Source organism: Melaminivora sp. (assembly GCF_032059615.1).
Taxonomy (GTDB): domain Bacteria; phylum Pseudomonadota; class Gammaproteobacteria; order Burkholderiales; family Burkholderiaceae_C; genus Melaminivora.
On sequence record NZ_DAMCAM010000023.1, the window covers coordinates 1 to 45,072 of the forward strand.

Genomic DNA, 45,072 nt, shown 5'->3' on the forward strand with positions numbered 1-45,072 from the left:
CTGCCGCCGCTGCGCAGGCGGCTGCCGATGAGCCCGCCACACGCCGCGCACCGCGCCGCGCCCGGGGCGGGCGCCGCGGCGCACCTGTGCAGCCGCAGGCCCCCGTCGCCCAGACCCCGGCCGCCCGCCGGGCGCAGCACCCGCTGCTGGCCCAGCTGGCTCAGTGGCATCCCAGGCTTTTTGGCGAGCAGCCGCTGCCGCTCAAGCGCGGCATCTTCCACGACCTGCTGGCCGCACACGGCGAGGCGCTCGACAAGGACGCGCTCAAGGTGGCGATGGCCATCCACACGCGCTCCACGCGCTACCTGAACGCCGTGGCCAGCGGCCAGGCCCGGCACGACCTGCAGGGCCAGCGCGTCGAGGCCATGGCGCCCGAGCACATCCACCATGCGCTGCTGGAGGTCTTTCGCCGCCGTCGCCCGCGCGAGGGCGAAGACCTGACGGCGCGGCTGCGCCGGCGCATCGCCCAGGCGTTCGAGGCCAGCGGGCTCACGCGCGAGGCCTACGACGCGCTGGTGCGCGGGCGCGACGAGCAGGCCAATGCCCTGCTGGACGAGGCCTTTGCCGAAGTGGCCGAGCGTGACGCCCGGGCCGAGGCGCTGCTGCGCGCCTTCGAAGCCAGCGGCGCCACGCCCGAGCACTTTGCCGACATGTACGGCATGGAGCGCGGGCAGGTGGCGCAGCAGCTGGCGCGAGCCCGCCGCCTGCGCGAGCCCGCCCCGGCGCAGGAGGGAGCGCCTGCGCCGGAAGACGCGTCCGGCGAGATCGCGGCAGAACAGCCACTGGCCGCCGACCCGAACGCCGCGGCCTGAACGCCCGCCATCACAGCGCGCCCGCCGGCCCTGCCCGCGGGCCGTGGGCGCTGGGGCGTCAGCGGCTGCCCGTGCCGGACGCCGCACCGCCCGGGTTGCCCGAAGCCGCGCCCGAGGCATTGGGATTGCCGGCCGTCGTGCCGCCCGCGCCAGGGCTGCCTGCGGTCGTGCCCGTCGTGCTCGGGCTGTCGCCGCCGGTGGCTCCACTGGCGGTGCGGTTGCCGGACACGGCGCCCGAGGCGCTCGCATCCCCGGTGCCCGGGCCCATGAGGCTCGGGGCGCTGGTGCTCGTGCCGGCCGGGTTGACCGCGGCGCGCTCGCCCTGCGTGGGCGCGGGTACCGGGGCAGCATCACCCTGCGCGGGGCTGCGGTTGCCCTCGGACGGGGTGGCCGGGTCCGAAGGCAGGGGCTCGGGCGGCGTGATGCCGGGCGGCGGGTTGTCGGCCTGGCCGGTCGTGGGGGTGCTGGCAGGCGCGGGAACCGGGGCGGCAGCCGGGGATGCGGCCGGCTCCAGCGTGGCCGGGGCGGGCGGAGGCGGCTGGTCGCGGCGGTCGCAGCCGGCCATCAGCGCGGCCGCTGCCGCCAGGCCCAGGACGAGGGTCCAGCGCGCTGCCGGCGCACGGGGGGAGGAAGGGATGGGTTGGCCCAGGGGCATGGCGCTCTCTCCTGTAGGGGTGGTAAAGGGTCCCGGGCATCTTGGGCCAGGGCCGGCCCCGGCGCGAAGAGTGCCGCGGCGACCGCCGCTGTAGGGGCGGCGCGCGTGGTCCTGTAGGCGCGTCCCGGCGCCTCAGCGCCGCAGGGCAGCCAGCAGCGCCGCGCCCACCACCAGCGCGCCGCCCGCCAGCGTGCGCGCCGTGGGCGCGCTGCTGCCGGCCAGCATGGAGGAGCCGCTGGCAAACACCACCTCCGAGAGCATGACCACCGCCGTGGTGCCGGCTGCCAGGCGCGAGGCACCGTACTGCAGGGCCCAGTTGCCCAGCATCAGCAGCGCCGCCAGCCCCACTGCCACCCCGGCCCAGGCCAGGTCGAACGGCGGCAGCGCCGGCACCGCGCCCAGCGCCTGGCCAGCCAGCGCGGCGGCAAAAGCCATGGCCATGCAGCCGCCGAACATGGTCGCCATGCGCGCCTGCCCCGGGATGCCCTGGAAGCGGCGCAGCAGCACGTTGGTGAGCGCGAACATGAAGCCGCCCAGCAGCGCCAGCGCGTCGGCCAGGCCCAGCGCCGCGCCCAGGCGCTCGGCTCCGCCGCGCTCGGGCCACAGCACCAGCAGCACTCCGGCAAAGGCCAGGGCGAGGCGCGCCAGCGCCACGCGCGTGGGCCGCTCGCCCAGGATGCGCCAGGCCAGCAGCACGGCCCAGGCGGGCATCAGGTAGAACAGCAGGATGACGCGCACCACGTCGCCAATGCCGATGGCCCAGTTGAAGGCCACGTTGTTCACGCCCGAGCTGGCCGCCAGCAGCAGCAGGGCCGGCCCAGCGGCGCGTACCTGGCTCCAGACACCCGGGCGCAGCGCGGTGAGACCGGCCAGGATGAGCGCGTACATCAGCGCCGTGGCCCACAGCGGATGCAGGCCGGCGGCAAGCATCTGGCGAAACGGCCACCAGGCCAGGCCCCAGATCAGGGCGTTGGACAACAGGGCCAGGACGGGAAGCGGTGAATGCATGCAAAAAGTGCCGCGAGCCCTTGGTCTACAAGGACTTGCAGCTATCAAAATTGAATTGCCCTGGCGCCGCCGCCCCGGTCTTCAGTGCGTGTCGTGCCGGGCGATGCGCAGCAGCTGCGCCATCTCCTCGGGGTGGCGCTGCAGGTTGTTGCGGTGCCAACGCCCGATCAACGCCATGACGACGGCCACCAGCAGCCCGAAGGTGCCGATGGCGCCAAAGGCCGACAGGCCGAAGCTGGTGGACAGGCTGTAGAACGCACCCATGCCCAGGATGGCGGCCTGCTCGTTGAAGTTCTGCACGGCGATCGAGCGGCCCGCACCCATGAGGTTGTGGCCGCGGTGCTGCAGCAGGGCGTTCATGGGCACCACCAGAAACCCCCCCAGGCCGCCGAGCACGATCAGGAACGGAATGGCCAGCCAGATGCTGTGGATGGCGTTCATCAGGATGACCAGCAGGCCCATCGCGATGCCCAGCGGGATGACGCGCGTGGCATTGTCCAGGCGCATGCGCATGGAGGCGAGCACGGCGCCGGCGGCCGTGCCGATGGCCACCACGCCGACCAGGGCCGAGGCCTTGGTGGTGCTGTAGCCGAGCGCCGCGGCGCTCCAGGCCAGCACGATGTAGCGCAGGTTGCCCGACACGCCCCAGAACAGCGTGGTGGTGGACAGCGAGATCTGGCCCAGCTTGTCGCGCCACAGCCGGCCGTTGCAGACCCAGAAGTCGGGCAGCAGCGCCAGCGGGTTGGGCGGCATGGGACGCATCTCCACCCCGGTGTGCGGGATGCGCAGGTTGAACCACGCCGCCAGGGCGTAGACGGGCAGCAGCGCCATGATGGCGGCCTCGGCCGGCAGGTCGATGCCGAAATCGAGCACCGGGAAGTCGAAGGCCAGCAGCACGCTGGAGATGTGCGGCGCCACCAGCTGCCCGCCCACCAGCACGCCCAGGATGATGGAGGCAATCGTCAGCCCCTCGATCCAGCCGTTGGCCTGCACCAGCTGCGAAGCCGGCAAGAGCTCGGTCAGGATGCCGTACTTGGCCGGCGAGTACGCCGCCGCGCCCAGGCCGACCACGGCGTAGGCCAAGAGCGGGTGCGAGCCGTAGAGCATCATCAGGCAGCCCACCATCTTGATGGCGTTGCTCAGCAGCATGACGCGGCCCTTGGGCTGGGAGTCGGCGAACGCGCCGACAAAGGGCGCCAGCACCACGTAGAACAGCGCGAACATGGGCACCAGGGCGGCGCGCTGCCATTCGGGGGCTCCGCCGGTGCGCAGCAGTTCCACCGCGGTCACGAACAGGGCGTTGTCGGCCAGCGAGCTGAAGAACTGCGCCGACATGATGGTGTAGAAACCGCGCTTCATCGGGGGCGTGTTGCTCCATCAGACGCACTGATGGACGTTGAAAACTCCAGAGACTCCGAGGAGCGACGGGCGGTTATATCACGGGGGTGGCGGGGGGCGATGCCACAATGGCCGGGCCGATTTTGGCGAAACCACTGCAGCCATGCCGCGCCCCATCCACGCCACCATCCACACGGCCGCATTGCGCGCCAACCTCGAGCGCGCGCGTGCCGCCGCACCCGACGCGCGCGTCTGGGCGGTGGTCAAGGCCAATGCCTACGGGCACGGCATCGAGCGGGTGCACGAGGCGTTCCTGGCGGCCGACGGTTTCGCGCTGCTGGACCTGCAGGAGGCCGAGCGCGTGCGCCAGCTTGGCTGGCGCGGGCCCATCCTGCTGCTGGAGGGCGTGTTCGAGCCGCGCGACCTGGAGCTGTGCTCGCGCCTGGGCCTGTGGCATGCCGTGCACTGCGACGCGCAGATCGACTGGCTGGCGGCGCACAAGACGCACGCCCCGCACCGGGTCTTCCTGAAGATGAACTCGGGCATGAACCGGCTGGGATTTCCCGCGCAGCGCTTTCGCGCCGCCTGGGCGCGGCTGTCGGCGCTGCCGCAGGTCGAGGAGATCTCGCTGATGACGCATTTCTCCGACGCCGACGGCGAGCGCGGCATCGCCCACCAGCTGCACGCCTTCAGCCAGGCCACGGCCGACCTGCCGGGCGAGCGCAGCCTGTGCAACAGCGCCGCCCTGCTGCGCCACGGCCTGCAGGCCGCCGTGCGCCAGGACTGGGTGCGCGCCGGCATCGCGCTGTACGGCAGCGCGCCCGACCATCCGGCGCAGACGGCCGGGCACTGGGGCCTGGCGCCGGGCATGACGCTGTCCTCGCGCCTGATCGGCGTGCAGGAGCTGCGGCCCGGCGACACCGTGGGCTACGGCTCGCTGTTTCGTGCCGAGGCGCCGCTGCGCATCGGCGTGGTCGCCTGCGGCTACGCCGACGGCTACCCGCGCCACGCCGGCACCGGCACGCCGGTGCTGGTGGACGGGGTGCGCACGCGCACCGTCGGGCGGGTCAGCATGGACATGATCACCGTGGACCTCACGCCGGTGCCCGGGGCCGGCCCGGGCAGCGAGGTGACGCTGTGGGGCCGCGCCAGCACCGGTGCCGTGCTGCCCATCGACGAGGTGGCGCAGGCCGCGGGCACGGTGGGCTACGAGCTCATGTGCGCTTTGGCGCCGCGCGTGCCGGTGGCCGCGGACGCGGACTGATCGCCGAGGAGCAGGGCCGGCAGGCCGGATCGGGCCAAAAACCCTTTTCTGGGAATTGTCTTTGCCTTGCCGCAGATCAAGCGGCGGGTTCGGGCTTACCCGAAAAATGGGGCGGCGTTGCCAAGATCAGCGCCTGACATCCACAACAACCTTTCTGGAGCGCCCCCATGCGTCAAAAGCCCCGTTCCCTCCTTCGTGCCACGCGTTTTGCGCTGGGCAGCGTCTTCGCGGCAGCACTGCTGGCCGCAGCCCCGGCGCACGCGCAGGAGCCCGTGCAGCCCATCGAGGCGCCCAAGTCCGTCAACGCCGCGCAGGCAGAGCTTGGCAAGAAGCTGTGGTTCGACCCGCGCCTGTCGCGCTCGGGCTTCATCTCGTGCAACTCCTGCCACAACCTGAGCATGGGCGGCTCGGACAACCTGAAGACCTCCATCGGCCACAACTGGCAGAAGGGTCCCATCAACTCGCCCACGGTGCTCAACTCCAGCCTGAACGTGGCGCAGTTCTGGGACGGCCGCGCCAAGGACCTGCGCGAGCAGGCCGGCGGCCCCATCGCCAACCCGGGCGAGATGGCCTTCACCCATGACCTGGCCATCGGCATGCTGCGCTCCATCCCGCAGTACGTGGCCGAGTTCCAGCAGGTCTTCGGCCACGACCGCCTGACCATCGACGAGGTGACCACGGCCATCGCCGCCTTCGAGGAGACCCTGGTCACGCCGAACGCGCGCTTCGACCAGTGGCTCAAGGGCGACAAGAAGGCCATCAACGACCAGGAGCTGCGCGGCTACCAGCTGTTCAAGAGCGCCGGCTGCGTGGCCTGCCACAACGGCCCCAACCTGGGCGGCACGTCGTTCCAGAAGATGGGTCTGGTCGAGCCCTACAAGACCGACAACCCGGCCGAGGGCCGCTTTGCGGTGACCGGCAATGACGCCGAGCGCTTCAACTTCAAGGTGCCGACGCTGCGCAACGTGGAGCTGACGTATCCCTACTTCCACGACGGCGCGGCCGACACGCTGGCGCAGGCCGTGGACACCATGGGCCGCATCCAGCTGGGCAAGACCTTCACCACGCAGGAGAACGCCGACATCGTCGCCTTCCTGAAGACGCTGACCGGCGAGCAGCCGCAGATCGTGCTGCCCATCCTGCCGCCGTCCAGCGACAAGACCCCGCGCCCGCGTCCGTTCGACTGAGCGCGCCGCCGCAGCGCAAAAAAAGGCCCCGGCAAGGCGGGGCCACTTTCAGGAGCCGGGCCCGCGAGGGCGCCGGCTTTTTTGTGTGGGCTACATGCGCGCCGGCAGGGCCGTGACGATGGCCGGGAAGAACCACAGGAGGGTCAGCGCCAGCACCATCAGCAGGAAGTAGGGCGCGCACACGCTGGCGATGTAGGTGATCTGCTTGCCCGTCATGCTCTGCAGCACGAACAGGTTGAAGCCCACGGGCGGGGTGATCTGCGCCGTCTCTACCGTGATGACCAGGAAGATGCCGAACCACAGCGGGTCGATGCCCGCGGCCTGCACGATGGGCAGCACCACGCTGATGGTCAGCACGATGGTGGAGATGCCGTCCAGGAAGCAGCCGACCAGGATGTAGAACAGCCCCAGCACGACGATCAGCATGGCCGGCGAGAGATTGAGACTGCCGACGAATTCGGCCATCTGGCGCGGCAGGCCGATGTAGCCCATGGCCAGCGTCATGAAGGCGGCGCCAGCCAGGATCAGCGCGATCATGCAGTACAGGCGCGTCGCGCCCATCAGCGAGGCCTTGAAGTTCTCCCAGGTCAGCGCGCGCTGCCAGGCCGACAGCACCAGCGAGCCGACCACGCCGATGGAGGCCGCCTCGGTGGCGGTGGCGATGCCGGTGTAGATGCTGGCAATCACGCTGAGGATCAAGAGCACCACCGGAATCAGGTGACGCGCCTCATGCAGCTTCTGCGTGAAGGTCAGCTGCGTGTCGGCCTGGGGCACCTGCTCGGGGTGGCGCAGCGCCCACAGCATGATCCAGCCGCTGAACAGGGCCGCCAGCAGCAGGCCCGGCAGCACGCCGGCCATGAACAGCTTGGAGATCGACAGCTCGGCCGAGACGCCATAGACGATCAGGATGATGGAGGGCGGGATCAAGAGGCCGAGCGTGGCCGGTCCGCCCAGCGAGCCGATGATCTGCGCCTCGCTGTAGCCGCGCCGCTGCAGCTCGGGGATGTTCATCTTGCCCACGGTGGCGCAGGTGGCGGCCGACGAGCCCGAGACGGACGCGAAGATGGTGCAGCCGATGACGTTGGTGTGCAGCAGACGCCCGGGCAGGGCGTTGACCCAGGGCGCCAGGCCCCGGAACATGCTCTCGGACAGATTGGTGCGGTAGAGGATCTCGCCCATCCAGACGAACAGTGGCAGCGCCGTGAGCGTCCAGCTGCTGGCCGAGCCCCAGATGGTCATGGCCATGGCGTCGCCCGCGGCGCGCGCGGTGAAGAACTCCATGCCGAACCAGGCCACGCCCGCAAGCGTCAGGCCCACCCACACGCCGCCACTGAGCAGTGCCAGCAGCACCACCGTCAGCATGACGCTGGCAAAGATCTCATTCATGGTGTGCGTCCTCCACGCTGCGCGGGGTGCGGCGGCCTAGCAGCTCCAGCACCAGCTCGTCGCAGAAGGCGATGAAAAACACGAAGGTGCCTGCCGCCATGGTCAGTTGCGGGATCCACAGCGGCGTGGCGTCGATGCCCATGGAGACGTCGCCGATCTCCCAGGACTGCCACACCAGGTGCGCCGAGTACCAGGCGAGGAACGCCGACAGCGCCGTGGCGATCGCCAGCGCCAGCACCTCGGCCACCTTCGCGGCGCGCCCGCGCAGCATGCCGATGAACAGGGTGACACGGATGTGTTCGCCCTTCTTGAGGGTGCCGGCCAGGGCCATGAAGCCGGCGCCGGCCATGGCGTAGCCGGCGTAGGAGTCGGAGCCGGGCGCGGCAAAGCCCAGCAGGCGGCTGGCGATGGTGAGCAGCACCATGGCCAGCACGCCGATCATGCAGAGGCCAGCCAGCCAGGCGCTGGCGGCGTAGAGGCCATCGAGCAGTTTGCGCATGGGGAGGGAAGCGGGTTGTCGGACAAAAAAAGCCCCCGGCAGGTCTGCACAGGGGGCTGCTTGCGGTCGCTTGCGGACCTGCGGTGGGGGCTTATTTGCCGCCGGTGCGGAAGGCCTCCAGCACGGCCTTGCCGTCAGGGCCGGCCTTGTCCGCCCATTCCTGCACCACGGTCTCGCCCACCTTGGCCAGGTCGGTCATGAGCTGGGCCGAGGGCTCCTCGACCTTCATGCCGCCATCGCGCAGGACCTGCAGCGAGCGCTCGTCCACCTTGCGCGACTCGGCCCAGCCGCGCTCCTCGGCCGCGGCCGCGGCCTTCAGGACGGCCTGCTGGTGCTCCTTGCTCAGGGCGAGGAAGGCCTTCTTGTTCACCGTGACGGCGTTCTTCGGGATCCACGCGCGCACGTTGTAGAAGTGCTTGAGGTTCTCGTAGAGCTTGTTGTCGGCGCCGGTGGCGCTGGAGGTGATCAGGCCTTCGATCACGCCGGTGGCCAGGGCCTGCGACAGTTCCGCTTCCTGGATGGTCACGGGCTGGGCGCCCACCAGCTCGCCGATGCGCGCCGTGGTAGGCGAGTACACGCGCCACTTCAGCCCCTTCAGGTCGGCGGCCGAGCGGATGGGCTTGTTGCTGTAGATGCTCTGGGGCGGCCAGGCAACCGAATACAGCAGCACCTGGCCCTGCTTGTCCAGGAGCTTTTGCAGGTGGGGCTTCTGCGCCTGGTAGAGCTTGTAGGCTTCTTCGTAGTTCTTGACCAGGAAGGGCAGGCCGTCCAGGCCGAACATCTGCGCTTCGTTCTGGAAGCTCACCAGGAAGAACTCGCCCATCTGCGCGTTGCCGGTCTGCACGGCGCGCTTGATCTCGGGCATCTTGAACAGCGAGGCGCCGAAGTGCGGCGTGATCTTGAGCGCGCCGCCGGTGGCCGCGTCCACGTCCTTGACGAACTGCTCGTTGTTCTTGGAGTGGAAGTTGAACGCCGGGTAGGCGGTGGCGAAGTCCCATTTGGTCTGGGCGACGGCGGTGGTGCCCAGGCACAGGCCGGTGGCCAGGGCGGCGGTGGCGCAGAAGATGCGGCGTTTCATGGGTGTCTCCTTCGGCCGCGCACGGGGCGGCTCAAACGCAGGGGGATGGGTACGACAAAAGTCTGCAAGCGGAAGTTATCAGATTCACGGGCAAAGACACTTAGGGTTTTCAACAATGCTCGATGTTTGTTAGGACGCTAACTTCCAATCGTTGAAATTAAAAACAGTTTTTGTTCAACAATAAGCGGCGTCCAATGGCCGCGAAACGCCGGGCCGGCCGCTTCAGGCCACTTGGCGCGCATACACCGCCAGCACCATGCGTTCGGACTGCACCAGGTAGCCCTCCAGCTCCCGGGCGGCGGCGCCGGTCTGGCCTTCCATGAACAGTTGCAGCAGGCGGGCGTTGTGGTCCACGTAAGGGGCATGCAGGTATTCCGGATCGTCCAGCAGGCCGAAGGCCAGGCGCAGCTCGGCCGCCAGGTGCTCGAACATGGCCGACAGGCGTTCGCTGTCGGCCAGCGCGACGATGGCCGCGTGGAACGCCATGTTGGCCGTGCCCACGGCGCGCCAGTCGCGTGCCTGGCTGGCCTGCTGGCCGTCCTCCACGGCGCGCTGCATCTGCTTGTGCGCCGGGTGCAGCGGCCAGGCCTTCTCCAGCGACTGGCACTCAATCAGCCGGCGCACGCGGTAGATGTCGATGATGTCGGCGATGGAGGGCACAACCACCGACACGCCCCGGTTGGGTGCGTGGTGCAACAGCCCTTCCTTGATCAGGATGCGGAACACCTCGCGCAGCGTGTTGCGCGAGATGTCCAGCTGCTGGCTCAGCTGTGCCTCCGACAGGTGCTGGCCGGCGCGCAGCTCGCCGTGGATGAGTTGCTGGCGGATGGTGTGCGCCACCGTGTCGGCCAGGCTGGACGGGGCGGCGGGGCGGGCGGGCAGGTGCCTCTGGGGCATGGAAGGGGCTCCGGAAGAGGGCGGGTTGTTCAACAACCCTGCAGTGTTTTTTGACGAATCACAGGATACAAGATGGACATCAACAGCGATCTGGGTGAAAGCTTCGGCGCCTGGCGCATGGGCGACGACGCCGCCCTGCTGGACGTAGTCACCAGCGCCAACGTGGCCTGCGGCTTCCACGCGGGCGACCCGGCCGGCATCCTCGACACCCTGCATGCCGCCGCCGAGCGCGGCGTGGTCGTGGGCGCGCACGTGGCCTACCCCGACCTGGTGGGCTTCGGGCGGCGCAACATGGACCCGACCAGCCGCGAGCTGCAGGCCGACGTGATCTACCAGATCGGCGCGCTGCAGGGCCTGGCCGCGGCTGCCGGCACGCGGGTGCGCTACGTCAAGCCGCACGGCGCGCTCTACAACACCATCGCCCACGACGAGCACCAGGCGCGCGACGTGATCGCCGCCATCCGGGCGGTGGACCCCGGCCTGACGCTGATGGCGCTGGCCGGCTCGCCCCTGATCCGGTGGGCGCGCGACGCCGGTCTGCGCGTGGTGGCCGAGGCCTTTGCCGACCGCGCCTACAACGACGACGGCAGCCTGGTCTCGCGCCGCCAGCCCGGCGCCGTGCTGCACGACGCCGACGCGGTGGCCGAGCGCATGCTGCGCCTGGTGCAGACCGGCCGGCTCACGGCCGCGAGCGGGCGCGAGGTGGCGATCGAGGCCGACTCGATTTGCGTGCACGGCGACAGCCCCGGGGCGGTCGAGATGGCGCGGCGCATCCATGCCCGGCTGGTGCAGGCCGGCGTCACCCTCCAGGCGTTTGCCGCATGAGCGGAGCGCACACCATGCGCTGGCTGCCCCTCGGGAGCAGCGCCGTGCTGCTCGAACTCGGCGACCTGGCGCAGGCCATGGCGCTGCACCGCCAGCTCCTGGTCGAGCCCGTGGCCGGCGTCGTGGAGCTGGTGCCGGCCGCGCGCACGCTGCTGCTCAAGCTCGCGCTCGGGCAGAGGGCAGACGCAGCGCTGCAGCAGGCCCTGCAGGCGCGCTGGCAGCGCGCCCGCGCGCATGCGGCCCTGCCCGCCGCCGGGCGCGTGGTGGAGATCGCCGTGCGCTACGACGGCGCCGACCTGCCCGACGTGGCCGAACTGTTGGGCATCAGCGTGCGCGAGGTGATCGCGCGCCATACCGGCCAGCCCTGGCAGGCGGCCTTTGCGGGCTTCGCGCCCGGCTTCGTCTATCTGGCGGGCGGGCACCCGTGCTTTCAGCTGCCGCGCCGGCCCTCGCCGCGCACCCGGGTGCCGGCCGGTTCGGTGGCGCTGGCGGGCCACTTCAGTGCCATCTACCCCCACGCCAGCCCGGGCGGCTGGCAGCTGATCGGCACCACCGACGCGCGCCTGTGGGACTTGCAGCGACCGGGGCCGGCGCTGGTGCAGCCGGGCTTCGAGGTGCAGTTCCGCGACGCTGCCGGGGGTGGACGCATGGTCAGCCTGCCGACGGCCCAGCGGCAGGACGGTGGTGTCGCCGCGCCGGCCGGCGAACTGCCCGCCGCACCGCCCGGCGCGCCCGGGCCGGCGGCTGCCGACCAGACCTTGATCGAGGTGCTGCACCCCGGCCTGCAGACCCTGGTGCAGGACGGCGGACGGCGCGGCCAGGCGGGCCTGGGCATCTCCGCCAGCGGTGCGCTGGACCGGGGCGCCCTGCATGCGGCCAACCGGCTCGTGGGCAACCCGGTGGACACGCCGGCGCTGGAGAACCTGTTGGGCGGCCTGCGCCTGCGCAGTCATGGCCACACCACGCTGGCGGTGGCGGGCGCCGACCTGACCCTGCACGTCGAGACGCTGGACGGCACGCGCCGCACGCTGCGCAGCCCGGCCACCATCGCTTTGAACGATGGCGATGTGCTGACCCTGGCCGCGCCGGAGGCCGGCGTGCGCGCCTATGTGGCGCTGCGCGGCGGCTGGCAGGTCGCGCCCGTGCTCGGCAGCGCCAGCAGCGACACCCTGGCGCGCATCGGCCCGGCGCCCCTGCAGGCCGGCATGCGCCTGGCCGTGGGCGGTGTCGCGCCCGGCCGTCTGCGCGCCGTCGAGCTGCCCGAGGCGGGCGCCGGCCCGGCCCTGCCGCGGCCGGGCGACCGGGTGACGCTGGACGTGCTGCTGGGCCCGCGCACCGACTGGTTCACGCCCGAGGCGGTGGAGCTGCTGCAGCGCCAGGAGTGGCAGGTCACGCCCCAGTCCGACCGCGTCGGCATGCGCCTGCAGGGCGCCGAGCCGCTGGCGCGCGCGCGCACCGAGGAGCTGCCCAGCGAAGGCACGGTGGCCGGCGCCCTGCAGGTGCCCGCCAACGGCCAGCCGCTGCTGTTCCTGGCCGACCACCCGCTGACCATCGGCTACCCCGTCATCGCCACGCTCGCCAGCCACCATCTGGACCGGGCGGCGCAGATCCCCGTGGGCTGCCGGCTGCGCTTTCGCGTGGTCGCGCCCTTTGCCCAGGAAGTATTCCCATGATCACCAAAGTTCTCATTGCCAACCGCGGCGAGGTCGCGGTACGCATCGCACGCGCCTGCCGCGACTACGGCGTGCGCTCCATTGCCGTCTATGCCGACCCCGATGCCGACGCACTGCACGTGCGCGCCGCCGACGAAGCCTGGGCCCTGGCGGGCACGCGCCCGGCCGAAACCTACCTGTCCATCGACCGGCTGCTCGACATTGCCCGCAAGAGCGGCGCCGACGCGGTGCACCCGGGCTACGGCTTCCTGTCCGAGCGCGCCGAGTTCGCGCGCGCGGTGCAGGCGGCGGGCCTGGCCTGGATCGGCCCGCGCCCCGAGACCATCGAGGCCCTGGGCGACAAGGTGGCGGCGCGGCGCATCGCGCAGCAGGTCGGCGCGCCGCTGGTCGCAGGCACGCCCGGGCCGGTCTCCAGCAGCGAGGAGGTGCTGGCCTTCGCGCGCGAGCACGGCCTGCCGCTGGCCATCAAGGCGGCGCACGGCGGCGGCGGGCGCGGCCTGAAGGTGGCCTGGCAGATGGAGGATGTGGCCGAGTTGTACGAATCCGCGGTGCGCGAGGCGACGGCGGCCTTCGGGCGCGGCGAGTGCTATGTGGAGCAGTTCCTCGACCGGCCGCGCCACATCGAGGCCCAGGTGCTGGCCGACCGGCACGGGCAGGTACTGGTGCTGGGCACGCGTGACTGCTCGCTGCAGCGGCGCAACCAGAAGCTGGTGGAAGAGGCGCCGGCGCCGTTCCTGTCCGACGCGCAGCGCGCGCAGATCCACGAGGCGGCGCGCGCCATCTGCCAGGCGGCCGGCTACGAGAGCGCCGGCACGGTGGAGTTCCTGCTCAGCCGCAGCGGGCAGATCTCGTTCCTGGAGGTCAATACGCGCCTGCAGGTCGAGCACCCGGTGACCGAGGAGACCACCGGGGTGGACCTGGTGCTCGAGCAGCTGCGCATCGCCGACGGCCTGCCACTGCAGTGGACCGAGACGCCGCCCGCGCGCGGGCACAGCATCGAATTTCGCATCAACGCCGAGGACCCGGGCCGGGGCTACCTGCCCACGCCCGGGCGGATCAGCGCCTTCGATGCGCCCAGCGGCCCGGGCGTGCGGCTGGACAGCGGCGTGGCGGCGGGCAGCCAGGTGCCGGGCAGCTTCGACTCGCTCATGGCCAAGCTGATCGTCACCGGCGCCACGCGCGAGCAGGCGCTGGCCCGCGCGCGCCGGGCGCTGGCCGAGTTCCGCATCGAGGGTGTGGCCTCGGTGTTGCCCTTCCACCGCGCGGTGCTCGACGACCCTGCTTTCACGGTCACCGGCGCCGAGGGCTTTGCCGTGCACACGCGCTGGATAGAGACCGAGATGCGCTGCGAATTCGAGAGCGCAGAGTCGCCGCTGGACAAGGGTTTGGAGCCGATTTTGCGCACATTCATCGAACTCGACGGCCGGCGTGTGAGCCTGGGCCTGCCGGCCGGGTTGGGGCTGCAGGCAGGCGCGGCTGCGCCGCAGACGGGGTCCGCCCCGGCCACTGCAGCCGCCGAGGGCGACGTGCTGGCACCGCTGACGGGCAGCTTGGTGGCCTGGCACCAGGAGGACGGCGCCCGGGTGCAGGCCGGCGAGGTCGTCGCCGTGATGGAAGCGATGAAGATGGAGACGGCGCTCAGTGCCCCCCGCACCGGCCGCCTGCAGCGCGTCGCCAGCGCCGGCCAGCTGCTGGCTTCGGGCGAGCTGGTGGCGCGCATCCAGGGGGATGGAGCCGCCTGAAGGGCCGGCTCCTGCCTCTCCCTCCCCCTCTGGGGGAGGGCAGGGGTGGGGGCCAGCGCCGGTGACCCAGACAGAAGGCGTGCCACAACCCGCCGGCCCCCATCCCCGCCTTCCCCCAGAGGGGGAAGGAGCCAGAGGCCGCCGCCAGCACGTGGGGTCTAACCCGCCTGCCCGGCCGACGGAGCCGGCACCGGCGGCGCGGTGGGCTTGAGCGGCTTGTCGCCCGGGCGCGGCTGGCAGGCGGCCAGGGCCAGGGCGGTCGTCAGCAGCAGCGCGGCGGCCGGCCGGCGGCGTGACAAAACGGGGCGCTGAGGCAGGGGCGCGGAATGGGGCGTGGAGTGGGGCGCGGAGTGGGGCATGGCGGGATCCGGTGGCGGGGTGGATGGCGGCGCTCGCGGCGCCCGGCCATGGTAGGCGCAGGGCTGGCCGCGCCTGGGTAGGATGGCAGCCTCATGGCTAAGGAAAAAACCCTCTACACCTGCACCGAGTGTGCCGCCACCAGCCCGCGCTGGCTGGGCAAGTGCCCCGGCTGCGGCGCCTGGAACACGCTGATCGAGACCGTTGCTGAAGCCCCCGGCGGCGGCAAGAACCGCCTGAGCGCGCCGCAGTACGCCGGCCTGGCGCAGGCCCAGGCGGTGATGCCGCTCTCCAGCATCGAGGCCACCGAGGTGGTGCGCACCGCCAGCGGCATCGAGGAGCTGGACCGGGTGCTGGGCGGCGGCATCGTCGAGGGCGGCGTGGTGCTGATCGGCGGCGACCCGGGCATCGGCAAGTCCACGCTGCTGCTGCAGGCCATGGACGCGCTGCAGCGCGCCGGCCTGCCGACCCTGTACGTGACGGGCGAGGAAAGCGGCGCGCAGGTGGCGCTGCGCTCGCGCCGGCTGGGGCTGGAGGCCAGCCAGGTGAACGTGCTGGCCGAGATCCAGCTGGAAAAGATCCTTGCCACGGTGGAGGCCACGCAGCCGGCGGTGTGTGTGATCGACTCTATCCAGACCATGTATTCCGACCAGCTCACCAGCGCACCGGGCTCGGTCGCCCAGGTGCGCGAGTGCGCTGCCCACCTGACGCGCCTGGCCAAGGCCACCGGCATCGCCGTCATTCTGGTCGGCCACGTGACCAAGGAAGGGGCGCTGGCCGGCCCGCGCGTGCTCGAGCACATGGTGGATACGGTGCTGTACTTCGAGGGCGAGACGCACTCGGCCTTCCGCCTGGTGCGCGCCATCAAGAACCGCTTTGGCGCCGTCAACGAGATCGGCGTCTTCGCCATGACCGAGCGCGGCCTGCGCGGCGTGTCCAACCCGAGCGCCATCTTCCTGTCCCAGCACAGCGAACCGGTGCCGGGCTCGTGCGTCCTGGTCACGCTGGAGGGCACGCGGCCCATGCTGGTGGAGATTCAGGCGCTGGTGGACAACGGCGGTCCCAGCCCGCGGCGCCTGTCCGTGGGCCTGGAGCGCGACCGGCTGGCCATGCTGCTGGCGGTGCTGCACCGTCACGCCGGCATCGCCTCGTCCGACCAGGACGTGTTCGTCAACGCCGTGGGTGGCGTGCGCATCAGCGAGCCGGCGGCCGACCTGGCGGTGCTGCTGGCCATCACCTCGTCCCTGCGCGGACGGGCGCTGCCCAAGGGCTTCATCGCCTTTGGCGAAGTGGGCCTGGCGGGCGAGGTGCGCCCGGCGCCGCGCGGCCAGGAGCGGCTCAAGGAAGCGGCCAAGCTCGGCTTCACCGTGGCGGTCGTTCCGAAAGCCAACGCGCCCAGGAAGCCCATCGCGGGCCTGGCCATCCACGCCGTGGAGCGCGTCGAGGAAGCCATGCAGGCCGTGCGCGAGCTGGCCTGAAGATCCCGCGCCGGTCCACGCCGCCCATGCCCCGCCTGCCCGCTCTTGCCGTCCCGCTGGCCATTCTGGCCCTGGCGTTTGGCGGCTGGCGCGCCGCCGGACTGCAGGGGCTGCTGCTGGTCGGCGGGGGCGTGCTGCTTTGGGCGCTTCTGCACTTCACCCGGCTGGTGAACGTGATGCAGCGCGCGGCGAGGAACCCCATCGGCCATGTCGGCAGCGCCGTCATGCTCAATGCCCGGCTGCGCGCGGGCGTGCCCCTGGTGCACGTGGTGGCGCTGGCGCGTGCCCTGGGCGAGAGCCTGCACGCAGGCGAGGGCGCGCAGCCCGAGGTCTATCGCTGGAGCGACGCCGGCGGCTCGTGCGTCACCTGCGAGTTCGAGCAGGGCCGCCTGGCGCGCTGGCGGCTCGAAAGGCCCACCCCCGCGTGCCCGCCGTAAAATCGCCGGTTTTGCGGCGCGCCCGCCGCCCGCTTTCTCCCTCTTTGTCAAAGGATGCTCATGAGCCCCGTTGTTCCCTCGCTGGCCGACCGTGACGGCAAGATCTGGATGGACGGCCAGATGGTGGACTGGCGCGACGCCAAGATCCACGTGCTGACCCACACGCTGCACTACGGCTGCGGCGCCTTCGAGGGCGTGCGGGCTTATGACACAGTGGGCGGCACGGCCATCTTCCGTCTGCAGGAGCACACCGACCGCCTGTTCAACAGCGCCAAGATCCTGCGCATGCAGATGCCGTTCTCCAAGGACGAGATTAACGAGGCGCAGCGCGCCGTGGTGCGCGAAAACGGCCTGGCCTCGTGCTACCTGCGTCCGCTGGTGTGGATCGGCTCGGAGAAGCTCGGCGTGTCGCCCAAGGGCAACCGCATCCACGTCATGGTGGCCGCCTGGGCCTGGGGCGCCTATCTGGGCGAGGAGGGCCTGAAGCGCGGCATCCGCGTCAAGACCAGCAGCTACACCCGCCACCACGTCAACATCACCATGACGCAGGCCAAGGCAGTCTCCAACTACACCAACTCCATCCTGGCCAACATGGAGGCCACTGACGACGGCTATGACGAGGCGCTGCTGCTGGACGCCTCCGGCTTCGTCAGCGAGGGCGCGGGCGAGAACATCTTCGTCATCAAGGACGGGCGCATCTACACGCCCGACCTGTCGGCCGGCGCGCTCAACGGCATCACGCGCAACACGGTGTTTCACATCGCCGCCGACCTGGGCCTGGAGATCGTGCAAAAGCGCATCACGCGCGACGAGGTCTACATCGCCGACGAGGCCTTCTTCACCGGCACGGCCGCCGAGGTCACGCCGATTCGCGAACTCGACCGCATCCAGATCGGCGAAGGCCAGCGCGGCCCCATCACCGAGAAGATCCAGAGCGCCTTCTTCGACATCGTCAACGGGCGCAACGACAAGTACGGCCACTGGCTGACCAAGGTGTGACTGCAATGACCCAAACCGTCATCGAGGTGTTGGCACGTGACCTGTTGCGTGGAAACGGTCTGTATTGCCCCAATCCCCAGGCAGACATGAAGCTGTGGAACACCCATCCGCGCATCTACCTGGAGATTGCGCATACGGGCGAGACCCGCTGCCCGTACTGTGGCACGGTGTACCGGCTGCGGGCCGGCGAGGTGGTGCAGGCCGGGCACTGAGCGATCCATGCCGAGGACTCCGGGCGGCGCCCCGGCGCCCACGCTGACCGTGGCCGTGCTCACCTGCAACGAGGCGCGCCGCATTGCCGACTGCCTGCGCAGCGCTGACTTTGCCGACCAGCTGCTGGTGGTCGACAGTGGCAGCGAGGATGACACCGTGGCCATCGCCCGCGGCCTGGGCGCGGAAGTGCATGTCCATGAAGATTGGCAAGGCTTTGCCGTACAGCGCAACCGCCTGCTGGCCCACGCCCGGGGCGATTACATCTTCTTCCTCGACGCCGACGAGGTCATGACGCCTGCATTTGGCCAGGAGCTGCGCGCCATCGTGCGCGCAGGCCAGCCGGGGGTGTGGACCATCCGCTGGCGCATGGTCGCCTTCGGCCAGGAGCTGCGGTTCTTCCGCGCGCAGACGCGCATCGAGCGGCTGTTCACTCGGGCGCTGGTGCGGGAGTTTTCCGGCGTGGTGCACGAGCAGGCGCAGCTGCAGCCGCTGCCCGACGGCGCCCAGCCGCCGCGGCAGCACATGCGTTCGCGCCTGCTGCACTATTCGCGCGACACGGTGCACGGCAGCCTGCAGAAGCTCACCCAGTACGTGATGCTGGGCGCTGCCAAGCGCCGCGCAGCGGGCCAGCGCGGCGGCGTGCTGCGCGGGCTGGCCTCGGGTTCGTCGATGTTCGTGCGCCTGTACGTGCTGCAGCTGGGCTTTCTGTGCGGAGGGGCGGGCTTTCTCTACTGCCTGTTCGTGGCGCTGGAGGGGTTTTTCCGCTACGCCGCGCTGCACTATGACCGCGCCACGCTCACCGAGCGGGTGAGCCGCTGATGGCGACCGCCGCGCCGCTGCCCTGCGGGCCACGCTGGCCCGCCGTGCTGGCCAATGCCGGCGCCGCGCTGGTGCCCGGACTCGCGCTGGCGCTGCCCTCGGGATACTCCTATGGCGCCGTTCTGCTGCTGGTGGCAGCGCTGGCCAGTCTGCCTCACTGGTGGGGAAGGCCAATGCCGCGCGCGGGCTGGATGCTGCTGACGCTGTTTGCCGCCATGGGTCTGCTGTGGCTGGCCGACGAACACGACTCAGGCAGCGTGGGCATGCTCGACCGCCCGATCAAGTATTTGCTGGCGCTGCCCTGCATTGCTTTTCTGATGCGCTGGCGGCCGGGGTGGCGCTGGCTGGCCCTGGGCATCGGCACGGGCGCGATTGGGGCGGGCATCGTCGGGTTGGCGCAGGTGGGGCTGCAGGGCCTGCCGCGCGCCAGCGGCTTCACCAACGCGATCCAGTACGGGGATCTGGCGGCGCTGCTGGCGCTCCAGTCGGCGCTGCTGCTGACGCTGCTGTGGCCGCTGGCGCGGCCCTGGCAGCGCATGCTGCTGGGCGCGGGCGCTGCGCTGGGGGTCGTTGCCTCGGTGCTGTCGCAAGCCCGCGGTGGCTGGCTGGCCCTGGCGCTGCTGTGGCCCGTGGCCGCCTGGCTGCTGGCACGCAGCACTGGCCGGCGCCACGCCTACGCCGGCCTGGCTGCCTTCGTCCTGGGGGGACTGGCGCTGCTGCAGCTGCCGGCGGTCCAGGAGCGCGTGGCGCTGGCCGAGCGGGAAGTGCAGGTCTATGTCGCCCACGGGGACGGTGAAAGTTCGGTCGGCCACCGTCTGGCGCACTGGCGCCTGGCCTGGGGCATGGGGCTCGAGCGGCCGCTGCTTGGCTGGGGCCGCTCGGGCTATGAGGCGGAGAAAGCGCGCCTCGTCGCCGCCGGCGCAGCGCCTGCCGTGGTGCGCGAGTTCGGCCATGCCCACAACGAAGTGCTGGACCTGTGGGCCAAGCATGGGCTGGTGGGGGTGCTGCTGCTGGCCTTGTTCTATGGCGTGCCGCTCGCATTGCTGTGGCCCACGCCGGCACGCGTGCGCACCCCGACCGGCGAGGTCGACCGGCCGGCGCTGGCGCTGGCGCTGGTGGGCGTGATGCTGCCGCTGTCCTATGCCGCCTTCGGCCTCACCCAGGTCTTCCTGGCGCACAACAGCGGCAACCTGTTTTATCTGTTCATGTGCCCGCTGGTGCTGGCGGCGCTGCACGAGCGTCGCGCGCAGCTGCAGGCTAGCGCCTGAGGGCCCTTCCGTCATGCACGTCCTGCTGGTCAACAACTCGCCCATTCCCGTGTTCGCCTACGGCGGCACGGAGCGCGTGATCTGGGACCTGGGCCGCGAGCTGGTGCGCCTGGGCCACCGCGTGAGCTACCTGGTGCCCGAAGGGTCGCGCTGCGACTTCGGCGCCGTGCTGCCGATCCGTCCCGATGCCCCCTGGGAGCCGCAGATCCCGGCGGATGTGGACATCGTGCACTTCCAGTTCAACCCGCGCACCGAGCTGCAGCGGCCCTACCTGGTCACCGAGCACGGCAACGCCCGCAAACCCAGGCCGCTGCCGCGCAACACGGTCTTCCTGTCGCGCGACCACGCGGCGCGCTACGGCAGCACCGAATATGTGCATAACGGCCTGGACTGGGACAGCTACGGGCCGGTGGACTTCAGCCGCGCCCGCGAGCGCTGCCACTTCCTGGGCAAGGCCGCCTGGGGCGTGAAGAATGTGCGTGGGGCCATCCGCGTGGCGCTGAGCGCTGGCGTGGAGCTGGACGTGCTGGGCGGCGACCGCTTCAATTTCAAGCGCGGCCTGCGCTTCACGCTGTCGCGGCGCATCCACTTCCATGGCATGGTCGGCGGCGCCTACAAGAACGAGCGCCTGAATGCCTCGCGCGGGTTGATCTTTCCGGTGCGCTGGCACGAGCCTTTCGGGCTGGCGGTGATCGAAAGCCTGTACTTCGGCTGCCCGGTGTTCGCCACGCCCTACGGGGCGCTGCCCGAACTGGTGCCACCCGACTGTGGCGTGCTGTCGGCCAGCGCAGCGCAGCTGAGCGAGGCTGTACGCGCCAATGCTTTCGACCCCAGGGCCTGCCATGCGCAGGCGGTGCAGCATTTCGGTGTGCAGCAGATGGCGCGTGGCTACCTTCGCATGTATGAGCGCGTGCTCGACGGCGAGGTGCTCAACCCCCGGGCACCCGCCATCCAGGGGCCCGCGCGCGAGCTGCCATGGCAGCGTTGATATTCAGACAAAAAACGCCCTGAACCCTTGTCTGTCAAGGGTTCTTAGCTCTCATTCAGAGAGCTGGGCACGGGCGCTGCGCCATTCGCGTTCCAGCACCTCCACCAGCTCTGCTGCGGGCATGGGCCGCGCCAGCCCCACCCCCTGCCCGGCCCACAGCGCCAGGAAGTCCGCCCGGCCCTGCGCTGCCGCCGCGCGGCGCAGCGGCCCGACCAGGGCATTCTGCACGGGGTAGGGCGGCAGCTCGGCCTCGCAGCCGGCCAGGCGCTCCATCATGAGGTTGACGATGCCGCGCGCCGGCCGGCCCGAGAAGGCGCGGGTGATGCGGGTGTCGGTGGCCTGGGCGCGCGCCATGGCAGCGCGCTGCGCCGCGCCGATGGCCGACTCGGGGCAGGCCAGGAAGGCCGTGCCCATCTGCACCGCCTGCGCGCCCAGGGCCTGCGCGGCGGCGATGCCGCGCCCGTCCATGATGCCTCCGGCGGCGATCACCGGGATGGCCAGCGCGTTCACACACGCCGGCACCAGCGCCAGGGTGCCGATCTGGCTGGCGGGCGACAGGTCCAGGAAGCTGCCGCGGTGGCCGCCCGCCTCCATGCCCGAGGCGCAGACGGCGTCGGCGCCCACGTCCTGCCAGGCCAGCGCCTCGGCCACCGTGGTGGCGGTGCCGATGACCAGGCTGCCCGCCTCGTCCTTGATGCGCTGCACCTGCGCGCGCGTCAGGATGCCGAAGGTGAAGCTGGCCACCGCCGGGCGCGCGGCGATCAGGGCGTCGAGCTGGGCGCCAAAGTCCTCGCACCAGCGTGCGGGCACCTCAGGTGCCGGCAGGCCCAGCTCGGCATACAGCGGCGCCAGGCGCTCGATGGCGACCTGCACCGCGGCCGGGTCGGGCGTGGGCGTCTGCAGCACGAACAGGTTCATGCCGAAGGGCCGGTCGGTGGCGGCGCGCACGGCAGCGGCCGCCTCGGCCATGGCGGTGGGGGCGCGCATGCCGCAGCCCAGCATGCCCAGACCGCCGGCGGCGGAGACGGCAGCGGTCAGCTGCGGTGTGTCCGAACCGGTCATGGGGCCCTGGATCACGGGCAGGGCCAGGCCCAGGCGCCGGCACAAAGGGGTGAGGGAGGTCATGCGGCAGAGTCTCCTGCAAGGGATGGATCGGGGGCCGGGGTCTGCCCGGGCAGCAGGACCTGCAGCAGCGCGCCGAGCGCCGGCGTGGCATAGCCCGCGCGGTGCACCAGCACGGTGGGGCAGCGCGCCAGCGGCAGCCATTGCAGATCGGGAGGCGCGCGCAGCAACTCGCGCACGGCGCGCGGCACCACGCCCGCGCAGCGGCCGGCGGCCACGCAGGCCAGGATGGTGCTGTAGGAGGCGATCTCCAGCACCTGCGGCGCGCGCCCGAGCGCAGCGTGCATCCAGTCCTCGCCCAGGCACCGGTAGGTGCAGCCGCGGCCGAAGGCGGCCAGGGTGTCCACCTGCAGGGCGGCCGGCGCGTGCAGCGGCGGGTGGCTGGCGGGCAGGGCCAGCAGCAGCTCCTCGTCGTACACGGGCGTGCAGGCCAGGCCCAGCTCCCCGGGCGCGGCCAGGCCGGGCGGCCAGGCCGTCAGGGCGCAGTCCAGCCGGTGCGCCAGCACGTCTTCGACCAGGGGCAGCGAGGCGCCGGTGCGCAGCTGCAGCTGCAGCTGCGGCCAGCGCGCGTGCAGCTGCGCCAGCGGCGCGGGCAGGCGCGCGGCGGCTGTGCTCTCCATGGAGCCCAGGCGCAGCCGGCCCGCAGGCTCGGGCGAGCGCAGCGCCTGGCGCGCCTCCTCGGCCAGCGCCAGCAGGCGCTCGGCGTAGCCCTGCAGCAACTCGCCGGCAGGCGTGAGCAGCATGCGCCGGCCCTCGCGCGCAAACAGCGCGCAGCCGAGCGATTCCTCCAGCTGCTGCACGCGCGTGGTGACGTTGGACTGCGCCCGGCCCAGGCGCTCGGCCGCGCGCGTCACGCTCGCCTCCAGCGCCACCGCCTGAAAAATCTCCAGCGCTACCAGGTCCATGGGGCTTCCATCTGTTTTCAAGATTATTATTCAAGGAAACATCTTGAATAAGAAATGAATTCCTCATCGATGCGTGCCCTGGGCGAGCGGCCCGCCGCCGTGGCGCTGGCCGGACTGCTGTCGCTGGCCGTGGCCATGGGGGTGGGCCGGTTTGCCTTCACACCCCTCCTGCCCATGATGCTGGCCGATGGCGTGGTCACCCTGGCCGGCGGCAGCTGGCTGGCCACGGCCAATTACGCGGGCTACCTGATCGGCGCGCTGGCTTGCATGGCGCTGCCCTGGCTGGCGCCCCGCCTCTACGAGCGCTGGCACCCGGCGCGGCTGGCGCGCGCCGGCCTGGTCGCCACCGTGCTGCTGACGCTGGCCATGGCGCTGCCGCTGCCGGGCAGCTGGCCCCTGCTGCGCTTTGCCGCCGGGGTGGCTAGCGCCTTTGTGTTTCTCAACATCTCGTCCTGGTGCATGGTGCGGCTGGCGGCGCTGGGGCGACCGGCGCTGGGCGGCATGATCTTCTGCGGGCCGGGCGTGGGCATCGCGCTCACGGGGCTGGCCGCCAGCGCCATGGTGGCGCTGCACTGGCGCGCGGCCATGGGCTGGGCGGCCTTCGGCCTGCTGTCGGTGCTGCTGTGCCTGCGCATCTGGCCGGTGGTGCAGGGGCGCGCGGCGCAGGCGGGCCACGGCGCAGCGGCAGGTGCCGCGCCGGCGCGGGCCGCCGCTTCCGGGCCGGCCGCCCCGGCGGCGGGCCATGCCGGGCCGCCCGGCGGACACGTGCCCGGGCGTGCGCTGCACGCCGTGGGCTACGGCCTGGCGGGCTTTGGCTACATCATCACCGCCACCTTCCTGCCGGTGATCGCGCGCGACGCGCTGCCCGCCGGCTCGCCCTGGCCCGACCTATTTTGGCCGCTGTTCGGCGTGGCGGTGGCCGTGGGCGCGGCCAGCAGCACGCGCGCACCGGGCGCCTGGGACCGGCGCTGGCTGCTGGTGGCGGCGTATGTCGCCCAGGCCTCGGCCATTGCCCTGGGGCTCGCGCTGCCCACGGCCTGGGGCTTTGCGCTCAGCAGTGCGCTGCTGGGCCTGCCCTTCACCGCCATTACCTTCTTCGGGCTGCAGGAGGCGCGACGCATCTGGCCGGCCTCGGCCGACAGTTTTGCCAGCCTGGTCACCGCCACCTACGGCCTGGGGCAGATCGCCGGCCCGCCCCTGGTGGCCCTGCTGCTGGCCCGGGCCGGGCGCGAGGCCGGCTTCACCCAGGCGCTGGCCATCGCCGCCGCTGCGCTGGCCGCCGGGGCGGTGATGTACGCGTTCTCGGCCTGGCGCTGGCCCCTGGCGCGGCGCTGAGCTGAGCGGTCGCGCGCGGGGCTCAGCCGGGCGTCCGTGTTAACTCTCCCTCTCCTGTTCATAGTCCCGGACTGCGGATGGCGCGCCGACGCCCGTGGTCACGCATGGGCCCCGGCCCGGGCCGCTTCAGGCCGGCTGCACGCCGTCGAGCCTGGGGACCCAGTCCTCGACCTGCCCGCTGTCCAGCCGCCGCTGAAACAGGCGCTCCCAGTTGGGCGGCAGCGGCAGGGCCAGCAGCTGGCGCATGAGCTGCGGCGTGCAGTCGCCCGTGGCGATGGCCTGCATGATGCGCACCAGCGGCCAGTCCGGATGGGGCCGCGCCAGCAGCCGCACGGCGTCGCCCGCCTGCACCTGGCCGTCCCGCAGCACGCGCAGGTACCAGCCGGTGCGCAGGCGGGTCTGCACGCGCAGCGCCATGTCGGGTACGCCGAAGCGGTCGCTCAGCTTCCAGCACGGCTGGCGGCCCTGGCTGACTTCGAAGAGGGCGCTGCCCACCTGCCACTGGTCGCCCAGGCAGACGCTGGCCTCGGCGATGCCCTGCAGGCTGAAGTTCTCGCCAAAGGCGCCCGGCTGCTGCAGCAGCGCCAGCGCCTGCGCGTGTCCGGCTAGCTCGGCACGCCAGGGGGCGTACTGCTCCCAGGCGTAGCAGTGCACGGCCTTGAGCGGCCCGCCGTGCACGCGCAGGTCGCCCTGCTCGTCGCCTTCCAGACCGTGCGCGTGGACGGCCACTGGCCCGCTGCGTGGCTGCTTGTCGATGCCGCTCATGCTGCCGGGGCGGGTGTAGGGGCGAGCCTTGCCGGTCAGCACGCTGGCCAGCGTGCCGAGGAGGGGGCTGCTGGCCGTGGCCGTGGCGCCCGGGGCAGCGATATCGGAGGCGGTGGCTACGGCGGTGCGGTTCATGCCCGCGATGATGCCGCAGCGCCCACGCCACCGGCAGGGCCAGGACTGGCCGGCAGGCGCAGCACGAAGCAGGCGCCGGCCTGCCCGTCGGGGCGCACCGTGCACTGCACGCTGCCGCCGTGGCGCTCGGCGATCGAGCGCACCAGGGCCAGGCCCAGGCCCACGCCGCCCGAGCGCTCGCTGGCGCCGGGCAGACGGTAGAAGGGCTCGAAGATGCGTTCGCGCTGCCCGGGCGGCACGCCCGGGCCGTGGTCGCACACGCGCAGCACGCTGGCTGCGCCCTCATGCGCCAGCTCCAGCGTCACCGGGCCCGGGCTGTAGCGGCGGGCGTTCTCCAGCAGGTTGCGCAGCGCCCGGCGTAGCAGCCGGGCGCTGCCGTGCGCCTGCAGCGGTGCGGAGCCGGGGGCTGCGCCGTCGCCGGCGATGAGCAGTTCGGCGCCGACCCGGGCGCATTCCTCGGCCGCCAGGCCCAGCAGGTCCACGGCCTCGGTCTCGCCCAGGTCCTGCACGCCCGCATCCAGCCGGCTGGCCAGCAGCACCTCGTCGACCAGCTGGTCGAGCTCGGCGATGTTGCGCTCGATCTCGGCGCGCGCCGCCGCCGACGGCGCGCCGCCCTGCAACAGCTCCAGCCCCATGCGGATGCGCGTGAGCGGCGAGCGCAGCTCGTGGGAAGCGTTGGCCAGCAGCGACTTGTGCGCCGCCACCAGCGCCTCGATGCGCGCTGCGGCGGCGTTGAACTGGCGCGCCAGCCGCGCCACCTCGTCGTGGCCCTGCTCGGGCACGCGCACCCCGAGGTCGCCCTCGCCGAAGCGCTGCACGCTGCGCTCGAGCTGCTCCAGGCGCTGCAGCAGCCGCCGGATGATGGGAAACACGCCCACGGTGACGGCCAGGCCCGCCAGCACCAGCATCCAGACAAAGCCGTAGGGCGGGCGCAGCCAAAAGGCCGGGCTGCCGCGACGGTCGTGGCCCTCGGGGCGGGGGCGCGGGGCCAGGCGCAGCAGCCAGGCGCGGCCATCCTCGGCCTCGATGCGCAGCTGCAGGCCGGCCTCGGGCCCGCCGGGCACGCGCGTGGACAGGCCCTCCAGCAGCACCTCGCCATCGGGCCCGACGAGCTGGGCCTGGCGCGCGGGCGAGGCCTCCAGGCGCTGCTGGGCGCTGTGCTCGGCCGCCACGCGCCAGGCGTAGCCGATGGCCAGGGCGAAGACCGCCACGCCCCCCACCAGCGCCAGCCAGATGCGCAGGTACAGCCGCCGCGAGAACGGGCTGAGCAGAGAGTCGGCGGCGCGGGTCACGGCAGAAGGGGCGGGGCTGAGGGGCGGCTCATGAACACGCTCATCAGTCCTGCTGGCGCGCGAACACGTAGCCCACGCCGCGCACGGTGAGGATGCGCCGCGGGTTCTTCGGGTCGGCCTCGATGGCCGCGCGGATGCGGCCCATGTGCACGTCGATGGAGCGGTCGAAGGCCTCCAGCTCGCGCCCGCGCACCGCCTCCATGATCTGCTCGCGCGTGAGCACGCGCCCGGCGCGCTCGGCCATGGCCGCCAGCAGGTCGAACTGGTAGGCGGTCAGCTCGGCCGGCTGGCCGGCCACGCTCACGGTGCGCGCGTCGCGGTCGATCTCCAGCTGGCCGAAGCGCAGCACGTTGGCCGGCTGCGAGCTGCCGGCCTCGCGCCGGCGCAGCAGCGCGCGGATGCGCGCCAGCAGCTCGCGCGGCTCGAAGGGTTTGGGCAGGTAGTCGTCGGCGCCGATCTCCAGGCCGATCACGCGGTCCATGGCGTCGCCCTTGGCGGTGAGCATCAGCACCGGCAGCTGCGCCGCGCCACCGGGCAGGGCGCGGATGCGCCGGCAGACCTCCAGGCCGTCGATGCCGGGCAGCATCAGGTCGAGGATGACCAGGTCCGGCAGCTGCCCGCCGGGCGGCGCCTGCAGCTGCGCCAGGCCGCTTTCGCCGTCGCCGCAGTGCATGAGCTGCAGGCCCGACTGGCGCAGGTAGTCGCCCACCATCTGCGCCAGGCGGGCGTCGTCCTCGATCATCAACAGGTGCGGAAAAGCCATGCGCGCCATCCTTGTCTGCGGCCGTCTCGCCAGCGTGTCGGCCAGGTAAAGCCAGGGTAAATCGTTACTACTATATAGATAGCTATAGGTCTATACCAGTCAAGGGCTGGGGGCTGTTTTGACCCGGGATGCCAGCGCCACCAGCAGCAGCACCGGCAGGCCCAGCAGGGCGGTGGCAACGAAGAAGGTGGCGTAGCCGTGGGCATCGACGAACTGCCCGGAGAACCCCGCCAGCCATTTCGGCACAAGCACCATCATCGAGCTGAACAGGGCGTATTGCGTGGCCGAATACTGCACGTTGGTCAGCCCTGACAGGTAGGCGATGAAGGCCGCCGAGGCGATGCCCCCGGCCAGGTTGTCGGCCGAGACCACCAGCACCAGCAGGGCCACGTCATGCCCGACGGTGGACAGCCAGGCGAACAGCAGGTTGGTGCTGGCGCTCAGAAGCGCCCCCAGCATCAGCACGCGCATGACGCCCAGGCGCATGGACAGCACGCCGCCGACGAAGGCGCCGGCCAGCGTCATGGCCACGCCATAGACCTTGGTCACCGCCGCCACCTCGTCCTTGGTGTAGCCCATGTCCACATAGAACGGGTTGGCCATGATGCCCATGACCACGTCGCTGATGCGGTAGATGGCGATCAGCGCCAGCACCAGCACCGCCTGCCCGCGGTAGCGGCCGATGAAGTCGGCAAAGGGCGCGACCACCGCGCCGCGCAGCCACTCGGCCAGGCCCTGCGCCGGCGGCAGGGGCCGGGGCGCCGGCTCGGGCGAGAACCACACCGTGCACATGCCCAGCAGCATGGACGCGGCCATGACCAGGTAGGCCGTGCGCCAGGCCTCGGCCTGGTAGCCGGCGGCCCCGGCGACCTCGGCCCGCGCGGCCAGCCACAGCACGCCCGCGCCGGCCCAGATCATGGCCAGGCGGTAGCCCGTCTGGTAGGTGGCGGCCAGCGCCGCCTGGCGCTCGGTGCCGGCCGATTCGATGCGAAAGGCGTCCAGCGCGATGTCCTGTGTGGCCGAGCCGACGGCCACCAGCAGCGCGCAGGCCACCAGGACCGTGAGCTCGGTGCGCGGATCGGCCAGCGCCATGCCCGCCAGGCCGGCCATGACCAGCGCCTGCGCCGCCAGCAGCCAGCTGCGCCGCCGCCCCAGCACGCGCGTGGCCACCGGCAGCGCCAGCCGGTCCACCAGCGGCGCCCACAGCCACTTGAAGGCATAGGCCAGACCGACCCAGGACAGGTAGCCGATGGTGGTGCGGTCCACCCCCGCCTCGCGCAGGCGAAACGACAGCGTGCCCAGCACCAGCAGCAGCGGCAGCCCGGCCGAGAAGCCCAGGGCCAGCATGCGCAGGCTGGCCGGTTCGAGATAGACGCGCCAGGCTTCGCGCCAGGAGCGGCGGGTCGTGGGGGCGGGAGTGGACATCAGGCAACGGGCGGGCGAGCGCGGCTGGGGGCGGGGACAATGCAGCGCCGGCGCACGCGGTCTTGCATGCGCCGGCGCTGCCCGGGCCCCATTATTTCCCGCCTGCGCCGCTGCGCTCCGGCGCCGCCGGCCGGTCCGCCGGCAGAGCCATCGTTCCCGGTCCACGGAAAATCAACAGTCCAATAGCGCCCGGGCCATTGCCCGGCAAAGGGTTGCAGCTATCAAAAACACAGAAATGCCCCGCGCTTTCAACCCTGCCTCGGCCCCATCCCGGCAGCTGCCTGCCGCCGCAACCCCCCGCGCCGTGCTCATGGTCCTGCTGGCGGCCATGCTCTGGGGCACGACGGGCACGGCGCAGAGCCTGGCGCCGGCGGCGCTCTCGCCTTACTGGGTCGGGGCGCTGCGCCTGGCGGTGGCCAGCGCCTTCTTTGCCGTGCTGGCCGCTCCCGCGCTGCGCGCGGGCGGGGCGCGGCAGCTGCCCTGGCGCCCGGCGCTGCTGGCCGCGGCCTGCGTGGCGGCCTACAACCTGAGCTTCTTCGCCGGAGTCAAGGCCAGCGGTGTGGCGCTGGGCACGGCCCTGGCCATCGGCAGCGGGCCGCTGTGGGCCGGCCTGCTGCAGTCCGTGGTACAGCGGCGCCTGCCCGCGCCGCTGTGGTGGCTGGGCACGGGACTGGGCGTGGCGGGCGGCGCGGCCATGGCGCTCAGCGGCGGCCAGGGCACGCCGGGCGCGCCGCCCGCAGGCATCGCGCTGTGCCTGCTGGCGGGCCTGTCCTACGCCGGCTATGCCCTGGTGAACCAGCGCCTGGTGGCGCGCTCGGGCGCGGCGCTGGCCAACCTGGCGGCCTTCGGCGGTGCAGCGCTGCTGTCGCTGCCCGTGGCCGCCGCGCTGGGCGGGCCTGCCGCCGCAGGCGCGGGCACCTGGGTCGTGGTGGGCTACCTGGGCCTGGTGGCCACCGGGCTGGCCTACCTACTGTTCAGCACGGCGCTGCGCCACCTGAGCGGCGCCACCGCCGTGACGCTGGCCCTGGCCGAGCCGGTGACGGCCTTCGTGCTGGCCATCGTGGTGGTGGGCGAGCAGCCCGCCGCGCTGGCGTTCGCCGGCCTGGGCGGCGTGCTGGCGGGGCTGGGCATCGTCATCGCGGCGGAGCTGCGCGCGGCACCCGGAAGGTAAAGACCCGCAGAAAACGAGGGCGCCCGGGCATGCCGCCCTGCAGTCACCGCTGCCGGGCGGCCCGGCCGACCCCGCGCCCGTCCGACCCCGCACCTGTCCGGATGTCAGGCGCGGCCAGCCCGTCCATTGCCCGGCCGCCTACACCGCCGCGCGCCCGCGCGGGCCTAGACTTCGCCCCCATGCACCCGCCCGCCCCCGCTACTCCCTTGCAATCCCTTGCACCATCTTGCGGCTGTTGCCGCGTCTGGCACGCGCGCCGCGCCTTCGTACTGGCGGGCCTGGGCGTGGCTGCCCTGCCGGCCGCCGCGCAGGTGGACGTGGGCAATGCCTCGGGCATGCGCCGGCTGGTGCCGGCCGAGACGCTGGAGGAATCGGCCACGCAGCAATACCACGAGCTGCTGGCACAGGCGCGCGCCAAGCGGGCGCTGGCTCCCGAGGGGCAGCCGCAGCTGGTCAAGCTGCGCACCATCGCCCAGCGGCTCATCCCCCATGCCCAGCAATGGAACCCGCGGGCGCGCGACTGGCGCTGGGAGGTCAACCTGATCGGCAGCCGCGAGATCAATGCGTTCTGCATGCCGGGCGGCAAGATCGCCTTCTTCACCGGCATCCTGGACCAGCTGCGGCTGACCGACGACGAAATCGCCATGGTCATGGGCCACGAGATGGCGCACGCCCTGCGCGAGCACGCGCGCTCGCGCATTGCCAAGAGCCAGGCCACCAGCATCGGCCTGTCGCTGGGCGCGCAGCTGCTGGGCCTGGGCGAGCTGGGCAACACCGTGGCCAACCTGGGCACGCAGCTGCTCACACTCAAGTTCAGCCGCACCGACGAGTCCGAGGCCGACCTGGTCGGCCTGGAGCTGGCCGCCCGTGCCGGCTACAACCCGCAGGCCGCGGTGAACCTGTGGCGCAAGATGGGCGAGGCCACGGGCAACGGGGGCATCGGCTTTCTCTCCACCCACCCCACGGGGCCGGACCGCATCCGCGAGCTGCAGCAGAACGTGCCGCGCGTGCAGGGGTTGTACGAGCAGGCGAGAAGGCGCTGAAGCTGTGGTCGGCGGCGCCCTCAGGTGCCGCCAACGAACGGGTTGCTGCGCCGCTCGGCCCCAAAGCTGCTTTCCGGCCCGTGCCCGGGGATGAACACGGTGTCGTCGCCCATGGGCCACAGCCGCCCGGTGATGCTGTCGATGAGCTGCTGGTGGTCGCCCTGCGGGAAATCCGTGCGCCCGATGCTGCCGGCGAACAGCACGTCGCCGACGAAGGCGCGCCGTGCCTGGGGCGCGTGAAACACCACGTGGCCGGGCGTGTGCCCCGGCGTGTGGCGCACCTGCAGCGTCTCGCGTCCCACCTGCACCGTGTCGCCGTCCTCCAGCCAGCGCGTGGGCACGAAGGCCCGCGCTGGCGGAAAGCCGAACATGGCGCTTTGCTGCGGCAGGCCGTCGATCCAGAACTGGTCGCCCCGGTGCGGGCCGATGATGGGCAGCGAGAGGCGCTCGGCCAGCTCGCCCGTGCCGCCGGCATGGTCGATGTGGGCGTGTGTCAGCCAGATGGCCTTGAGCGTCACGCCCAGGCGCGCAGCTTCGGCCTCGATGCGCTCCAGGTCGCCGCCCGGGTCGATGACGGCGCCCTCCAGGGTCTGGTCGCACCAGACGAGGGAGCAGTTTTGCTGGAAGGCGGTTACGGGAATGGTGTGGTATTGCAGCATGGAATTTCAGTAAAAAAAGCCGCCAGCCTTTATGATGTAAAGGGGTGTAGCTATTTAACTTATAGCGAAAACTCGTAACCCATGGTCACGGGCGCGTGGTCCGAGAATTTCTCGGCCCGGTAGATGTGCTCGGTGCGCGCCAGCCGGGCCATGGCCGGCGTCGCCAGGTGGTAGTCCAGCCGCCAGCCCACGTTGTTGGCATATGCTTGACCGCGGTTGCTCCACCAGGTGTAGCACTCGTCGGTGGTGTGCGGCTGGAGGTGGCGGTACACGTCCACCAGGCCGCCGCCGGGGTCGCTCTCGTGCAGCAGGCGGCTCATCCAGTCGCGCTCCTCGGGCAGAAAGCCGCTGTTCTTCTGGTTGCTGCGCCAGTTCTTCAGGTCGGCCTGGTTGTGGGCGATGTTGATGTCGCCGCACAGGATGAATTCGCGCTCGGCCTTCAGCTGCATCAGGTGCGGGTGGAAGTTGGCGAGGAAGCGGAATTTCGCCTGCTGGCGCTCCTCGCCCGAGGAGCCGCTCGGAAAGTACGCGCTGATGATCGACAGCTTGCGCGCCGGGGTATCGAAGCGCAGCTCCACGTAGCGGCCCTCGGGGTCGAACTCGCTGCAGCCGTAGCCCACGCGCACGTCGCTGGGCTCGTGCCGGGTGTAGATGCCCACGCCCGAATAGCCCTTTTTGGCGGCAAAGTGAAAGTGCCCCTGCAGACCGGCCAGCTGCTCGAAGCGCCCGGCGATGTCGCCCGCCTGGGCCTTGAGCTCCTGCACGCAAATACAATCCGGCCGCTGCCGGTCCAGCCACGCTTCGACGCCCTTGGAGGTGGCCGAGCGGATGCCGTTGAGGTTGAGACTGGTGATCTTGAAGAGGGAAGAATCCATGGCAAACGAAGGCGCTGCCGCGCGGAGCGGGCAGGCGGGGGAAGGTCAACAGGAGGCGGCACGCCTGGCGCAGGACTTCGTGCGCTTCGCGGTCGAGTCCGGCGTGCTGCGCTTTGGCGAATTCAAAACCAAGGCCGGGCGCATGAGCCCGTATTTTTTCAACGCCGGGCTGTTCGACGATGGCGCCAAGCTCGGCCGGCTCGCGCAATTCTATGCACAGGCCCTGCTGGCCAGCGGCATCGAGTTCGACATGGTCTTTGGTCCAGCCTACAAGGGCATCCCGCTGGCGGCCACGGTGGCCGTGGAGCTGGCGCGGTTGGGCAGGAGCGTGCCCTTTGCCTACAACCGCAAGGAGGCCAAGGACCATGGCGAGGGCGGCACGCTGGTGGGCGCCCCCCTGGCCGGGCGCGTGCTCATCATCGATGACGTGATGAGCGCGGGCACGGCGGCGCGCGAGTCGATTGCCCTGATCCGCGCTGCCGGTGCCGTGCCGCACGCCATGGCAATCGCCCTGGACCGCCAGGAAAAGGCCACCGAGGACGGGCGCGACGTGGACCACAGCGCCGTGCAGTACGTGCGCGATGTGTTGGGCCTCAAGGTGTGCGCCATCGCCACCCTGGCCGACCTGCTGCAGTACCTGTCGGCCAGCGGGGGCGACGCGCAGATGCAGGCGCACCGCGAGCGGGTGCTGGCCTACCGCGAGCGCTACGGGGTCTGAGATCGCGCTCGCGGCCGCGGCCGCGAGCGGGGCTGTCAGTCCAGCCGGCTCTTGAGCAGGGTGTTGACCTGCTGCGGGTTGGCCTTGCCCTTGCTGGCCTTCATGACTTGGCCGACCAGGGCGTTGAAGGCCTTGTCCTTGCCGGCGCGGTACTGCTCGACGTTGCCCGGGTTGGCGGCGATGACCTCATCGACGATGGCCTCCAGCGCACCGGCATCCTGCATCTGCCTGAGGCCCTTGGCCTCGATCAGTGCATCGACCTCCTGGCCTTCGCCCCGCGCCGCCGCTTCGGCGCCTTCCCCATTCCAAAGGGCATCGAACACCTGGCGCGCGGCGTTGTTGCTGATGGTGCCGTCGTGGATGCGCGCTATCAGCGCCGCGAGCTGGGCGCTGCCGACCTTGACCGCATCCATGCCGATTTCCTCGGCGTTCAGGCGGCGCGAAATCTCGCCCATGACCCAGTTGCTGGCCAGTTTGGGCTGGCCGCAGGCGCGCGCCGCGTCCTCGAAATAGGCCGCCATGGCTTGGCTCTGCGTGAGCGTGGTGGCGTCGTACTCGGGCAGGCCGTATTGCTCGACGAAGCGCGCGGCCATGGCGCGTGGCAGCTCGGGCAGGGTGGCGCGCACCTGCTCGATCCACTCGGGCGCAATCACCAGCGGCGGCAGGTCCGGGTCGGGGAAGTAGCGGTAGTCGGCGGCGTCTTCCTTGGTGCGCATGGCGCGCGTCTCGCCCGTGTCGGGGTCGAACAGCACGGTGGCCTGCACGATCTTGTGGCCGTCCTCGATCTGCTCGATCTGCCAGCGGATCTCGTAGTCGATGGCCTGCTGCATGTAGCGGAAGGAGTTCAGGTTCTTGATCTCGCGGCGCGTGCCCAGGGGCTGGCCGGGTTTGCGCACCGAGACGTTGGCGTCGCAGCGGAACGACCCTTCCTGCATGTTGCCGTCGCAGATGCCGATCCAGGTCACCAGCTTGTGCAGCTCCTTGGCATAGGCCACGGCCTCCTCGGTGGAGCGCATGTCCGGCTCGGTCACGATCTCCAGCAGGGCCGTGCCGGCGCGGTTCAGGTCGATGCCGCTCATGCCGATGAAGTCCTCGTGCAGCGACTTGCCGGCGTCGGCCTCCAGGTGGGCGCGCACCAGGCGCACGGTCTTCTTTTCGCCCTCCAGGTAGAACGACACCTCGCCGCCGGCCACCACGGGCTTGTCGAACTGGCTGATCTGGTAGCCGTGCGGCAGGTCGGGGTAGAAATAATTCTTGCGCGCGAAGATGCTTTCATGGGCGATGTCCGAGCCCAGCGCCAAGCCCAGGCGGATGGCGAATTCCACCGCCTTCTTGTTCATGACCGGCAGCGTGCCGGGCAGGGCCAGGTCGATGGCGCTGGCCTGGGTGTTGGGCGGTGCGCCGAAGGCGGTGCTGGCGCGGCTGAAGATCTTGCTGGCGGTGGCCAGCTGGGCGTGCGTCTCGAAGCCGATCACGACCTCGTAGCCCTGGATGAGTTTGGCTGTCATGGCAAGCGGGCAGGTGTCTCGGTTCAGGCGGCAGCCGGGCGGCGCTGGTGGAAGTCGGTGGCCTGCTGCAGGCGGTGCGCCAGGTTCAGCAGGCGCGCCTCGGCGAAGTGGTTGCCGATGAGCTGCAGGCCCACCGGCATGCCGGCGTCGCCGAAGCCGGCGGGCACGCTCATCGCCGGCAGGCCGGCCAGCGACGCGGGCAGGGTGTAGATGTCGGCCAGGTAGGCCGACAGCGGGTCGGTCTTGGCGCCGATCGGCCAGGCCACGGTGGGCGAGACGGGCCCGGCGATCACGTCGCAACGGGTGAAGGCCTGCTGCAGGTCGTCGGCGATCATGCGGCGTAGGCGCTGCGCCTGCAGGTAATAGGCGTCGTAGTAGCCCTCGGACAGCACATAGGTGCCGATCATGATGCGGCGCTTGACCTCCTCGCCAAAGGCCTCCGAGCGCGATTTTTTGTACATGTCCAGCAGGTCGGAGTACTGCGCGGCGCGGTGGCCGTAGCGCACGCCGTCGAAGCGCGACAGGTTGGAGCTGGCCTCGGCCGGACTCAGGATGTAATAAACCGGCACGGCCAGGTCGGTGCGCGGCAGGGAGATGTCCACCAGCGCCGCGCCGAGTTTTTCGTATTCCTTGAGCGCTGCCTGGACGGCGGCGCGCACGTCGGGCGCCAGGCCGTCCGCGAAGAATTCGCGCGGAATGCCGATGCGCAGGCCTTCGATGCTGCCGTCCAGGCCGCGCGTGAAGTCCTCCGTGGGCAGGTCCAGGCTGGTGGAGTCGCGTTCCAGGTCCGGCCCGCACAGGTGGGACAGCAGCAGGGCGCAGTCTGCGGCCGAGCGGGCCATGACACCGGCCTGGTCCAGGCTGGAGGCGTAGGCGATCATGCCGTAGCGGCTGGCGCGCCCGTAGGTGGGCTTGATGCCGGTGATGCCGCACAGGCTGGCGGGCTGGCGAATGGAGCCCCCCGTGTCGCTGGCCGTGGCGGCCGGCGCCAGACCGGCGGCCACGGCGGCGGCGCTGCCGCCCGAGGAGCCGCCGGGCACGCGCGTCGCGTCCCAGGGGTTGCGCACCGGCTGGGGCGAGTCCAGGCCGACGGCGGCCACGGCGGCGCTCTCGTTGTCGCCGCCCATGGCGAACTCGTCGCAGCTCAGCTTGCCCAGGCTCACGCAGCCGGCCTGTGCCAGGTTGGCGACGATGGTGGCGTCGAACGGCGAGCGGTAGCCGGCCAGCATCTGGCTGGCGGCGGTGGTGGGAAAGTCGCGCGTGACGAACACGTCCTTGTGCGCGAGCGGCACGCCGGCCAGCGGCCCGGCGGTGCCGGCGGCCAGGGCCGCGTCCTGGGCGCGCGCCTGGGCCAGCGTCGCCTCTTCGTCGATGGCGAGAAAGGCGCCCAGCGCCTGCTGCTGGCGCGCGCGCGCCAGGAAGTGCTGCGCCAGCTCCACGGCGCCGACCTCGCGCCGGCGCAGGCTGTCCGCCAGCGCGCCCACGCCCGTTTCATGCCATGCGGTGTGTTGTGTCGTGCTCATGCCTTGCCCCTTCATTCGATCACGCGCGGCACCAGGAACAGGCCGTGCTCGACGGCCGGCGCGTTGGCCTGGTAGGCCTCGCGGCAGTCGGGCTCGCTGGCCACGTCGTCCTGCAGGCGCAGCGTGACGGGCCGCACGGCGGCCAGCGGATGCGCCAGGGGCGCCACACCCGTGGTGTCCACCGCCTGCATCTTCTCGACGATGGCGAAGAAATCGTTGATGGTGGTGAGCATGCGCTCGCCCTCGGCGGGCGTGAGCTCAAGCCGCGCCAGATGGGCGATGCGGGCGATGTCCTGGGGGGTCAGTGCCATAGGGGAGGGGCGCGGAAACCGGATGTAAAGCTGACCAGCCGGGCCGCCACCAGGGAAAGTTATTCACAGGGGATGCGTTATTATCCCGCCTTTGCCGCAACGCCCTCCCGCGCCACCGGTGATCGTGCGAAAAAAGCGCCATCCCCCACCCCCTTTGAGATTTTCGGCGACGGCAGGCCGACGCGCATGCCGTGCCGCATGAGGATTCCTGAATGTTCGGAGCATTCCGTCGGTACTTTTCCACCGACCTGGCCATTGACCTCGGCACGGCCAACACCCTGATTTTTGCGCGCGACAAGGGCATCGTCCTGGACGAGCCGTCGGTGGTCGCCATCCGCCACGAGGGCGGCCCGCACGGCAAGAAGGTCATCCAGGCGGTAGGCAGCGAGGCCAAGGCCATGCTCGGCAAGGTGCCGGGCAACATCGAGGCCATCCGCCCGATGAAGGACGGCGTGATCGCCGACTTCGTCATCACCGAGCAGATGATCAAGCAGTTCATCAAGATGGTGCACCCGCGCTCGGTGCTGACCCCCAGCCCGCGCATCATCATCTGCGTGCCCTGCGGCTCCACCCAGGTCGAGCGCCGCGCCATCAAGGACGCGGCCGAGGCGGCCGGCGCCACCGCCGTCTACCTGATCGAGGAACCCATGGCCGCCGGCATCGGCGCCGGCCTGCCGGTGTCCGAGGCCTCGGGCTCGATGGTGGTGGACATCGGTGGCGGCACCACCGAGGTCGGCGTGATCAGCCTGGGCGGCATGGTCTACAAGGGCAGCGTGCGCGTGGGCGGCGACAAGTTCGACGAATCCATCATCAACTACATCCGGCGCAACTACGGCATGCTGATCGGCGAGCCCACGGCCGAGGCCATCAAGAAGAATATCGGCAGCGCCTTTCCCGGCTCCGAGGTCAAGGAGATGGAGGTGCGCGGCAGGAACCTCTCCGAAGGCGTGCCGCGCCCGTTCACCATCTCCTCCAACGAAGTGCTGGAAGCCCTGGCCGAGCCGCTCAACCAGATCGTCTCGGCCGTCAAGAACGCGCTGGAGCAGACACCGCCCGAGCTGGGCGCCGACATCGCCGAGCGCGGCATGATGCTCACCGGCGGCGGCGCGCTCTTGCGCGACCTCGACCGCCTGCTGGCCGAGGAGACCGGCCTGCCCGTGCACGTGGCCGAGGAGCCGCTGACCTGTGTGGTGCGCGGCTGCGGCATGGCCCTGGAGCGCATGGAGCGCCAGGGCAGCATCTTCACCAGCGACTGACGGCCGGCCCCGACCGGCGTACGGGCGCGTCCTGCGCCCGACCCTCCTGACGCATGCCCCCGGACACCCTCGATCGCACTGCGCCGTCGTTCTTCCGGCACGGACCGTCGCCGCAGTCGCGCCTGGTGCTGTACGCGGCGCTGGCGCTGTTCCTGATGGTGGCCGATGCGCGCTTTCGCGTCACCGAGCCGCTGCGCACGGCAGTGGCCACGGCGCTCTATCCCCTGCAATGGCTGGCCTGGCAGCCGGTGCGCGCCGTCGAGGAGGGGGCCGGCTACGTGCAGTCGCTGCAGCAGGCCCGCGAGAGCGTGCAGGAAGCGGAGAAACAGATGGCGCAGATGGCCGTGCGCCTGGGCCAGGCCGAGCAGCTCGCGCGCGAGAACGCGCAGCTGCGCGAGCTGCTGGAGCTGCGCCAGCGTCTGAGCGCGCCGGGCCAGGCCGCGCAGGTGCTCTACGACACGGCCGACCCGTACACGCGTCGCGTCATCGTGGACCGCGGCCAGACCGCCGGGGTCGAGCCCGGCTCGCCCGTGGTGGATGCGCTCGGCGTGCTGGGCCAGGTCACCCGCGTGTATCCCATGCTCAGCGAGGTGACGCTGCTGATCGACCGCGACCAGGCCATCCCCGTGCTCAACGTGCGCACCGGCGCGCGCAGCGTCGCCTACGGCGACCCGACGGCTGCCCAGGGCGGCGGCATGGAGCTGCGCTTCACCCCGGGCAATGCCGACGTGCAGGAGGACGACCTGCTCACCACCAGCGGCGTCGATGGCGTCTATCCGCCCGGCCTGCCGGTGGCGCGCGTGACGCGGGTCGAGCGCCGCGCCGACTCCACCTTCGCGCGCATCTACTGCGAGCCGCTGGCGCGGGTGCACGGGGCGCGCCACGTGATGGTGCTCAAGCCGCTGGCGACCGACCTGCCCGAGCGCCCCCCGGTCGAGCCGCCAGCGCAGAGAAAAGGCCGGGAGGCACGCAAATGATCATGCCCCGTGGCCAGCCGCTGCTGCTGCCGGTGCGCCCCACCTTCATCACCCTCAGCCTGCTGGCCGCACTGCTGCTGGACATGTTGCCCCTGGGGCGCGTGGCCTGGACGCCCGACTGGCTGATGCTGCTGCTGGTGTTCTGGTCCATGCACCAGCCGCAGCGCGTGGGCATGGGCGTGGCCTTCGTCATGGGCCTGGCCGTGGACGTGCAGCAGGCGGCGCTGCTGGGCCAGCATGCGCTGGTCTATGCCGCGCTGGTGTTTGCTGCGCAGGCGGTGGCGCGGCGCGTGCTGTGGTTCGGCAGCCTGTCGCAGGCCCTGCAGTTGGCCCCGCTGTTCTTTGCCGCGCATGGGCTGGAGCTGGCGCTGCGCCTGGTCGGCGGCGGCCTCTTCCCGGGCTTCGAGCTGGCCATCGCGCCGGCCCTGGAGGCGCTCCTGTGGCCCCTGGCCAGCTGGTTGCTGCTGGCGCCGCAGCGCCGCGCGCCCGACCAGGACGACAAGCGTCCGCTGTGACGCCGCTGCCGGGGTGAGCGCTGCATGAACGAGGTGCGCAATGTCGAGGCCGATGCCGGGCGCTTTCGCCTGCGCTTGCTGGCCATGGGCGTGCTGGTGCTGCTGGCCTTCGGGCTGATCGCCGCGCGCCTGTACGTGCTGCAGGTGGTGCGCTACGAGGGCCTGGCCGACCAGGCCGAGAACAACCGAACGGCGGTGGTGCCCATCGTGCCCAACCGGGGCCTGATCCTGGACAGGAACGGCGTGGTGCTGGCCACCAACTACTCGGCCTACACGTTGGAGATCACGCCCTCGCGCGTGGCCGACCTGGAGGCGACCATCGACACGCTCTCCGAGATCGTGGACATCCAGCCGCGCGACCGGCGCCGCTTCAAACGCCTGCAGGCCGACTCGCGCAGCTTCGACTCGCTGCCGATTCGCACGCGGCTGTCGGACGACGAGGTGGCGCGCTTTGCCGCGCAGCGCTGGCGCTTCCCCGGCGTGGACATCAAGGCGCGGCTGTTTCGCACCTATCCGCTGGGTGAGGTGGCCAGCCACGCCATCGGCTACATCGGGCGCATCAACCAGCGCGAGAAGGAGCGCATCGAGGACTCCGACGAGGCGGCCAACTACCGCGGCACCGACTACATCGGCAAGCTCGGCGTGGAGCAGAGCTTCGAGACCACCCTGCACGGCCAGACCGGCGTGGAGCGCCTGGAGACCTCGGCCGGCGGGCGCGCCGTGCGCCGCCTGGACAGCCACCCGGCCACGCCTGGCAACACGGTGATGCTGTCGCTGGACATCAAGCTGCAGAAGATGGTGGAGGACCTCTTTGGCGAGCGCCGCGGCGCGCTGGTGGCGCTGGACCCGAGGAATGGCGAGGTGCTGGCGCTGGTCTCCAAGCCCACCTTCGACCCCAACCTGTTCGTGGAAGGCATCGACCAGGAGAACTGGCAGGCGCTCAATGAATCGGTGAACAAGCCGCTTTTGAACCGGGCGCTGCGCGGCACCTATCCGCCGGGCTCGACCTACAAGCCTTTCATGGCGCTGGCGGCGCTGGAAACCGGCAAGCGCGGCGCGGGCGTGGTGGTGAGCGACCCGGGCTACTTCAACTACGGCGGGCGGACGTTTCGCAGCCATGAGGGGGGCCTGGGCGGCGTGGACATGCACCGCGCCATCCAGTATTCGAGCAACACCTACTTCTATTCGCTGGCCGTGGAGATGGGCGTGGACACGATCCACGACTTCATGGCACCGCTGGGCTTTGGCCAGATCACCGGCATCGACCTGGGCGGCGAGCTGCGCGGCGTGCTGCCCAGCACCGAGTGGAAGCGAAGCGCCTACAAGCGCCCGGAAGCCAAGCGCTGGTTTTCTGGCGAGACGGTGTCGCTGGGCATCGGCCAGGGCTACAACAACTTCACCATGCTGCAGCTGGCCGTGGCCGAGGCGACGCTGGCCAACGGCGGCACGCGCCACCGCCCGCACCTGATCAAGGCGGTGAAGGACCAGGTCACGGGCGCCGTCACCGAGGTCGAGCAGCCCCCGGGCGAGCACCTGGGCTACAAGCCGCGCAACGTCGAGGTCATCCGCCGCGCGCTGCAGGCCGTCAACGAGGCCGGCACCGGCCGGCGCGTGTTCGCCGGCGCCCCCTACACCTCGGCCGGCAAGACCGGCACGGCGCAGGCCGTGGGCTGGGCGCAGAACTCCAGGTACAACGCCCGGCTGCTGGCCGAGCACCAGCGTGACCATTCGCTGTTCGCTGCCTTCGCCCCGGTGGACGAGCCCCGGATCGCCGTGGCCGTGATCGTGGAGAACGCAGGCTTCGGCGCCGCCGCCGCCGCGCCCATCGTGCGGCGGGTGTTCGACTACTGGCTGGCCGGGTTGTACCCGAGCGAGGAAGACATCGCCGCCGTGGCCAAAGGGCAGGGCGGCCCGCCCATCGGCGCGCCGCGGCGCGTCGAGGAGGTGCCGTTGCCGGAGGCGACGACACCTTGAGACACTAGGCGGTGGCCGGCGCGCCGCGCGCCGGCTGCACCTGGCTGACAATCAGCGCCACCACGATCAGCGACGCCCCGGCCAGGCCGCTCAACCCCAGCGTCTCGCCAATCAGCACCCACGCCGTGAGCGCGGCGAAGACCGGCTCCAGGCCGAAGACGATGGCGCTGCGCATGGCGTCCACGCGCTGCTGGCCCCAGGCCTGCAGCGTCACGACCAGGACGCTGGCGACCACGCCGAGGTAGATGAGCGCGGCCAGCGCCGGGCCCGGCAGGTGGGTGATCGCCTGCAGCGTAGTGGCTGCGCCGCCATGGCGCGCCAGCACCAGCACGCTGGCGGCGGCGCACATCGTCAGCGCCTGCATGGCCGCCAGGCGGGTGGCGCGCAGCGGTGCAGCCGCCGTGCGGCGCGCGCACTCCTCCAGCACCAGGATGTAGATGGCATAGAACAGCGTGCTGGCGAGCGTCAGCGTATCGCCCAGGTTCCAGGGCTCGTTCTCATGGAACATCAGCACCATGCCGGCCAGCGCCATGGTGCACGCGCCCCACAGCGCCGCGCCGTAGCGCCGGCCCAGCACGGCCATGGCCAGCAGCGGCACCACCAGCACGTTCAGGCCGGTGACGAAGGCGTTGCGGTTGCTGCTGGTGCGCGCCAGGCCTTCGATCTGCAGCCAGAAGGCGATGAACAGCAGCGCGCCCAGCAGCAGGCCCCAGCGCCGCTCGGGCACGCGCAGGCCGCGCCACATCGGCGCCAGCACGACGAGCGCGATGGCAAAGCGCGCCCAGATGATCTGCAGGGCGTCGAGCCGCGCGGACAGCAGCTTCATGGCCGGGAAGGTGGTGCCCCAGACGGCGACGACGAGGAGCAGGGCCAGCAGGCCCTGGCGTTCGGAGCGCATGGTGATGGTGTGGGATGAAAAGCGCCGATGGCGCGACGGGGAGACTTGCTCCTTCCCCCTCTGGGGGAAGGCGGGGATGGGGGCCGGCTCGCGGTAGGCGCTGCCGTTGAGAATATCCAGCCGCCGCTGGCCCCCACCCCTACCCTCCCCCAGAGGGGGAGGGGGCGGGAGAGGGTGCGAGTTTTCAATGAAAAAGACCGGAAACCCACGCCAATAAACGGCTTGCAGCTATGCTATGAGTAGCAAGATCAGCTGCTCATGCGCCGCAGGAACGAGCGGATGCGCTCGCTGGCCGGGTTGGCGAAGAACTCCGCCGGCGGCGCGTCGTGCGCGATGCAGCCCTGGTCGAAGAACATCACCCGGTCTGCCACCTCGCGGGCAAAGCCCATCTCGTGGGTCACCACGACCATGGTCATGCCGCCGCGCGCCAGCTCGCGCATGACGTCCAGCACCTCCTGCACCATCTCGGGGTCGAGTGCGCTGGTGGGCTCGTCGAACAACATGACCTTGGGCGCCATGGCCAGCGCCCGGGCAATCGCCACGCGCTGCTGCTGTCCGCCCGAGAGCTGCCAGGGGTACTTGTGCGCGTGGTCCTGCATGCCCACGCGCTTCAGGAGCTGCATGGCGCGGTCATTGGCTTCGCCGCGCGCCGTGCGGTGGATGCGCCGGGGCGCCAGCGTCAGGTTGTCCAGCACCGTGAGATGCCCGAACAGGTTGAACTGCTGGAACACCATGCCGACCTCGCAGCGCTGCTGCTGCAGAGTGCGCTGGTCGTCGGTGACCTCGACGCCGCCGATGGTGATGCTGCCGCTGTCGTGCGGCTCCAGGCGGTTGATGGCGCGTAGCAGCGTGCTCTTGCCCGAGCCGGAGGCCCCGATGATGGTCGTGACCTGGCCGGTGTGGAACTGGGTCGATACGCCCTTCAGCACCTCGTGGCTGCCAAAGGCCTTGCGCACGTCCTTGCAGACGATGTAGGGAGCGGTCATTTGACGCGGCCCTCCACGTCAAAGCGGTGTTCGATGGCGTGCGTGACCTGGGTGACCAGCGTGGTCAGGATCAGGTAGGTGATGGCCACCGTGGTCAGCGTCGCCACCGGCTGGAAGGTGGCCGACTGGATGCGGTTGCCGACGTTGGTCAGCTCGACCACGCCGATGACGTAGGCGAGCGACGAGTCCTTGAGCAGCGCGACGAAGTTGCTGACCAAAGGCGGCAGGGCGATCTTGAAGGCCTGCGGAAACACCACGTCCAGGAACACGCGCGAGCGCGGCAGGCCGAGCGCCCGCGCCGCCTCGGTCTGCCCGCGCGGCACGGCCAGCAGGCCCGCGCGGATGGCCTCGGCGTTGTAGGCGCCCACGTTCAGGCCCAGCGCCACGGCGGCGGCGGCGAAGTCGGGCAGGTTCAGGCCCGGCACCAGCACCGGCAGCGCGAAATAGACGAACAGGATCTGCACCAGCAGCGGCGTGCCGCGAATGGCCCAGATGTAGAAGCTGGCGATCCAGCGCAGCCAGATGAGGCGCGAGGTGCGCGCCAGCGCCGCCGCCGTGCCCAGCACCAGCCCGGCGACACCGGCGACCACGGTGAGCTCCAGCGTGGTCAGCGCCCCTTCGGCGAACAGCGCGGCGTTGGAGCCGATGGGCTCGGGGAAGAACGACAGCAGCCAGCCGAGCAGCGACAGGACCAGCGCCATCAGCACCAGGGCCGCCACCAGCGTCGCGTTGCTGCGCTGGGGCCGGCTCCAGCTTGAGGGCCAAAGAGCAACGAGCATGGGAGATCAGCAAAAAAGCATGCGCCGGGCGGCAGGGCCCGGCGCATGCAGGAAGGGGCAGGAGGCGGTTACTTGCAGGTCACGTCTTCCTGGAAGTACTTCTGCGAGATCTTGCCGATGGTGCCGTCGGCGACCAGCTCCCTGAAGGCCTTGTTCCAGGCGTCGGCCAGGCTCTGGTTGCCCTTGGCCACGGCGGCAGCGACTTTCTCGATGAACAACATGTCGCCGGTCTTGAAGCCGGCCTTGGGTGCCTTGGCCAGCATTTCCTTGGCGACGAAGCGGTCGGTCACCCAGGCATCGACGCGCTTGGACGCCAGTGCGCTGCGCGCGGCCTCGTCGGTGGGGAAGTTCTTCACGTCCTTGACGCCGGGCACTTCCTTGACGTGCTGCAGGTAGGACGTGCCGGTCTGCACCGCCACCACCTTGCCGGCCAGGTCGCCGGCGGTGCGGATCTCGGGCTTCATGGCGACGATCTGGCCGCCCGAGCAGTAGTGCGGGTCGGTGAAGGTGGCAGCCTTGGCGCGCTCTTCGGTGATGCCGTGCGAGGCGATGACCAGGTCCCAGCGGTCCTGCTGCAGGCCGGTGAGCAGGGCGTCGAAGCCCACGGTCTTCCACTCGTATTTGAGGCCCATCTTCTTGGCCACGGCCTCGGCGACCTCGATCTCGTAGCCCGTCAGCTCCTTGCCCTTGAAGAAGTTGAACGGCGCGTACTGGCCCTCGGAGCCGAGGATGATGGTGCCGCTCTTTTCGATCTCTGCCAGCGGACGTGCCTGCACGGTGGCTGCGGCGCACAGCGCCAGTGCTGCGGCGGCCAGGGTCTTGAGCATCTTCATGGGGTTCCTGCGGGGTGGTTCAGGTACACAAAAAAGTCCGGCGTTGCGGTTCACAAGCCGGACACGGGGTGGGGGGCTCGCGCCGAAAACCCGGCTGAGAAAACGGCCTGGCGTCAAGCAAGTGGCGCATTATAGGGACGCGCTTTTGTCCTCGGGCATGGGCGCAAACCCGCGCGGTGGCGCGGTTTTTCAGCCCGCGCGCACCAGGGTGGACTTGCCGAACAGGCTCTCCAGCAGGTCCACGGCCAGCTCGGCCGTCTGGTTGCGCACATCCAGCGCCGGGTTCAGCTCGACCAGGTCGGCCGAGGCCAGCTGCCCGCAGTCGGCCAGCATTTCCATGCACAGCTGCGTCTCGCGGTAGGTCAGGCCGCCGCGCACGTC

At 71.1% G+C, this 45,072-nt stretch carries 45 protein-coding genes; 21 read left to right on the forward strand and 24 right to left on the reverse strand.

Going from position 1 to position 45,072, the window contains the following annotated elements; genetic code table 11:
• The coding region (locus RT051_RS06855) for a ProQ/FINO family protein (RefSeq protein ID WP_313074111.1) at window positions 1–812 on the forward strand (812 nt) is incomplete at its 5' end.
• A gap of 58 nt (window positions 813–870) precedes the next feature.
• Here RT051_RS06855 and RT051_RS06860 read toward each other — a convergent pair.
• The 3 genes from RT051_RS06860 to lplT form a co-directional block, all read right to left on the reverse strand.
• Window positions 871–1,467, reverse strand: coding sequence for a hypothetical protein (locus RT051_RS06860; protein ID WP_313074114.1), 597 nt, complete (start codon window positions 1,465–1,467; stop codon window positions 871–873).
• Between the two features lie 132 nt (window positions 1,468–1,599).
• On the reverse strand, window positions 1,600–2,475 hold the full coding sequence (locus RT051_RS06865) for a DMT family transporter (protein WP_313074117.1): 876 nt from the start codon (window positions 2,473–2,475) through the stop codon (window positions 1,600–1,602).
• Window positions 2,476–2,556: 81 nt separating this feature from the next.
• Window positions 2,557–3,834 (reverse strand): lysophospholipid transporter LplT, encoded by a 1,278-nt coding sequence (lplT, locus tag RT051_RS06870; RefSeq protein WP_313074119.1) that lies wholly within the window; start codon window positions 3,832–3,834, stop codon window positions 2,557–2,559.
• Between the two features lie 142 nt (window positions 3,835–3,976).
• Between lplT and alr the strand changes: the two genes are divergently transcribed.
• Window positions 3,977–5,077 (forward strand): alanine racemase, encoded by a 1,101-nt coding sequence (gene alr / locus RT051_RS06875; RefSeq protein ID WP_313074121.1) that lies wholly within the window; start codon window positions 3,977–3,979, stop codon window positions 5,075–5,077.
• A gap of 167 nt (window positions 5,078–5,244) precedes the next feature.
• Window positions 5,245–6,264: a cytochrome-c peroxidase gene (locus RT051_RS06880; protein ID WP_313074124.1), complete on the forward strand. Its 1,020-nt coding sequence runs from the start codon at window positions 5,245–5,247 to the stop codon at window positions 6,262–6,264.
• A 90-nt stretch (window positions 6,265–6,354) separates the two neighbouring features.
• Here RT051_RS06880 and RT051_RS06885 read toward each other — a convergent pair whose 3' ends face one another.
• The 4 genes from RT051_RS06885 to RT051_RS06900 all read right to left on the reverse strand — a co-directional run bounded on the left by RT051_RS06885 (window position 6,355) and on the right by RT051_RS06900 (window position 10,124).
• Entirely contained in the window at window positions 6,355–7,650 is a 1,296-nt protein-coding gene (locus RT051_RS06885; protein ID WP_313074127.1) for a TRAP transporter large permease subunit, read from the reverse strand.
• Window positions 7,643–8,149 (reverse strand): TRAP transporter small permease subunit, encoded by a 507-nt coding sequence (locus tag RT051_RS06890; protein ID WP_313074130.1) that lies wholly within the window; start codon window positions 8,147–8,149, stop codon window positions 7,643–7,645. Before RT051_RS06890 ends, RT051_RS06885 begins: the two co-directional genes overlap by 8 nt.
• A gap of 91 nt (window positions 8,150–8,240) precedes the next feature.
• Entirely contained in the window at window positions 8,241–9,227 is a 987-nt protein-coding gene (locus tag RT051_RS06895) for a TRAP transporter substrate-binding protein (RefSeq protein ID WP_313074132.1), read from the reverse strand.
• 222 nt (window positions 9,228–9,449) lie between these two features.
• Window positions 9,450–10,124 (reverse strand): GntR family transcriptional regulator, encoded by a 675-nt coding sequence (locus RT051_RS06900; protein ID WP_313074136.1) that lies wholly within the window; start codon window positions 10,122–10,124, stop codon window positions 9,450–9,452.
• A gap of 72 nt (window positions 10,125–10,196) precedes the next feature.
• Here RT051_RS06900 and RT051_RS06905 point away from each other — a divergent pair, with 72 nt between their 5' ends.
• From RT051_RS06905 to RT051_RS06915, 3 genes are read left to right on the forward strand one after another with little or no spacing between them, the layout of a single operon-like run.
• Entirely contained in the window at window positions 10,197–10,949 is a 753-nt protein-coding gene (locus tag RT051_RS06905) for a 5-oxoprolinase subunit PxpA (protein ID WP_313074138.1), read from the forward strand.
• Between the two features lie 14 nt (window positions 10,950–10,963).
• Window positions 10,964–12,622 carry a 5-oxoprolinase/urea amidolyase family protein gene (locus tag RT051_RS06910; RefSeq protein WP_313074141.1) on the forward strand — a complete coding sequence of 553 codons (1,659 nt, stop codon included), beginning with the start codon at window positions 10,964–10,966 and terminating at the stop codon, window positions 12,620–12,622.
• A complete protein-coding gene (locus tag RT051_RS06915; protein WP_313074142.1) occupies window positions 12,619–14,364 on the forward strand; it encodes a biotin carboxylase N-terminal domain-containing protein in 1,746 nt (581 codons plus the stop codon). The genes RT051_RS06910 and RT051_RS06915 overlap by 4 nt, the downstream gene beginning before the upstream one ends.
• 158 nt (window positions 14,365–14,522) lie before the next feature.
• Here RT051_RS06915 and RT051_RS06920 read toward each other — a convergent pair whose 3' ends face one another.
• Window positions 14,523–14,723: a hypothetical protein gene (locus RT051_RS06920; protein ID WP_313074144.1), complete on the reverse strand. Its 201-nt coding sequence runs from the start codon at window positions 14,721–14,723 to the stop codon at window positions 14,523–14,525.
• A gap of 93 nt (window positions 14,724–14,816) precedes the next feature.
• Between RT051_RS06920 and radA the strand changes: the two genes are divergently transcribed.
• From radA to RT051_RS06955, 7 genes are read left to right on the forward strand one after another with little or no spacing between them, the layout of a single operon-like run.
• Window positions 14,817–16,199 (forward strand): DNA repair protein RadA, encoded by a 1,383-nt coding sequence (radA, locus tag RT051_RS06925; RefSeq protein WP_313074147.1) that lies wholly within the window; start codon window positions 14,817–14,819, stop codon window positions 16,197–16,199.
• A 26-nt stretch (window positions 16,200–16,225) separates the two neighbouring features.
• Entirely contained in the window at window positions 16,226–16,636 is a 411-nt protein-coding gene (locus tag RT051_RS06930; RefSeq protein ID WP_313074149.1) for a glycerate kinase, read from the forward strand.
• Window positions 16,637–16,696: 60 nt separating this feature from the next.
• A complete protein-coding gene (locus RT051_RS06935; protein WP_313074151.1) occupies window positions 16,697–17,635 on the forward strand; it encodes a branched-chain amino acid transaminase in 939 nt (312 codons plus the stop codon).
• 5 nt (window positions 17,636–17,640) lie between these two features.
• Entirely contained in the window at window positions 17,641–17,847 is a 207-nt protein-coding gene (locus RT051_RS06940) for a zinc-finger domain-containing protein (RefSeq protein WP_313074154.1), read from the forward strand.
• Window positions 17,848–17,854: 7 nt separating this feature from the next.
• Complete coding sequence (locus RT051_RS06945) at window positions 17,855–18,667, forward strand: glycosyltransferase family 2 protein (RefSeq protein ID WP_313074157.1); 813 nt, start codon at window positions 17,855–17,857, stop codon at window positions 18,665–18,667.
• Window positions 18,667–19,935, forward strand: coding sequence for an O-antigen ligase family protein (locus tag RT051_RS06950; protein WP_313074160.1), 1,269 nt, complete (start codon window positions 18,667–18,669; stop codon window positions 19,933–19,935). The genes RT051_RS06945 and RT051_RS06950 overlap by 1 nt, the downstream gene beginning before the upstream one ends.
• Before the next feature lie 13 nt (window positions 19,936–19,948).
• On the forward strand, window positions 19,949–20,923 hold the full coding sequence (locus RT051_RS06955) for a glycosyltransferase (RefSeq protein WP_313074162.1): 975 nt from the start codon (window positions 19,949–19,951) through the stop codon (window positions 20,921–20,923).
• A 51-nt stretch (window positions 20,924–20,974) separates the two neighbouring features.
• On the opposite strand, the gene RT051_RS06960 is transcribed toward RT051_RS06955, so the two are convergent.
• Window positions 20,975–22,048 carry a nitronate monooxygenase gene (locus RT051_RS06960; RefSeq protein ID WP_313074165.1) on the reverse strand — a complete coding sequence of 358 codons (1,074 nt, stop codon included), beginning with the start codon at window positions 22,046–22,048 and terminating at the stop codon, window positions 20,975–20,977.
• On the reverse strand, window positions 22,045–22,950 hold the full coding sequence (locus RT051_RS06965; protein WP_313074169.1) for a LysR family transcriptional regulator: 906 nt from the start codon (window positions 22,948–22,950) through the stop codon (window positions 22,045–22,047). Before RT051_RS06965 ends, RT051_RS06960 begins: the two co-directional genes overlap by 4 nt.
• 54 nt (window positions 22,951–23,004) lie before the next feature.
• Here RT051_RS06965 and RT051_RS06970 point away from each other — a divergent pair, with 54 nt between their 5' ends.
• Window positions 23,005–24,285: a YbfB/YjiJ family MFS transporter gene (locus RT051_RS06970; RefSeq protein WP_313074172.1), complete on the forward strand. Its 1,281-nt coding sequence runs from the start codon at window positions 23,005–23,007 to the stop codon at window positions 24,283–24,285.
• 126 nt (window positions 24,286–24,411) lie between these two features.
• Here the strand turns inward: RT051_RS06970 and RT051_RS06975 are convergent, their stop codons facing one another.
• From RT051_RS06975 to RT051_RS06990, 4 genes are all read right to left on the reverse strand, one after another.
• Window positions 24,412–25,185 (reverse strand): MOSC domain-containing protein, encoded by a 774-nt coding sequence (locus tag RT051_RS06975; protein WP_313074175.1) that lies wholly within the window; start codon window positions 25,183–25,185, stop codon window positions 24,412–24,414.
• Window positions 25,182–26,456: an ATP-binding protein gene (locus RT051_RS06980; RefSeq protein WP_313074227.1), complete on the reverse strand. Its 1,275-nt coding sequence runs from the start codon at window positions 26,454–26,456 to the stop codon at window positions 25,182–25,184. The genes RT051_RS06975 and RT051_RS06980 overlap by 4 nt, the downstream gene beginning before the upstream one ends.
• 64 nt (window positions 26,457–26,520) lie before the next feature.
• A complete protein-coding gene (locus RT051_RS06985) occupies window positions 26,521–27,240 on the reverse strand; it encodes a response regulator transcription factor (protein ID WP_313074178.1) in 720 nt (239 codons plus the stop codon).
• Window positions 27,241–27,339: 99 nt separating this feature from the next.
• Window positions 27,340–28,665: an AmpG family muropeptide MFS transporter gene (locus RT051_RS06990; protein WP_313074179.1), complete on the reverse strand. Its 1,326-nt coding sequence runs from the start codon at window positions 28,663–28,665 to the stop codon at window positions 27,340–27,342.
• Between the two features lie 310 nt (window positions 28,666–28,975).
• On the opposite strand from RT051_RS06990, the gene RT051_RS06995 reads away from it, so the two are divergent.
• On the forward strand, window positions 28,976–29,836 hold the full coding sequence (locus RT051_RS06995; protein WP_409520566.1) for a DMT family transporter: 861 nt from the start codon (window positions 28,976–28,978) through the stop codon (window positions 29,834–29,836).
• A gap of 179 nt (window positions 29,837–30,015) precedes the next feature.
• Window positions 30,016–30,879: a M48 family metallopeptidase gene (locus RT051_RS07000; RefSeq protein WP_313074182.1), complete on the forward strand. Its 864-nt coding sequence runs from the start codon at window positions 30,016–30,018 to the stop codon at window positions 30,877–30,879.
• Window positions 30,880–30,899: 20 nt separating this feature from the next.
• Here RT051_RS07000 and RT051_RS07005 read toward each other — a convergent pair whose 3' ends face one another.
• Both RT051_RS07005 and RT051_RS07010 read right to left on the reverse strand, forming a co-directional pair.
• Window positions 30,900–31,538, reverse strand: a complete 639-nt coding sequence (locus RT051_RS07005) for an MBL fold metallo-hydrolase (RefSeq protein WP_313074185.1) — start codon at window positions 31,536–31,538, stop codon at window positions 30,900–30,902.
• A gap of 59 nt (window positions 31,539–31,597) precedes the next feature.
• Window positions 31,598–32,413, reverse strand: a complete 816-nt coding sequence (locus tag RT051_RS07010; RefSeq protein WP_313074188.1) for an exodeoxyribonuclease III — start codon at window positions 32,411–32,413, stop codon at window positions 31,598–31,600.
• Here RT051_RS07010 and pyrE point away from each other — a divergent pair.
• Window positions 32,412–33,131, forward strand: coding sequence for an orotate phosphoribosyltransferase (pyrE, locus tag RT051_RS07015; protein ID WP_313074190.1), 720 nt, complete (start codon window positions 32,412–32,414; stop codon window positions 33,129–33,131). The two genes, RT051_RS07010 and pyrE, sit on opposite strands and share 2 nt — an antisense overlap.
• A gap of 35 nt (window positions 33,132–33,166) precedes the next feature.
• On the opposite strand, the gene gatB is transcribed toward pyrE, so the two are convergent.
• The 3 genes from gatB to gatC are packed head-to-tail and all read right to left on the reverse strand — an operon-like array spanning window position 33,167 to window position 36,473.
• Window positions 33,167–34,639 carry an Asp-tRNA(Asn)/Glu-tRNA(Gln) amidotransferase subunit GatB gene (gene gatB, locus RT051_RS07020; protein WP_313074193.1) on the reverse strand — a complete coding sequence of 491 codons (1,473 nt, stop codon included), beginning with the start codon at window positions 34,637–34,639 and terminating at the stop codon, window positions 33,167–33,169.
• Between the two features lie 23 nt (window positions 34,640–34,662).
• Complete coding sequence (gene gatA / locus RT051_RS07025; RefSeq protein WP_313074196.1) at window positions 34,663–36,162, reverse strand: Asp-tRNA(Asn)/Glu-tRNA(Gln) amidotransferase subunit GatA; 1,500 nt, start codon at window positions 36,160–36,162, stop codon at window positions 34,663–34,665.
• Window positions 36,163–36,173: 11 nt separating this feature from the next.
• Window positions 36,174–36,473, reverse strand: coding sequence for an Asp-tRNA(Asn)/Glu-tRNA(Gln) amidotransferase subunit GatC (gene gatC / locus RT051_RS07030; RefSeq protein ID WP_313074199.1), 300 nt, complete (start codon window positions 36,471–36,473; stop codon window positions 36,174–36,176).
• A gap of 212 nt (window positions 36,474–36,685) precedes the next feature.
• Between gatC and RT051_RS07035 the strand changes: the two genes are divergently transcribed.
• Genes RT051_RS07035 through mrdA form a run of 4 tightly spaced genes read left to right on the forward strand, consistent with a single transcriptional unit; the run spans window position 36,686 to window position 41,195 of the window.
• Window positions 36,686–37,729 (forward strand): rod shape-determining protein, encoded by a 1,044-nt coding sequence (locus RT051_RS07035; protein WP_313074201.1) that lies wholly within the window; start codon window positions 36,686–36,688, stop codon window positions 37,727–37,729.
• 53 nt (window positions 37,730–37,782) lie between these two features.
• Window positions 37,783–38,706 (forward strand): rod shape-determining protein MreC, encoded by a 924-nt coding sequence (mreC, locus tag RT051_RS07040; protein ID WP_313074204.1) that lies wholly within the window; start codon window positions 37,783–37,785, stop codon window positions 38,704–38,706.
• Entirely contained in the window at window positions 38,703–39,221 is a 519-nt protein-coding gene (gene mreD / locus RT051_RS07045) for a rod shape-determining protein MreD (protein WP_313074207.1), read from the forward strand. Before mreC ends, mreD begins: the two co-directional genes overlap by 4 nt.
• A 24-nt stretch (window positions 39,222–39,245) precedes the next feature.
• Window positions 39,246–41,195: a penicillin-binding protein 2 gene (gene mrdA / locus RT051_RS07050; RefSeq protein WP_313074209.1), complete on the forward strand. Its 1,950-nt coding sequence runs from the start codon at window positions 39,246–39,248 to the stop codon at window positions 41,193–41,195.
• Between the two features lie 4 nt (window positions 41,196–41,199).
• On the opposite strand, the gene RT051_RS07055 is transcribed toward mrdA, so the two are convergent.
• The 5 genes from RT051_RS07055 to RT051_RS07075 form a co-directional block, all read right to left on the reverse strand.
• Window positions 41,200–42,093 carry a DMT family transporter gene (locus RT051_RS07055; RefSeq protein ID WP_313074212.1) on the reverse strand — a complete coding sequence of 298 codons (894 nt, stop codon included), beginning with the start codon at window positions 42,091–42,093 and terminating at the stop codon, window positions 41,200–41,202.
• A gap of 248 nt (window positions 42,094–42,341) precedes the next feature.
• Window positions 42,342–43,079 carry an amino acid ABC transporter ATP-binding protein gene (locus RT051_RS07060; RefSeq protein ID WP_313074215.1) on the reverse strand — a complete coding sequence of 246 codons (738 nt, stop codon included), beginning with the start codon at window positions 43,077–43,079 and terminating at the stop codon, window positions 42,342–42,344.
• Complete coding sequence (locus tag RT051_RS07065) at window positions 43,076–43,858, reverse strand: amino acid ABC transporter permease (protein WP_313074218.1); 783 nt, start codon at window positions 43,856–43,858, stop codon at window positions 43,076–43,078. Before RT051_RS07065 ends, RT051_RS07060 begins: the two co-directional genes overlap by 4 nt.
• Before the next feature lie 68 nt (window positions 43,859–43,926).
• Window positions 43,927–44,691: an ABC transporter substrate-binding protein gene (locus RT051_RS07070; RefSeq protein WP_313074221.1), complete on the reverse strand. Its 765-nt coding sequence runs from the start codon at window positions 44,689–44,691 to the stop codon at window positions 43,927–43,929.
• A 189-nt stretch (window positions 44,692–44,880) separates the two neighbouring features.
• On the reverse strand, window positions 44,881–45,072 hold a 192-nt coding region (locus RT051_RS07075; RefSeq protein ID WP_313074224.1), incomplete at its 5' end, for an arginase family protein.

Bases quoted from the DNA above. Each gene is read 5' to 3' on its own strand.
- RT051_RS06860 (WP_313074114.1), bottom strand. From the start codon at position 1,467: ATGCCCCTGGGCCAACCCATCCCTTCCTCCCCCCGTGCGCCGGCAGCG.
- RT051_RS06865 (WP_313074117.1), bottom strand. From the start codon at position 2,475: ATGCATTCACCGCTTCCCGTCCTGGCCCTGTTGTCCAACGCCCTGATC.
- lplT (WP_313074119.1), bottom strand. From the start codon at position 3,834: ATGAAGCGCGGTTTCTACACCATCATGTCGGCGCAGTTCTTCAGCTCG.
- alr (WP_313074121.1), top strand. From the start codon at position 3,977: ATGCCGCGCCCCATCCACGCCACCATCCACACGGCCGCATTGCGCGCC.
- RT051_RS06880 (WP_313074124.1), top strand. From the start codon at position 5,245: ATGCGTCAAAAGCCCCGTTCCCTCCTTCGTGCCACGCGTTTTGCGCTG.
- RT051_RS06885 (WP_313074127.1), bottom strand. From the start codon at position 7,650: ATGAATGAGATCTTTGCCAGCGTCATGCTGACGGTGGTGCTGCTGGCA.
- RT051_RS06890 (WP_313074130.1), bottom strand. From the start codon at position 8,149: ATGCGCAAACTGCTCGATGGCCTCTACGCCGCCAGCGCCTGGCTGGCT.
- RT051_RS06895 (WP_313074132.1), bottom strand. From the start codon at position 9,227: ATGAAACGCCGCATCTTCTGCGCCACCGCCGCCCTGGCCACCGGCCTG.
- RT051_RS06900 (WP_313074136.1), bottom strand. From the start codon at position 10,124: ATGCCCCAGAGGCACCTGCCCGCCCGCCCCGCCGCCCCGTCCAGCCTG.
- RT051_RS06905 (WP_313074138.1), top strand. From the start codon at position 10,197: ATGGACATCAACAGCGATCTGGGTGAAAGCTTCGGCGCCTGGCGCATG.
- RT051_RS06910 (WP_313074141.1), top strand. From the start codon at position 10,964: ATGCGCTGGCTGCCCCTCGGGAGCAGCGCCGTGCTGCTCGAACTCGGC.
- RT051_RS06915 (WP_313074142.1), top strand. From the start codon at position 12,619: ATGATCACCAAAGTTCTCATTGCCAACCGCGGCGAGGTCGCGGTACGC.
- RT051_RS06920 (WP_313074144.1), bottom strand. From the start codon at position 14,723: ATGCCCCACTCCGCGCCCCACTCCACGCCCCATTCCGCGCCCCTGCCT.
- radA (WP_313074147.1), top strand. From the start codon at position 14,817: ATGGCTAAGGAAAAAACCCTCTACACCTGCACCGAGTGTGCCGCCACC.
- RT051_RS06930 (WP_313074149.1), top strand. From the start codon at position 16,226: ATGCCCCGCCTGCCCGCTCTTGCCGTCCCGCTGGCCATTCTGGCCCTG.
- RT051_RS06935 (WP_313074151.1), top strand. From the start codon at position 16,697: ATGAGCCCCGTTGTTCCCTCGCTGGCCGACCGTGACGGCAAGATCTGG.
- RT051_RS06940 (WP_313074154.1), top strand. From the start codon at position 17,641: ATGACCCAAACCGTCATCGAGGTGTTGGCACGTGACCTGTTGCGTGGA.
- RT051_RS06945 (WP_313074157.1), top strand. From the start codon at position 17,855: ATGCCGAGGACTCCGGGCGGCGCCCCGGCGCCCACGCTGACCGTGGCC.
- RT051_RS06950 (WP_313074160.1), top strand. From the start codon at position 18,667: ATGGCGACCGCCGCGCCGCTGCCCTGCGGGCCACGCTGGCCCGCCGTG.
- RT051_RS06955 (WP_313074162.1), top strand. From the start codon at position 19,949: ATGCACGTCCTGCTGGTCAACAACTCGCCCATTCCCGTGTTCGCCTAC.
- RT051_RS06960 (WP_313074165.1), bottom strand. From the start codon at position 22,048: ATGACCTCCCTCACCCCTTTGTGCCGGCGCCTGGGCCTGGCCCTGCCC.
- RT051_RS06965 (WP_313074169.1), bottom strand. From the start codon at position 22,950: ATGGACCTGGTAGCGCTGGAGATTTTTCAGGCGGTGGCGCTGGAGGCG.
- RT051_RS06970 (WP_313074172.1), top strand. From the start codon at position 23,005: ATGAATTCCTCATCGATGCGTGCCCTGGGCGAGCGGCCCGCCGCCGTG.
- RT051_RS06975 (WP_313074175.1), bottom strand. From the start codon at position 25,185: ATGAACCGCACCGCCGTAGCCACCGCCTCCGATATCGCTGCCCCGGGC.
- RT051_RS06985 (WP_313074178.1), bottom strand. From the start codon at position 27,240: ATGGCTTTTCCGCACCTGTTGATGATCGAGGACGACGCCCGCCTGGCG.
- RT051_RS06990 (WP_313074179.1), bottom strand. From the start codon at position 28,665: ATGTCCACTCCCGCCCCCACGACCCGCCGCTCCTGGCGCGAAGCCTGG.
- RT051_RS06995 (WP_409520566.1), top strand. From the start codon at position 28,976: ATGGTCCTGCTGGCGGCCATGCTCTGGGGCACGACGGGCACGGCGCAG.
- RT051_RS07000 (WP_313074182.1), top strand. From the start codon at position 30,016: ATGCACCCGCCCGCCCCCGCTACTCCCTTGCAATCCCTTGCACCATCT.
- RT051_RS07005 (WP_313074185.1), bottom strand. From the start codon at position 31,538: ATGCTGCAATACCACACCATTCCCGTAACCGCCTTCCAGCAAAACTGC.
- pyrE (WP_313074190.1), top strand. From the start codon at position 32,412: ATGGCAAACGAAGGCGCTGCCGCGCGGAGCGGGCAGGCGGGGGAAGGT.
- RT051_RS07010 (WP_313074188.1), bottom strand. From the start codon at position 32,413: ATGGATTCTTCCCTCTTCAAGATCACCAGTCTCAACCTCAACGGCATC.
- gatB (WP_313074193.1), bottom strand. From the start codon at position 34,639: ATGACAGCCAAACTCATCCAGGGCTACGAGGTCGTGATCGGCTTCGAG.
- gatA (WP_313074196.1), bottom strand. From the start codon at position 36,162: ATGAGCACGACACAACACACCGCATGGCATGAAACGGGCGTGGGCGCG.
- gatC (WP_313074199.1), bottom strand. From the start codon at position 36,473: ATGGCACTGACCCCCCAGGACATCGCCCGCATCGCCCATCTGGCGCGG.
- RT051_RS07035 (WP_313074201.1), top strand. From the start codon at position 36,686: ATGTTCGGAGCATTCCGTCGGTACTTTTCCACCGACCTGGCCATTGAC.
- mreC (WP_313074204.1), top strand. From the start codon at position 37,783: ATGCCCCCGGACACCCTCGATCGCACTGCGCCGTCGTTCTTCCGGCAC.
- mreD (WP_313074207.1), top strand. From the start codon at position 38,703: ATGATCATGCCCCGTGGCCAGCCGCTGCTGCTGCCGGTGCGCCCCACC.
- mrdA (WP_313074209.1), top strand. From the start codon at position 39,246: ATGAACGAGGTGCGCAATGTCGAGGCCGATGCCGGGCGCTTTCGCCTG.
- RT051_RS07055 (WP_313074212.1), bottom strand. From the start codon at position 42,093: ATGCGCTCCGAACGCCAGGGCCTGCTGGCCCTGCTCCTCGTCGTCGCC.
- RT051_RS07060 (WP_313074215.1), bottom strand. From the start codon at position 43,079: ATGACCGCTCCCTACATCGTCTGCAAGGACGTGCGCAAGGCCTTTGGC.
- RT051_RS07065 (WP_313074218.1), bottom strand. From the start codon at position 43,858: ATGCTCGTTGCTCTTTGGCCCTCAAGCTGGAGCCGGCCCCAGCGCAGC.
- RT051_RS07070 (WP_313074221.1), bottom strand. From the start codon at position 44,691: ATGAAGATGCTCAAGACCCTGGCCGCCGCAGCACTGGCGCTGTGCGCC.